53 protein-coding genes and 1 tRNA gene (2 of these 54 cut by a window edge) are annotated in these 57671 nt (G+C 62.8%); 12 read left to right on the forward strand and 42 right to left on the reverse strand.

What is annotated here, in order from left to right; genetic code table 11:
- From atpA to PMI40_RS23650, 7 genes are all read right to left on the reverse strand, one after another.
- Positions 1-1309 carry the 5' portion of a F0F1 ATP synthase subunit alpha gene (gene atpA / locus PMI40_RS02015; protein ID WP_008111587.1) on the reverse strand. It extends 233 nt beyond the left edge of the window, so only the first 1309 of its 1542 coding nucleotides appear in the window; the start codon lies at positions 1307-1309; the stop codon falls past the left edge of the window.
- A 46-nt stretch (positions 1310-1355) separates the two neighbouring features.
- Entirely contained in the window at positions 1356-1889 is a 534-nt protein-coding gene (locus PMI40_RS02020) for a F0F1 ATP synthase subunit delta (RefSeq protein WP_008111588.1), read from the reverse strand.
- Between the two features lies 1 nt (position 1890).
- A complete protein-coding gene (locus PMI40_RS02025) occupies positions 1891-2361 on the reverse strand; it encodes a F0F1 ATP synthase subunit B (protein ID WP_008111589.1) in 471 nt (156 codons plus the stop codon).
- Positions 2362-2436: 75 nt separating this feature from the next.
- Complete coding sequence (gene atpE / locus PMI40_RS02030; protein ID WP_006461334.1) at positions 2437-2682, reverse strand: F0F1 ATP synthase subunit C; 246 nt, start codon at positions 2680-2682, stop codon at positions 2437-2439.
- A 72-nt stretch (positions 2683-2754) separates the two neighbouring features.
- Positions 2755-3576, reverse strand: coding sequence for a F0F1 ATP synthase subunit A (gene atpB, locus PMI40_RS02035; RefSeq protein ID WP_008111590.1), 822 nt, complete (start codon positions 3574-3576; stop codon positions 2755-2757).
- Positions 3573-3917 carry an ATP synthase subunit I gene (locus tag PMI40_RS02040; protein WP_008111591.1) on the reverse strand — a complete coding sequence of 115 codons (345 nt, stop codon included), beginning with the start codon at positions 3915-3917 and terminating at the stop codon, positions 3573-3575. Before PMI40_RS02040 ends, atpB begins: the two co-directional genes overlap by 4 nt.
- 123 nt (positions 3918-4040) lie before the next feature.
- Entirely contained in the window at positions 4041-4481 is a 441-nt protein-coding gene (locus PMI40_RS23650) for a hypothetical protein (protein ID WP_157221425.1), read from the reverse strand.
- A 136-nt stretch (positions 4482-4617) separates the two neighbouring features.
- On the opposite strand from PMI40_RS23650, the gene PMI40_RS02045 reads away from it, so the two are divergent.
- Positions 4618-5460 carry a response regulator gene (locus tag PMI40_RS02045; RefSeq protein ID WP_008111594.1) on the forward strand — a complete coding sequence of 281 codons (843 nt, stop codon included), beginning with the start codon at positions 4618-4620 and terminating at the stop codon, positions 5458-5460.
- 23 nt (positions 5461-5483) lie between these two features.
- On the opposite strand, the gene fliD is transcribed toward PMI40_RS02045, so the two are convergent.
- Complete coding sequence (gene fliD, locus PMI40_RS02050) at positions 5484-7274, reverse strand: flagellar filament capping protein FliD (RefSeq protein ID WP_008111595.1); 1791 nt, start codon at positions 7272-7274, stop codon at positions 5484-5486.
- 460 nt (positions 7275-7734) lie between these two features.
- A tRNA-Arg gene (locus tag PMI40_RS02055) sits at positions 7735-7810 on the reverse strand.
- A 231-nt stretch (positions 7811-8041) separates the two neighbouring features.
- Between PMI40_RS02055 and PMI40_RS02060 the strand changes: the two genes are divergently transcribed.
- Complete coding sequence (locus tag PMI40_RS02060) at positions 8042-8611, forward strand: cytochrome c5 family protein (RefSeq protein ID WP_008111596.1); 570 nt, start codon at positions 8042-8044, stop codon at positions 8609-8611.
- Positions 8612-8686: 75 nt separating this feature from the next.
- Here PMI40_RS02060 and PMI40_RS02065 read toward each other — a convergent pair whose 3' ends face one another.
- The 5 genes from PMI40_RS02065 to PMI40_RS02085 form a co-directional block, all read right to left on the reverse strand.
- Positions 8687-9397, reverse strand: a complete 711-nt coding sequence (locus PMI40_RS02065) for an OmpA family protein (RefSeq protein ID WP_008111598.1) — start codon at positions 9395-9397, stop codon at positions 8687-8689.
- Positions 9398-9570: 173 nt separating this feature from the next.
- Entirely contained in the window at positions 9571-9984 is a 414-nt protein-coding gene (locus tag PMI40_RS02070; RefSeq protein WP_008111599.1) for a hypothetical protein, read from the reverse strand.
- Positions 9985-10007: 23 nt separating this feature from the next.
- On the reverse strand, positions 10008-10412 hold the full coding sequence (locus PMI40_RS02075) for a phage holin family protein (RefSeq protein ID WP_008111601.1): 405 nt from the start codon (positions 10410-10412) through the stop codon (positions 10008-10010).
- A 9-nt stretch (positions 10413-10421) separates the two neighbouring features.
- On the reverse strand, positions 10422-10730 hold the full coding sequence (locus PMI40_RS02080; RefSeq protein WP_008111603.1) for a YqjD family protein: 309 nt from the start codon (positions 10728-10730) through the stop codon (positions 10422-10424).
- A 199-nt stretch (positions 10731-10929) separates the two neighbouring features.
- A complete protein-coding gene (locus tag PMI40_RS02085; protein WP_008111606.1) occupies positions 10930-12066 on the reverse strand; it encodes a gamma-glutamyl-gamma-aminobutyrate hydrolase in 1137 nt (378 codons plus the stop codon).
- A 314-nt stretch (positions 12067-12380) separates the two neighbouring features.
- Between PMI40_RS02085 and PMI40_RS02090 the strand changes: the two genes are divergently transcribed.
- Both PMI40_RS02090 and kefC read left to right on the forward strand, forming a co-directional pair.
- On the forward strand, positions 12381-12917 hold the full coding sequence (locus tag PMI40_RS02090; protein WP_008111608.1) for an NAD(P)H-dependent oxidoreductase: 537 nt from the start codon (positions 12381-12383) through the stop codon (positions 12915-12917).
- A gap of 35 nt (positions 12918-12952) precedes the next feature.
- Positions 12953-14791 (forward strand): glutathione-regulated potassium-efflux system protein KefC, encoded by a 1839-nt coding sequence (kefC, locus tag PMI40_RS02095; RefSeq protein ID WP_008111610.1) that lies wholly within the window; start codon positions 12953-12955, stop codon positions 14789-14791.
- Between the two features lie 70 nt (positions 14792-14861).
- Here kefC and PMI40_RS02100 read toward each other — a convergent pair whose 3' ends face one another.
- The 5 genes from PMI40_RS02100 to PMI40_RS02120 all read right to left on the reverse strand — a co-directional run bounded on the left by PMI40_RS02100 (position 14862) and on the right by PMI40_RS02120 (position 19950).
- Complete coding sequence (locus PMI40_RS02100; protein WP_008111612.1) at positions 14862-16343, reverse strand: DegQ family serine endoprotease; 1482 nt, start codon at positions 16341-16343, stop codon at positions 14862-14864.
- Positions 16344-16554: 211 nt separating this feature from the next.
- Positions 16555-17904, reverse strand: coding sequence for an ATP-binding protein (locus PMI40_RS02105; RefSeq protein ID WP_008111614.1), 1350 nt, complete (start codon positions 17902-17904; stop codon positions 16555-16557).
- Positions 17901-18557: a response regulator gene (locus tag PMI40_RS02110; protein WP_008111616.1), complete on the reverse strand. Its 657-nt coding sequence runs from the start codon at positions 18555-18557 to the stop codon at positions 17901-17903. Before PMI40_RS02110 ends, PMI40_RS02105 begins: the two co-directional genes overlap by 4 nt.
- 27 nt (positions 18558-18584) lie before the next feature.
- Positions 18585-18779, reverse strand: a complete 195-nt coding sequence (locus PMI40_RS02115; protein ID WP_008111618.1) for a DUF2905 domain-containing protein — start codon at positions 18777-18779, stop codon at positions 18585-18587.
- A gap of 10 nt (positions 18780-18789) precedes the next feature.
- The gene (locus tag PMI40_RS02120) at positions 18790-19950 is read right to left on the reverse strand and encodes a class I SAM-dependent methyltransferase (protein WP_008111620.1); all 1161 of its coding nucleotides are present in this window, start codon (positions 19948-19950) and stop codon (positions 18790-18792) included.
- A gap of 24 nt (positions 19951-19974) precedes the next feature.
- Here PMI40_RS02120 and PMI40_RS02125 point away from each other — a divergent pair, with 24 nt between their 5' ends.
- From PMI40_RS02125 to galE, 5 genes are all read left to right on the forward strand, one after another.
- On the forward strand, positions 19975-20775 hold the full coding sequence (locus PMI40_RS02125; RefSeq protein WP_008111622.1) for an SDR family oxidoreductase: 801 nt from the start codon (positions 19975-19977) through the stop codon (positions 20773-20775).
- 19 nt (positions 20776-20794) lie between these two features.
- The gene (locus tag PMI40_RS02130; protein ID WP_008111624.1) at positions 20795-21190 is read left to right on the forward strand and encodes a dihydroneopterin aldolase; all 396 of its coding nucleotides are present in this window, start codon (positions 20795-20797) and stop codon (positions 21188-21190) included.
- Positions 21191-21211: 21 nt separating this feature from the next.
- Positions 21212-22189, forward strand: a complete 978-nt coding sequence (ttcA, locus tag PMI40_RS02135) for a tRNA 2-thiocytidine(32) synthetase TtcA (RefSeq protein WP_008111626.1) — start codon at positions 21212-21214, stop codon at positions 22187-22189.
- A 398-nt stretch (positions 22190-22587) separates the two neighbouring features.
- Positions 22588-23664: a CDP-glucose 4,6-dehydratase gene (gene rfbG / locus PMI40_RS02140; protein WP_008111628.1), complete on the forward strand. Its 1077-nt coding sequence runs from the start codon at positions 22588-22590 to the stop codon at positions 23662-23664.
- 31 nt (positions 23665-23695) lie between these two features.
- Positions 23696-24706, forward strand: a complete 1011-nt coding sequence (gene galE / locus PMI40_RS02145; protein ID WP_008111630.1) for a UDP-glucose 4-epimerase GalE — start codon at positions 23696-23698, stop codon at positions 24704-24706.
- A 91-nt stretch (positions 24707-24797) separates the two neighbouring features.
- Here the strand turns inward: galE and PMI40_RS02150 are convergent, their stop codons facing one another.
- The 19 genes from PMI40_RS02150 to PMI40_RS02240 all read right to left on the reverse strand — a co-directional run bounded on the left by PMI40_RS02150 (position 24798) and on the right by PMI40_RS02240 (position 42498).
- The gene (locus PMI40_RS02150; RefSeq protein WP_008111631.1) at positions 24798-25943 is read right to left on the reverse strand and encodes a class I SAM-dependent methyltransferase; all 1146 of its coding nucleotides are present in this window, start codon (positions 25941-25943) and stop codon (positions 24798-24800) included.
- Positions 25940-27025, reverse strand: a complete 1086-nt coding sequence (locus PMI40_RS02155; protein ID WP_157221426.1) for a 3-oxoacyl-ACP synthase III family protein — start codon at positions 27023-27025, stop codon at positions 25940-25942. Before PMI40_RS02155 ends, PMI40_RS02150 begins: the two co-directional genes overlap by 4 nt.
- The gene (locus PMI40_RS02160) at positions 27018-27773 is read right to left on the reverse strand and encodes an SDR family NAD(P)-dependent oxidoreductase (protein ID WP_008111636.1); all 756 of its coding nucleotides are present in this window, start codon (positions 27771-27773) and stop codon (positions 27018-27020) included. The genes PMI40_RS02155 and PMI40_RS02160 overlap by 8 nt, the downstream gene beginning before the upstream one ends.
- The gene (locus tag PMI40_RS02165) at positions 27760-29076 is read right to left on the reverse strand and encodes a fatty acid--CoA ligase family protein (RefSeq protein ID WP_008111637.1); all 1317 of its coding nucleotides are present in this window, start codon (positions 29074-29076) and stop codon (positions 27760-27762) included. The genes PMI40_RS02160 and PMI40_RS02165 overlap by 14 nt, the downstream gene beginning before the upstream one ends.
- The gene (locus PMI40_RS02170) at positions 29063-29320 is read right to left on the reverse strand and encodes a hypothetical protein (protein ID WP_008111639.1); all 258 of its coding nucleotides are present in this window, start codon (positions 29318-29320) and stop codon (positions 29063-29065) included. The genes PMI40_RS02165 and PMI40_RS02170 overlap by 14 nt, the downstream gene beginning before the upstream one ends.
- Positions 29301-29885 (reverse strand): GNAT family N-acetyltransferase, encoded by a 585-nt coding sequence (locus tag PMI40_RS02175; protein WP_008111641.1) that lies wholly within the window; start codon positions 29883-29885, stop codon positions 29301-29303. Before PMI40_RS02175 ends, PMI40_RS02170 begins: the two co-directional genes overlap by 20 nt.
- Before the next feature lie 44 nt (positions 29886-29929).
- Complete coding sequence (locus tag PMI40_RS02180; RefSeq protein ID WP_008111642.1) at positions 29930-30691, reverse strand: SDR family NAD(P)-dependent oxidoreductase; 762 nt, start codon at positions 30689-30691, stop codon at positions 29930-29932.
- A gap of 14 nt (positions 30692-30705) precedes the next feature.
- A complete protein-coding gene (locus tag PMI40_RS02185) occupies positions 30706-30939 on the reverse strand; it encodes an acyl carrier protein (RefSeq protein ID WP_008111644.1) in 234 nt (77 codons plus the stop codon).
- Between the two features lie 100 nt (positions 30940-31039).
- Positions 31040-31804 (reverse strand): SDR family NAD(P)-dependent oxidoreductase, encoded by a 765-nt coding sequence (locus tag PMI40_RS02190; RefSeq protein WP_008111646.1) that lies wholly within the window; start codon positions 31802-31804, stop codon positions 31040-31042.
- Positions 31801-32898, reverse strand: coding sequence for a 3-oxoacyl-ACP synthase III family protein (locus PMI40_RS02195; RefSeq protein WP_008111649.1), 1098 nt, complete (start codon positions 32896-32898; stop codon positions 31801-31803). The genes PMI40_RS02190 and PMI40_RS02195 overlap by 4 nt, the downstream gene beginning before the upstream one ends.
- 30 nt (positions 32899-32928) lie before the next feature.
- Complete coding sequence (locus PMI40_RS02200; RefSeq protein WP_008111651.1) at positions 32929-34116, reverse strand: class I SAM-dependent methyltransferase; 1188 nt, start codon at positions 34114-34116, stop codon at positions 32929-32931.
- Positions 34113-34859, reverse strand: coding sequence for a cytidylyltransferase domain-containing protein (locus PMI40_RS02205; RefSeq protein ID WP_008111653.1), 747 nt, complete (start codon positions 34857-34859; stop codon positions 34113-34115). The genes PMI40_RS02200 and PMI40_RS02205 overlap by 4 nt, the downstream gene beginning before the upstream one ends.
- 4 nt (positions 34860-34863) lie before the next feature.
- Positions 34864-35925, reverse strand: coding sequence for a pseudaminic acid synthase (gene pseI / locus PMI40_RS02210; RefSeq protein ID WP_008111658.1), 1062 nt, complete (start codon positions 35923-35925; stop codon positions 34864-34866).
- Positions 35922-36971: a PseG/SpsG family protein gene (locus PMI40_RS02215; protein WP_008111660.1), complete on the reverse strand. Its 1050-nt coding sequence runs from the start codon at positions 36969-36971 to the stop codon at positions 35922-35924. The genes pseI and PMI40_RS02215 overlap by 4 nt, the downstream gene beginning before the upstream one ends.
- Entirely contained in the window at positions 36968-38122 is a 1155-nt protein-coding gene (locus PMI40_RS02220) for an aromatic ring-hydroxylating dioxygenase subunit alpha (protein WP_008111662.1), read from the reverse strand. The genes PMI40_RS02215 and PMI40_RS02220 overlap by 4 nt, the downstream gene beginning before the upstream one ends.
- A 58-nt stretch (positions 38123-38180) precedes the next feature.
- Positions 38181-39257 (reverse strand): putative sugar O-methyltransferase, encoded by a 1077-nt coding sequence (locus tag PMI40_RS02225; RefSeq protein ID WP_081496389.1) that lies wholly within the window; start codon positions 39255-39257, stop codon positions 38181-38183.
- 36 nt (positions 39258-39293) lie between these two features.
- Entirely contained in the window at positions 39294-40454 is a 1161-nt protein-coding gene (pseC, locus tag PMI40_RS02230) for a UDP-4-amino-4,6-dideoxy-N-acetyl-beta-L-altrosamine transaminase (RefSeq protein ID WP_008111666.1), read from the reverse strand.
- Positions 40455-40456: 2 nt separating this feature from the next.
- Positions 40457-41458: a UDP-N-acetylglucosamine 4,6-dehydratase (inverting) gene (gene pseB / locus PMI40_RS02235; protein ID WP_008111668.1), complete on the reverse strand. Its 1002-nt coding sequence runs from the start codon at positions 41456-41458 to the stop codon at positions 40457-40459.
- 41 nt (positions 41459-41499) lie between these two features.
- Positions 41500-42498 carry a hypothetical protein gene (locus PMI40_RS02240; protein ID WP_008111670.1) on the reverse strand — a complete coding sequence of 333 codons (999 nt, stop codon included), beginning with the start codon at positions 42496-42498 and terminating at the stop codon, positions 41500-41502.
- A gap of 330 nt (positions 42499-42828) precedes the next feature.
- Here PMI40_RS02240 and glmU point away from each other — a divergent pair, with 330 nt between their 5' ends.
- Positions 42829-44187 carry a bifunctional UDP-N-acetylglucosamine diphosphorylase/glucosamine-1-phosphate N-acetyltransferase GlmU gene (glmU, locus tag PMI40_RS02245; RefSeq protein WP_008111672.1) on the forward strand — a complete coding sequence of 453 codons (1359 nt, stop codon included), beginning with the start codon at positions 42829-42831 and terminating at the stop codon, positions 44185-44187.
- 80 nt (positions 44188-44267) lie between these two features.
- Here glmU and PMI40_RS02250 read toward each other — a convergent pair whose 3' ends face one another.
- Positions 44268-44750 (reverse strand): Lrp/AsnC family transcriptional regulator, encoded by a 483-nt coding sequence (locus tag PMI40_RS02250; protein WP_008111674.1) that lies wholly within the window; start codon positions 44748-44750, stop codon positions 44268-44270.
- Between the two features lie 186 nt (positions 44751-44936).
- On the opposite strand from PMI40_RS02250, the gene glmS reads away from it, so the two are divergent.
- Positions 44937-46754, forward strand: coding sequence for a glutamine--fructose-6-phosphate transaminase (isomerizing) (glmS, locus tag PMI40_RS02255; RefSeq protein ID WP_008111676.1), 1818 nt, complete (start codon positions 44937-44939; stop codon positions 46752-46754).
- 221 nt (positions 46755-46975) lie between these two features.
- Positions 46976-47446: a TniQ family protein gene (locus PMI40_RS24595; protein WP_157221427.1), complete on the forward strand. Its 471-nt coding sequence runs from the start codon at positions 46976-46978 to the stop codon at positions 47444-47446.
- Positions 47447-48717: 1271 nt separating this feature from the next.
- On the opposite strand, the gene PMI40_RS02260 is transcribed toward PMI40_RS24595, so the two are convergent.
- The 3 genes in view from PMI40_RS02260 to PMI40_RS02270 are tightly spaced (at most 1 nt apart) and all read right to left on the reverse strand, a layout consistent with a single transcriptional unit that may run on beyond the window.
- Positions 48718-50937: a hypothetical protein gene (locus PMI40_RS02260; protein ID WP_008111678.1), complete on the reverse strand. Its 2220-nt coding sequence runs from the start codon at positions 50935-50937 to the stop codon at positions 48718-48720.
- A 1-nt stretch (position 50938) separates the two neighbouring features.
- Positions 50939-55093 carry a DEAD/DEAH box helicase family protein gene (locus tag PMI40_RS02265; protein WP_008111680.1) on the reverse strand — a complete coding sequence of 1385 codons (4155 nt, stop codon included), beginning with the start codon at positions 55091-55093 and terminating at the stop codon, positions 50939-50941.
- A protein-coding gene (locus PMI40_RS02270) for a hypothetical protein (protein ID WP_008111683.1) crosses the window boundary here: on the reverse strand, positions 55086-57671 show its 3' portion. It continues 228 nt past the right edge of the window; 2586 of the gene's 2814 nt are visible here — the last part of the coding sequence; the start codon falls outside the window, past its right edge — the gene reads right to left on this strand; it ends in the stop codon at positions 55086-55088. Before PMI40_RS02270 ends, PMI40_RS02265 begins: the two co-directional genes overlap by 8 nt.

Consider the following 57671-nt stretch of genomic DNA (forward strand, 5'->3'; position numbering starts at 1 on the left):
AATACTGGGCTTGCTTGAGCAGTTCGGTCACACGGGCGCCGCGGTCCAGCTGCTTGCGGGTCGCTTCGTCGAGGTCGGAAGCGAACTGCGCGAACGCAGCCAGTTCACGGTACTGCGCCAAGTCGGTACGAATACCGCCGGACAGGCCCTTGATGACCTTGGTCTGGGCAGCACCACCTACGCGCGACACCGAGATACCGGCGTTGATCGCAGGACGCACACCGGCGTTGAACAACGAGGTTTCCAGGAAGATCTGGCCGTCGGTGATCGAGATCACGTTGGTCGGAACGAAGGCCGACACGTCACCCGCCTGGGTTTCGATGATCGGCAGTGCAGTCAGCGAACCGGTCTGGCCCTTGACTTCGCCGTTGGTGAACTTCTCGACGTAGTCGGCGTTCACGCGGGCAGCACGTTCCAGCAGACGGCTGTGCAGGTAGAACACGTCGCCCGGGTAGGCTTCGCGGCCTGGTGGACGGCGCAGCAGAAGCGACACCTGGCGGTAGGCCACGGCTTGCTTGGACAGGTCGTCATAGACGATCAGGGCGTCTTGGCCACGATCGCGGAAGTATTCGCCCATGGCGCAACCCGAGTAGGCCGACACGTATTGCATCGCTGCCGATTCGGAGGCGGTCGCGGCCACCACGATGGTGTATTCCATCGCGCCGTGCGCTTCCAGTGCGCGCACCACGTTCTTGATCGACGAAGCCTTCTGGCCGATCGCAACGTAGATGCAGGTCATGTTCTGACCCTTCTGGTTGATGATGGCGTCGATGGCCACGGCGCTCTTGCCGGTCTGGCGGTCACCGATGATCAGCTCACGCTGACCACGGCCGACTGGCACCATCGAGTCGATCGACTTCAGGCCGGTCTGCATCGGTTGCGACACCGATTGACGAGCGATAACGCCCGGAGCGATCTTTTCGATCGGCGCAGTCAGCTTGGTGTTGATCGGACCCTTGCCGTCGATCGGCTGGCCCAGTGCATTGACCACGCGGCCGCACAGTTCCGGACCGATCGGCACTTCCAGGATGCGGCCGGTGCACTTGACCACGTCGCCTTCGGAAATGTGTTCGTACTCGCCCAGGATAACGGCGCCGACCGAGTCACGCTCCAGGTTCAGCGCCAGGCCGAAGGTGTTACCCGGGAATTCCAGCATCTCACCTTGCATCACGTCGGACAGACCATGGATACGGCAGATACCATCGGACACGGAAATCACCGTGCCTTGATTGCGAATCTCAGCGGTATCGCCAAGGCCTTGGATCCGGCTCTTGATCAGCTCGCTGATTTCAGATGCGTTGAGTTGCATACAAACTCCTAAAAATTTTTATTCGCTTACGCCAGGCTCAGGCTTTTCACGCAGCCAGAGCAGCATGCAGCTGCTGCAATTTCGCGCGTACGGAGGTATCGAACACTTCGTCGCCGACCACGACCCGCACGCCACCGATGAGGCTGTTGTCGACCGTCACCTGGGCAATCAGCTTGCGGCCGAATTTCTTTTCCAGGTTGGCGACCAAGTCCTTGACCTGCGCATCCGTCATCTCGAAGGCACTGACGATGTAGGCATCGGCCGAACCTTCCTGGGCGTTCTTGAGCTCATGGAACTGCTCGGCGATCTCGGGCAACAGGGTCAGGCGGCCGTTTTCGATCAGTGTCTTGACGAAGTTCTGGGCTTCGACCGACAACGGGGTCTTGACGGCGGCGGCAAACACTTCTGCCAGCTTGTCGTGCGAAACGGAAGGATTGTGCGCCACGGCCTTGAGCTCGGAATGCGCTGCTACCTGGGCCATCTCGGAGACGAGATCGGACCAGGCTGCCAGGCTGCCGGCCTTGGCCACACGGAACAGGGCTTCGGCGTAAGGGCGAGCGATCGTTGCAAGTTCGGCCATATTACAGCTCTGTCTTCAGTTGGTTCAGCAAGTCGGCGTGGGCCGATGCATTGACTTCGCGCTTGAGGATCTGCTCGGCGCCCTTGACGGCCAGCGTCGCGACTTCACCACGCAGTTCTTCACGCGCCTTGTTGACTTGCTGCTCGGCATCGGCACGAGCGTTGGCAACGATACGGGCAGCTTCTTCAGCAGCCGTCTTCTTCGCCTCTTCGATGATCAGCTGGGCGCGCTTCTCGGCATCGCCGATACGCTTCTGGCCTTCATCGCGCGCCGAAGCCAGCTCGGTCTGGACACGCTTTTCAGCAGCAGCCAGATCAGCCTTGCCGCGGTCGGCGGCAGCCAGGCCATCCGCGATCTTCTTGGCGCGCTCGTCGAGCGCCTTGATCAACGGCGGCCACACGAATTTCATCGTGAAGCCGGCGAGGATGAAGAAGACCACGAACTGAGCAATCAATGTTGCATTTAAGTTCACGGTAATTTCCTTCTCAGAATAACGAGTGCCGGAACCAATCGTCCGGCAAGATGAGAATCGGCTGTGAAGCGCGAATTACTTGGCGATGAACGGATTTGCGAATGCGAACAGCATGGCGATACCAACACCGATCAGGAACGCAGCGTCGATCAGGCCTGCCAGCAGGAACATCTTGGTTTGCAGGGTGTTCATCAGTTCTGGCTGACGTGCGGATGCTTCGAGGTACTTACCGCCCATGATCGCGATACCGATACAAGCGCCGATAGCACCCAGGCCAATGATCAAACCGCAAGCCAAAGCAACGAAAGAGACATCAGTCATGACAATTCCTTAGAAAAGTTAAGTAAATACAAAATCAAAAAACAAACTGAAAAACAGGTACTGCAAGCCTTGTTAGTGCGCTTCGTGCGCCTGGCCCAGGTACACCAGTGTCAACATCATGAAAATGAATGCTTGGAGCAACACGATCAGGATGTGGAAAATTGCCCAGATAGAACCAGCGACGACGTGACCGATGAAGCCGAATGCAGTCGCGGTCGATCCCAGCAATGCGATCAGCAGGAACAACAGTTCGCCTGCATACATGTTGCCGAACAGTCGCATGCCCAGGGACACGGTCTTGGCGGCGAATTCGATGATGTTCAACAGCAGGTTGAACGGTGCCAACCAGATACCGAAGGGCGCAGCGAACAATTCGTGGATGAAGCCACCGGCGCCCTTGATCTTGACGCTGTAGTACAGCATCAGCGCCAGCACGCCCAGGGCGATGCCCAGGGTGCCGTTGAGGTCGGCGGTAGGCACGATGCGGTGATGCATTTCACCCATGCCGAAGAGCCGGAAGATACCGGAAGCCAGGTCGACCGGCAGGAAGTCGAGCGAATTCATCAGCGCGACCCAGACGAACACGGTCAGCGCCACCGGTGCGATGAAGGTGCGGTTGCCGTGCACGATGGCCTTCGACTGGTCTTCGACCATCTCCACCACCATCTCGACGAACGCCTGGAAACGACCCGGCACGCCCGAGGTCGCGCGACGCGCGGCCAGGTACATGAACAGGCAGCCGATCACACCGGCGAAGATCGACCAGAAGATGGTATCGACGTTCAGGATCGAGAAATCGACGATCTTGGCTTGATGACTGGTGGAAAAATGTCCGAGGTGGTGGACGATATATTCGGAGGCTGTTGGCGCGTGCTCAGCGGCTTCTACGGTCATGGTCGATGTCTAAACAGTAAAATGAAATAACTCTTAAGCACCACGATGAAGCTCAGCAGAAACGCGAGCCAGTTGACACCGTGGTACAACCAAACGATCGCGCCCATGAGTGCGAAAGTCGTAGCAATCTTGATAAATTCCCCGAAGAAAAAGGCCATCGGGTCGGTACCGCCGGGCTTACGTGCGCTGACGAAGAGTCGCAAGGCAAACAAGGCGTTGGGAACCACGCAGCAGATTCCGCCCAGCAGGGCAGACCACAGCGCCGGAAGTCCGCCCAGCATGCTTGCCACCAATGCAACGACGACCGTGGTTACGAGCTGCAAAAGGATGATGCGCAGCATATATATCCAATATCGTGCATGCGCCGCACTCATTACGAGCAGACGGCAGCTTAAAAGCCCGGCGATTATAAAGGTTGGTTTTCCTGTTAGTCAAACCTTTTACTGCCAGATACCGGCGTTATCTCAGCCATTTATCAGCGAGATGTGGCAAATAGTCTGCGACTTGGTTTTTGCGCATTGCAGCAAATCGGGCGCGACCATGGTTGCCGATGAGAACGTTGCCACCGAGACGGCCTTGCCGTCGTTGCGCTGCGGTCTTTTTTTCTTATCTCTGGATCGGCACTGGTGACGGGCCGCCTGCGACAAACGAGGAAAATGAAAGCGGCAGCGGCAAATGTAATCAAAAGTTGCCCGCCGCGCCAGAAGAAAAGCGTGAAAATTCAATGATTTATGGCTACCGGCCATTGCGCTCGCAATCCCCGGACGGATGTGCGGCAGCGATGCCGGTCTATGGCAAGTCATCAGATGACTTGACTCGCCTTTGAATTCGACATGCTGCACCACAGCGAAGCGGCTCCGCATGACCGCTCGCCTGCCGGGATTTCGCCTGGCCTGCCTGGCCATGTTGCCTTCGTGAAATATAACTAATTTATAAAAGGCCCCCTTGCCTGGTCGCGGCGATGAGATCGCGGCGTCGAGGCCGCACCTCTAACTTGTTAGTTATTTGCGGCGCGGATGCGACACCTCTCGCAAGTCTGCAATGGCGGTTCTGAATTTTTATCGGATATGCCATGCATTGACGCCCGGCCGCGCCGGCGGGTGCAGGGCGGCCGGCGCCGGTGATACGCTGTTTTTTATAACAAGCCAACAAGGATCTTCCATTAGTCCCCCCAACCATGAGCCTGCGCCCGCCCTGGTCCTGATCGTCGAAAACGACACCCAGGTGGCGCACGGCATTGCCGAACGCCTGAGGCAGGCGGGCCTGCGCACCACTCATGCGGTCGATGGCCGCCAGGCGCTGGAGTGCCATCTCTGCCAGCGGCCCGACCTGGTATTGCTCGAAGTCAGCGTGCCCCGCGTGGACGGCTGGGCGGTGCTGGTCGAGATCAGGCGCCGGGGCGACACGGCCGTCATCGTGCTCACCGCGCTCACCCACGACCTGGACAAGTTGATGGGACTGCGCCTGGGCGCCGATGACTACATTTGCAAGCCCTTCAATCCCGAGGAAGTCGTCGCGCGTTGCCAAGCCGTGTTGCGGCGCGCACGCCGACAGCCGGACCACGGCCACCAGCGGCGGCTGCGGCGCGGCCCACTGCTTATCGACCTCGACGCTCACGAAGCGAGCGTGCTCGACAACGAGGTGCAGCAGGTGCTGCCGCTGACCTTGACCGAATTCAAGTTGCTGGCGCACCTGGCCCAGTCGCCGCAGCGAGTATGCAGCCGCGCCGAGTTGCTCGACGCCTGTCTTCCCGAAAGCGAAAGCATGGAACGCACCATGGACAGCCACATCTGCAAGCTGCGCAAGAAGCTGGAATCGGCCGGCATCACCGGCTGCCCCTTGGGCGTGCGTGGCGTCGGCTACAAGCTATGGAACCGGCAGTAACACCGGCGGGCGGCGTTACAGCGTCAGCGCTTGTCGAGTTGGGAGAGCTGGCCCAGCTGGCTGACCAGGTAGTTGCCGCGTTGCTCGGCCTTGGCCAGGGCGACGTTGAGGCGATTGTATTTATTCGTTAGTTGATCCTTCAGGTCATCCAGGCGGCGGGCGGCGTTGTCGTAACGATCTTCGACAATCCTGCGGCTGACCTCCAGTCCTTCCTTCTTCTTGTCGACCAGGCCGTCGCTACCGAGCGCCTGGTCCAGGATCTTCTGCAGCTTGGATACCACGCCCTGTGTCGACCCGAACAATTGCTCCACCGCGTCGAAATTCTTCTTGGTGGCGTCGGTGAACTTGGTGCTGTCGAGTTCCAGCGTTGCGCCCTTGGTCATCGAGATGCCGATCCTGGACAGGGTGGCCGCGCTCGGGCCCGCCCCCACGGCCGCACCCAAGGTGCCGCGCAACTGGGCCATCATGTTGCGCACGGTCGAATCGTTGGCCAGCGGCGCCGATGTACCCTTGGTACCCAGCGTCTTGCTGGGCGTGAACTTGGTCAACTCGCCCACCGTCTTGACCAGCGCGTTGTAGGCCGTCACGAAAGTATTGGCCGCAGCCGTCATACCACTGGTGTCGCTGGTGATATTGAGTGTCACCTTGTCACCTGCACCGGTCACCTTCGCCACGGTCAGCTGTATCCCCGAGAGCGCATTCTTGATCGTGTTGCTGGCGCTGGTGACGGCGATGCCGTCGATCGTGATCCTGGCGTCCTGCGCACCGACCGCCTGCCCCATCGCCGTCTCCGAGGGCGCGCCCGAGGCACTCGAAGCGGCATCGGGGTCGAACGAAAACATCGCGTAGTCGCCGGTGCCGGTGATACGGAGCACATTGGCAGCACCCGTATTATTGGACGACAGGACCAGGCGGTCCTGGCTGCCGTCGTTGACGATACTGGCGCTGACGCCGGCCATGCTGGCGTTGATGGCATCGCGCACACCGGCCAACGTATTCGTGGTGGGCTTGATCATGGTGGTCGACCCGCTTCCGGACTTGATGGCCAGGATGCCGCTATCGAAAGTCTTTCCGGGGGTGACGCCGATCGAGTTCAGCTTGTGCGCCTGGGCCAGTTGCGACACGGTCAGCGCATAGCTGCCCACCGCGGCCTTGGTTTCATCCCTGGGCGCCTGGATCTGCGTCACGGCCGATGCCGAGCCGCCTGACGGCTCATAGGCCAGGCTCGACAGGCTGCCGGTGGCAGTGATGCGAATGGTATTGGCCACCCCGGCAGTGTTCGATTCCAGCACCAGCCGTTGACCGGCGGCATCGGTGGTGATGGAGGCGGTCACTCCCGCCTTGGAGGCATTGATGGTGTCGCGCAGGCCCGCCAGGGTCGAATCGGCACGGAGCGTGATGAAGGCAGGCGGGTTGGTCCCGACCTTGATGGCCATGACACTGCCGCTGGTGAAGACCTGATCGGCCGGGAAGCCGCCCGATTGAAGCTTCTGCGCCAGCTTCTTGGTCTGCTCGTCCTTGTTGACCTCGGCGCTCACCGCATCGGTGGTCAGGTTGGCGCCGACGCCTGCATTGCCGACGGTAGCCTTGAGCGCGCTGAAGGTGGCCGGGTTGAGGCCCTTGAGAGCAGCCTGGTAGGTCGACAGCGCGGTCTTGAAACTGCCGTAGGCGGATATGGCGGCATTGATCCCCTCTGCCTCCTTGGCCAAGGGGGCCGTCTTGATTTTTCTCTCGACCTCCATCAATTTGCTGACCAGGTCGGCCACGTTGAGCGGACCTGCGTTACTTGAAATCGAGCCACTGGAAGTCGCCATTTCTTCTCCTTGCAGATTGAATCCATCGTGCGATACGCAAGACATGCGCGTCGAAATGCGACTCGATTCTGTAAGAAGATCTTTGGCGTTCCATGGGCGTTGTGTGGAGATCGGGTTGCGACAGATCACGACCATCCACGACGGCACACCGGCGTCGGGCGCTTGCGATCAGCCGCCCTGCCCGCCCAGGGTATGTATATATTTAGGGAATGGGCGTGTCATGGCGCGCGACGGCGGCTGCGGCCCAATTGATATCGCGCAAGGCAGGCGATGCGCCACCCACGGATAATATCTCCCAGGATACGTTGCCTTTTCAATAATTTTTTCGACACGGGCATGCCTGGCGGCAATAGCATCAGCTTGCGACGCGATTCGGCCAAGACTGCAGATGTGCCGGGAATGCAGGCAAGACATGCCAGATGGCATCGTCAGGACCGGGAAAAACGAGGAAGGACAGAAGTGGCGCGGCTGGCGGGGATCGAACCCACGACCCTTGGCTTCGGAGGCCAATACTCTATCCACTGAGCTACAGCCGCGTTGAGGGGTAAAACCGAAGAGCGTGAAGGATACCGGGTTTCGGCAACTCCGTCCATTGCATCAGGGTATTTTGCGTGTCAAAGGCCGGGCATTGTGCCTATAATCAGGCGCTGTCCGGCGAGAAAGCGCATTTATAGCCCTGCCTGGTCATCCGTTCTGTCCATTGCCAGGCGATACAAAGGGAGTCGACGTTTTCCGCCCCAATTTCGAGGAACATTACGGAGGGACTAATGAGCTCAGCTCAGCATGAACAGGAATCGGCAATCAAGACGCCGAAGCAGTTGATCGCCGCCGTCCTGGCGGGTTTTCTGGTACCCATCATCTGCATCGTGCTACTGGTGCAGTACGTGACCAACGGCCAGAAGACCGGTGCCGGATCGGACGGCCAGACCGCGGACATGATCGCCACCCGCATCAAGCCGGTGGCCGACGAAGGCTTCACCTTCCGTGACGCCAACACCCCCAAGCAGTTGCAGACCGGCGAGGAAATCTACAAGACCACCTGCGTCGCATGCCATGGCGCCGGCGTTGCCGGCGCTCCCAAGGTGGGCGACGAGCCGGCCTGGAAGGCACGCCTGGCCGAAGGCTACGACAAGCTGGTCTCGCATGCCATCAACGGCTTGCGGGCCATGCCACCCAAGGGCGGCAACCCCGACCTGGACGATGTCGAGATCCAGCGCACCGTGGTCTACATGGCCAACCAGTCCGGTGCCAAGTTCAAGGAACCCGAGGTCAAGACTCCCGCAGCGGCGCCTGCGGCCGACGGCGCACCGGCCGCCCAGGCACCTGCGGCCAAGTAAGGCTGCCGTGCATCGCCTGCGGCCATGAAAAAAGCCCCGGTCTTGCGATCGGGGCTTTGTCGTTTGCACTGATGATCAATAACGCTGCGGCGGCGGTGGATAATTGCCTGGCTGCGGCATCGGCGGCTGCGCCTGCTGCTGGGGTTCGGCCACGTAGATCTCGACGCGGCGATTGCGGGCACGGTTGGCCTCGCTGGTATTGTCCACCACCGGTTCATGGGAGCCACGGCCCTCGATCATGAAACGATTCGCAGCCACGCCACGGGTCGACAGATAGTCGCGCGTGCGCGCCGCGCGCTCGGTGGACAAGGGGTTGTTGATGGCGTCGCTGCCGGTATTGTCGGTGTGACCGACGATGGTGACCGAGGTGGCCGGGTTCTCGACCAGGGTCGACGCAAAGCGGTCGAGCACCGGGCGCAGGTTGGGCTTGATGTCGGCACGGCCGGTGTCGAACGAGATGTCGCTGGGTATCTCGAGCTTGAGGCGATTGTCGGCCGTCTGGGTGACCTGCACGCCGGTGCCCTGGGTAGCCTGCTGCATCGCCTGCTTCTGGCTTTCCATACGCTTGGACCAGATATTGCCGGCCACCGCGCCAATGGCGCCACCGATGGCTGCGCCACCCAGCGCACGCCCGCCACCTCCGGGGCCGGTCACGGCACCCAGCAGGCCGCCAACGCCGGCGCCAATGCCGGCGCCGGTGGCGGTACCACGATCTGTCGCGTCCATGTTGGCGCATCCCGAGACGGCCAGTACGCCCGCCAGTGCTGCTATCGATAATCTGTTCATGTGAACTCCTTCTTTGGTGAATGCCTTCTCAGCTTTCTTATCCAGGCCTGAGGCGCCGGTGGGGATGAGATCGCAAACCATGTCGGACGTTCCTGGCCGCACATCGACGGCACCAACGAAAAAGGCACCTGGGTTACCAGATGCCTTTCGATGTGTGCGACCCGCCGGGCGACTCAGTCGTGCTCTTCAAGCGGTTCTGGCGGACGCGACCGCCCGCGCGACAGGTAATAGGCCAGGCCGCCGACCACGGCCACCACGCCGCCGTAGATCAATGGCTTGCGCAACCACCGCCGTGACAATAGCGACGCGCCCGTCATCAGCAACGGCGTCATCGATTGCAACGAGCGCAGGCTCAACCCGCTGGCCGACAGCGCCTTGATCGATTGCATGGTCTTGCCGCCGCCCACGAACGAGGTAGCAAAATGCGCCACGCGGCTCAGGGCACCCTTGGCCAGCGACTCGGGGCTCAGGTTTTCACGCACCACTTCGCGCGCTTCCATTACCCCTAGCCGATACAAGGCACCCTGCGCCAGCACCTTGCGCTTGCGCTCTTCGTGGGTCATCCCGTCTTTGTTGGGCGCTTGCATGCGATTTTTCTCCGGTGGGGCCATTACAGCAACGCGTCCTGGTCCTTGCGCAGCTCGGCCATGGTGGCCGGCAACGACAGCTTGCCTTGCGTCAACGTCGCGCGCGCGTACAGCGCCAGGCCGATGGTGACAGCGGTAAACAGCGCGCCGAACAGCGCCAGGATCTTCCAGCCCCAGCTATCCCAGGCCAGCATGACCACCAGCACCGACCAGAACGCCACGGCAAACCACAACGCCACGGTGGCGAGCGCAAACACAACCGCCAGGCGCACCAGGTTGACGCCGATTTCAGACATTTCCAGCGACGCCAGTTCGATGCGACTGAGGATCAGGCCGAGCAGGTTCTTGGTCAGGCCCAGCACACCCGCGGTCAGCCCGGGGTTACCGGGCTGGTGCGGGGCGGGACCATCCGAGTGCGGGGTGGTCATCGGCGCGGCTTATTTGCTGCGACCAATGACCAGACCGACCAGCAGGCCGACGCCGGCAGAGATGGCCACTGCACGCCATGGGTTTTCGTGTACATAGTCGTCGGTCTTGGCAACCACGACCTTGCCCTTCTCGATGGCGGCGAGCTGAGCGTTGTGCGCGGCCTCGCTGGCTGCCTCCAGCAACGTGAGACCCTTGGCGCGCAGCTCATCGGCTTTTTCGCCAGTGGCGGCGGCGGCTTCGGCAAACAGGATCTGGGCATCTTTCACCAGGGTCTTCATATCGTTTCTCACGGTCTTGAGCGCAGCGGATTGGGTCATGGAAGTTCTCCTTTTTCTAAACCATTAAACAAAAAACGGGCACTGCCACGGCAAGAGTACAACACCTGTTGGCTGCTGTCCCTGGCCGATTCTACCGGGGCCGGCGGCGCGCGGGTAGCGGCAAGCGGACTAATTTGTGGCGGCGCAAAAAACTTCGATGGTTCTTTGCTGCATTAGTTTCAACCGAGTTCGATCGATTTCAAAAACGGGTTTCGCGCGCGGCCCGCAGGAAGCTGTCGAGGATCGGCGTGCAATCGAGCAACTCGGCGCCGCCGGCGCGGTGGAACTCGGGGTGCCACTGCAAGCCCATCACGAATGGGGCCTTGCGATAACGGATGGCTTCGACGATCTGGTCCGGTCCCGACACCGCCTCGACCGACAGGTCGCGTCCGACATCGCGCACTGCCTGGTGGTGGATGGAGTTGACGATGGCGCGCTCGGTGCTCACCAGTTGCGCCAGGGTCGACCCCGGCGGAAAGGCCAGCTCGTGGTAGTTGCTGTCGTACATGTCGTTGACGTGCGGGATCGCGGTCGGGACATCGGTGGCGATGTCCTGGTAAAGGGTGCCGCCAAAGGCCACGTTGATCAGCTGGCAGCCGCGGCAGATGCCCAGCACCGGCTTGCCGGCCTCGATGAATTCGTGCAGCAGTTCGAGCTCGTACATGTCGCGTACCCGGTCACCGCTCCATTCCGGCCGGGTCGCGGCCTGGGCGTAGCTCTGCGGCGAGACGTCGGCCCCGCCCTGCAGCACCAGCCCATCCAGGTTCTTGGCGTAGTCGCGCAGGCGGATGTTGCTGGGGTGGACCAGGCCGTTGGTGTTGACCGTGGGGATCATGAACACCAGCACGTCGCGCGACATGACCCACTGGGCAATCGACTCTTCGAGGTACTGCAAGGTCTTGCTGCGCAAGCCCTTGGCACCGGATTCGGGGTGGAAGATACGGGCCGACACGCCGATCTTGAGCGTGCGGTGCATCACCCGCCGACCCGCCTTGTCGGACAACGCCCTGAAGCGCGCCATCAGCAAGTTCCAGGTCTGGGCCCAGGGCGCTTCGGTGGAGTGATGCGACGGCGGCGGCAGCGGCGAATGCGGAATGGCGTGCGGTTGCGCGGCTGGCTGCGCAGGGTGTGGCGGCACGGCCGACGCCGTCTCGAGCGGGGCGGCAGTGACTGCCGCCGGTGCCGCTACCGGTTCGATCGGTGCCGCCGGCACCACCGGGGGCACGCTGCCCTGCCCTTGGCTGGCGGCGCCGGCGCCTGGCCGGAGTTCGGGCGCGGGACTGCCCGGCTTGGGTTCGCGGGGCTGGCTGGCTTCGGAATCTTGGATATCGGACATTGGCGGCGATGACGAATGAATAAGTGGACTGCGGCGTGTCAGCGCTGGCCCCGACCGGCTGACTTCACCGGATTGGCGCGGGGTCGGCTTGGGTCGGACGAGTATAAGCGCAATGCCCGGCTTTTGATACCCGCCGCAAGAAACGCCGCAAAGGCGAGGAAGCGGTACGTCCCACCCGTCGCCCATGACGCCGGCTTTCGTGGCACACTCCCTCCGTTTACGACAGGCAGACAGCATATCTGCCGCACATGTTCCGGAGAATTGGCGATCTGCGCTGTTCCGGTGCCTTCCGCCCGTGCCTCATTGCACCCACCATGTCCAACGTACTGATCCTCTACGCCCATCCAGCCGCCGAGCTGTCGCGCACCAACCGCCTCATGATCGAGGCCGCCGCCCGCCTGCCCAACGTCACCATCAACGACCTCTACCAGCGCTATCCCGATTTCGACATCGACGTCGAGCACGAGCAGCAGCTGCTGGCCGCGGCCGACCTGGTGGTGCTGCAGCACCCCATCCACTGGTACAGCATGCCGGCATTGCAGAAGGAATGGCTGGACCAGGTGCTGACTCGCGGCTGGGCCTTCGGCCATGACGGCCACGCGCTGCGCGACAAGGGCCTGTGGCTGGTGGCCAGTACCGGTGGCGAGACGGCCGCGTATGGTCCGCAGGGCCGTCACGGCCATGTCTTCGACGACTTCCTGCCGCCATACCAGCAGACCGCCCGGCTGTGCGGCATGCACTGGCTGCCGCCGCTGGTGTTGCACGGCGCGCACCATCTCGAGCCGCTCCGGTTCCAGCAGCATGTATCGCACTATGCCGACCGCCTGGCCAGCTATCCCGCCTGGCGCTGATCTCGCCCCACGCCCAACTCCGCCCGACACCTTCCATGGACGAACACCTTCTCAAAGCACTGGTCTACCTGCTGGCCGCCGTGGCTGCCGTACCGATTGCCAAGCGCCTCGGCCTGGGCGCGGTACTCGGCTACCTGCTGGCCGGCATTGTCATCGGCCCCTGGGGCCTGGGCCTCATCAGCGAGGTCAAGCACATCCTTGAGTTTTCCGAATTCGGAGTGGTGCTGCTGCTGTTCCTGATCGGCCTGGAACTCGATCCCAAGCGCCTGTGGTCGCTGCGCCGCTCCATCTTCGGCTGGGGTAGCGCCCAGGTGCTGGCAGTGAGTGCGGCCTTGCTGGCCGCGGCACTGGCCGTTGGCGTACCGTGGCGGGTGGCGCTCATCGCCGCGCTCGGCATGTCGCTGTCCTCGACCGCGATTGCCCTGGCCACGCTGGGCGAGCGCAAGCTCACCGCCACCCCGGCGGGCTCGGCCGGCTTCGCCATCCTGCTGTTCCAGGATATCGCCGCCATTCCCATGATGGCTGCCGTGCCGCTGTTGGGCATGGCCGCCGTCGAAGGCAGCGGCCAGGGCTGGTTGCACGCCGGCCAGGTGGCCTTGGTGATCGCGCTGCTGATCTTCGGCGGGCGGGTGCTGATGCGTCCCATCCTGCGCATCATCGCCAAGACCGACATGCGCGAGATCTTCACCGCCTTTTCGCTGCTGCTGGTGATCGCCACCTGCCTGCTGATGCAATCGGTGGGCATGTCGATGGCACTGGGCACCTTCCTGGCCGGGGTACTGCTGGCGGATTCCGAATACCGCCATGCGCTCGAGAGCGACCTGGAACCCTTCAAGGGACTGTTGCTGGGCCTGTTCTTCATCGCCGTGGGCATGTCGGTCGACTTTGGCGTGTTCCTGGCCCAGCCGTGGCGCATCCTCGGCCTGGTGGCCGCCTTCGTGGCCATCAAGGCCAGCGTGATGTGGCTGCTGGGGCGCTGCTTCGGCATTGCGCGCGGCCAGCAGCTGTTCTTTGCCTTCCTGCTCTCGCAAGGCGGTGAATTCGCCTTCATCGTGTTCGGCGCGGCCGTCACCGCCAAGGTGCTCACGCCCGAGGTATCGTCCATGCTGGTGGTGGTGGTGGCGCTGTCGATGCTGGTCACGCCCCTGCTGCTGCTGGTTCACGACCGACTGCTGGTGCGCTGGCTCGATTCCGGGCGACGCCGCCCGGAAGACAAGATCGAGCCGCAGGACCACCCGGTGATCATCGCCGGCTTCGGCCGCTTCGGGCAGATCATCGGACGCCTGCTGCATGCCAATGGCATCGGCGCCACCGTGCTCGACCACGATCCGGACCAGATCGACTTCCTGCGCAAGTTCGGCTTCAAGGTGTTCTACGGCGACGCCACCCGCATCGACCTGCTGCGCACGGCCGGTGCCGAGAAGGCGCGCGTGCTGGTGATCGCCATCGATGACGCGGCCGGCACGCTGCAGATGGTCGACAAGGTGCGCGAGGAATTTCCGCACCTGGTCATCGCCGCCCGCGCCCGCAATGTCACGCACTACTACGACCTGCTCGACCGAGGCGTGACGGTGCTCGAGCGCGAAACCTTCGAGAGCGCATTGCACATGGGCCGGCAAGTGCTGCAGGAACTCGACTTCGGCGCCTATCGCGCACGCCAGGCCGCCATGAAGTTCCGCGCCCACAACATCAAGACGCTCTACAACCTGTACCCGCACTACAAGGACCAGCAGCAGATGGTGTCGATGGCGGCACAGGCACGCGAGGAACTGCAGGCCATGTTCACGGGTGACCGCGAAGCGATGCTGCGCGACCATGCCCCTGAACACTGGCGCGGCGAGATGGCCGACGAAAGGCCGCGCGACCCGACGTAAAAAAAGCCGGGTAGATGTCGATGTCCACCCGGCCAACCCTCACTGCTTACCAACTACACCAGCGGCGCCATCAATTCAGCGTCAATGGCACGAAGATCTTTTCGTCGCCGCGCTCCACCAGCAGCGCTACGCTCTTGCCGGCCTTGGTCGCCAGCTTGCGCAATTGCTCGACGTTGGTCACGGGCGTGCCGTTCAGCGCCAGGATCACATCGCCGCCCTGGATCCCGGCAATGGCCGCCGGGCCCGACACATCTTCGACCAGCAGGCCGTTCTGCCCGCCCAGCTGCTTTTGCTCGTCCTTGTCGAGCGGCCGCACGGCCAGGCCCAGGCGGCCCGGATTGCCGGCCTTGTTGGCGGGGGCATCGTTGCTGGCGGCCTTCATCTCGCCTACCTTCACGTTCAGGCTGCGCACCTGGCCGCCGCGCATCACCTCGATCGGCTGCGACGTGCCGGGCGCGGTATCGGCCACCAGCGTGGGCAGGTCGACCGAATGATCGATCGCATGACCGCCGAAGCGCAGGATCACATCGCCGGCCTGCAGCCCGGCCTGGTCGGCCGGACTGCCCTTCTCGACCGAGCTCACCAGGGCCCCCTGGGCAGTCTTGAGGCCGAACGATTCGGACAGGGTCTGGTTCAGATCCTGCACCGACACGCCGAGGCGGCCGCGGGTCACCTTGCCATGCTGCACCAATTGCTGTTCGACCTTCATTGCCACGTCGATCGGAATCGAGAACGACAGCCCCTGGAAGCCGCCGGTCTGGCTGTAGATCTGCGAATTGATGCCGATCACCTGGCCCTTCAGGTTGAACAGCGGACCACCCGAGTTGCCGGGATTGACGGCTACATCGGTCTGCAGGAAAGGCACGTAGTTGTCATCCGGCAGGCTGCGCGACTTGGCGCTGATGATGCCGGCGGTGGCCGTGTTGTCGAAGCCGTAGGGCGAGCCGATGGCCAGCACCGGCTCGCCCACCAGCACCTGCGAAGGGTCGCCGATCTGCACCGTGGGCAGGTCGCGGGCATCGATGCGGATGACGGCAATATCGCTCTGCTTGTCCACCCCCAGTACCTTGGCCTTGAACTCGCGACGGTCGGTCAGCTTGACCACCACTTCCTGGGCGCCGTCGACCACGTGGGCATTGGTCAGGATGATGCCGTCGGGCGAGATGATGAAACCGGACCCCAGCCCATGCATCACCTGCGGGCCGCGCGGCACCTGCAATTGCGGCCCGAAGCGCTTGAAGAATTGGGCAAATGGATCGTCCGGATCGGCCTCGTCGCCGTCGTCGGCCACTTTCTTGACCTTGCCGGTGACACTGATGTTGACCACCGCCGGGCCGGCGCGCTGCACGATGCCCGAGAAGTCGGTCGCCGCCGCCACCACCGGACCGGCCGGGGCGGTTGGCGCCGCATTGGCGGCCACCAGGGGCGCGCCGACCGGCGCGGCATGCGCCGACGGGAAATCGGCGCCATGAAAATAGACATAACCGCCGCCCACCGCGGCGGCCAGCATCACGGCCAGGGTGTTACGGACGAAAACAATGCGTCGGCTCATCATGCACTCCTTGTCGGTCAGGGATTATCCGGGGGTCGAGCGGGCTCGACCGTTGGAGTGCAGATTAAGCGCCGAAAATTAAGACAGACTTAAGAAAAGGCCGCACCGGTGGCGTCATCGCTGCCCGCCGGCCAACGTGCGCGGTGCCGCACACCGGCTTGCCGGGATCGACGGCAAACCAGGCCGACGCGGCGCCACGGCATGTCGTCAGCTAAGACGATGGCGTGGCGGACATCGGCGAGCGCGGCAAGTCCACCCGCGCCTGCAAGCCACCGTCGGCGTTCCTCAATTCGACCCGCGCGTCGTGCAGGTCGGCGATCTGGCGCACGATGGCCAGCCCCAGCCCGCTGCCGAATGCGGCGCGACCGGCGTTCTGTTCCAGCGCACGGCGCGCCCGATAGAAGCGGTCGAACACGCGCGGCATTTCGCTTTCGGCGATGCCGGGACCGCTGTCCTGGATCACCACCGTGCAACATTCATCGGATGCCTCGAAACGTACATCCACCACGCCACCCTGGGGGGTATAGCGCAAGGCGTTGTCCACCAGGTTGTTGAACAGGATGCGCAGGGCCTCGCCATTGCCGGTGACGACCAGCGGGTTGCCATCGTCGCCGTCCTCGGCCAGCCCCAGGTCGATCCCGCCATGCACCGCCACCGACGACAGAGCGCCCACCACGTCACGCAGCAAGGCGCGCAGGTCGACCGCCTGCCGCGCCATGGCCTCGGGTTCCTGGCGGGCCAGCGTCAGCAGTTGATGCACCAGGTGGCTGGCGCGCTCCAGGCCATTCTTGAGGTCGCCAAAGGCAGCCTGGCGCTCGTCGGCATCGGCGGCACGCTCGGCCAGTTGCACCTGCAGCCGCAGCGCCGTCAATGGTGTGCGCAGTTCGTGGGCGGCATCGGCCACGAAGGCTCGCTGCGCTTCGGTGGCCTGCTTGAGCCGTGCCAGCAGGTCGTTGAGGGCATGCGTGAGGGGCAGGATCTCCTGCGGCAGGCCGGCGTCACCGATGGGCATGAGCGAATGCATGTCGCGCGCCTGGACCTCGGCGGCGGCACGCCGCACCGGCGCCAGACCGCGGCTCACGGCCAGCCAGGCCAGTACCCCGATGAGCGGGAACAGCAGCAACAGCGGCGCCACCGTCTTGACCGCCATCTGGGCGGCGATCTCGTCGCGCGCACTCTGCGGTTGCGCCACCTGCACCACGGTGCTGCCGATCTGGGCGCTGTAGACGCGCCACAGGCCGTTGGGTCCGTGGACGTTGGCAAAGCCCAGTTCGGCCTGGCGCGGCATGGCGCTGCGCGCGTGGGAGTGGTAGATGACGGTGCCGCTGCTGTCCCAGATCTGCATCATGATCTCGTCCTCCAGCTCGGGCAGTTGCTGGCCCGGCGAGATCGGCGAAAAAGCCTGGCGCGGCAGCGAGGCGGCGATCTGCCGCATCTGGTAGTCGAAGATCTGGTTGGCCTCGCCACGGGCCTGGAAATACAGCCCGACGCCAGCGGCCACGATGATCGAGAACAGCCCCAGTCCCAGCCACAGCAGCAGTTTGTTGCGTACCGATTTCATGCCGGCACCAGGTAGCCGACGCCGCGCACGTTCTTGATGAAGTCGCTGCCCAGTTTCTTGCGCAGGGCATGGATGTGGACTTCGACCGCGTTGCTTTCGATGCTGTCGTCCCAGCCGTAGAGTTTTTCCTCGAGCTGGGCGCGCGACAGGATCACGCCCGGGCGGTCCATGAAGGCCCGCAGCAAGGCGAACTCGCGCGCCGACAGGTTGACCGCCTGCCCGCTCACGCTCACTTCGTGGGTGGCCGGGTTGAGTACCACCTCGCGCACCTGCACCAGGCTGTCGGCGCGCCCCGACTGGCGGCGCAACAGCGCCCGCATGCGCGCGCTCAGCTCTTCCAGGTCGAATGGCTTGATCAGGTAGTCGTCGGCGCCGGCGTCGAGCCCGGCGACGCGGTCGGCCACGGCATCGCGCGCGGTGGTGATCAGTACCGGCAGCGGGTTGCCGCGTTCGCGCAAGGTCTTGAGCACTGCCAGGCCATCCTTTTGCGGCAGGCCCAGGTCGAGCAGCAGCATGGCGTATTGTTCGTCGCGCAGCGCGGCGTCGGCCGACTTGCCGTCCTGCACCCAGTCGATGGCAAAGCCGTCCAGGCGCAAACCCTTGCGCACGGCCTCGCCCACCATCGGATCATCTTCTACCAGCAACACCCGCATACCGGCTCCATCAGGTCAATGTCGATTTCAGAGCAGCTTGGCCGCCAGGAACACCAGCGTCGACAACAGGATGGTCGACGCAAACGGCAACGAGAAGTCGCGTCCGAACAGGCGAAAGCGCACGTCGCCGGGAAGCCGCCCGATGCCCAGCTTTTCCAGCCACGGCAGCAGCGTCGAAAACACGATCACCGCCAGAAAGATCACCACCACCCAACGTATCACGCGTTTCTCCTTACAGCCTGTGGGTGCGGTCAAGGTGCAGCATGCGCTGCGGCCATTGGGCGCGATGCCCGATCACCAGCACCTTGAACAGCTCGCCCATCTCGGCCGGCGAGATCAGCTTCTGCACGGCGTTGGCTTGCGGCAGGTATTGCATGCTCTGTTCGGGCGAGGTCCGCAACAGCAGTTCGCCCACGCCGGCGTTGAGCAGGAACGCCGCCTGGCTGGTATAGGCCAGCACCTCCGCCCCTTGTTCCACCGCCGCCACCGCCATGGCGGTGAAGTCGACGTGCGCCGTCACGTCCTGCAAGCCGGGAAGATAGAACGGATCGGGGTGCGCGTGATGGCGGTAGTGGCACATCAGGGTGCCCTGGGCGCGCTCGGCCAGATAGTACTCGGCCGCCGGGAAACCGTAATCGGGCAGGATCGCCACCGCACCGTCGCCCCGTGTGAGCATCTGCGCCAGCGTGCGCATGAAACCGATGGCCACCGGCGCCACTTCGGTCAGGTACCCGTCGGGCAATGCATCGGCCTGTGGAATCTGCGCCACCGGCAGCTCGGCGCTGGCACGATCGGCAAAGCAGAACGCGCCCTGCGCATCGAGCGCCACGCCGCGCTCCAGCCACGCCTGGCCAGCCTTGAGCGCCAGCCGCACCGGCATCGCATCGAGCACCTCGTTGCCGATGACTACCCCCGAGAAGCTCTCGGGCAACGCATCCAGCCACACCACCCTGGACGCGAACCCGCCCAGCGTCTGGCGCTGGCGGTCGCGCAACTGGGCGGAAATTTCCACGATGAAATATTGGTCAGGCAACTGCCCCCGCGCCTGCAATTCGCGCAGGATATCGGCCGCCAGCTTGCCGGTGCCGGCCCCGAATTCGAGCAGCACATTGGCCACCGACGGGCTGGTGGCGATCAGTTCTGTCGCTAAATGCGCCAAAGTCGCGCCAAACAGCGGCGAAATTTCTGGCGCGGTTGTAAAATCTCCGTCTTTGCCCAATTTGGCCGCGCCACCGCTGTAATAGCCCAGTCGCGGCGCATAGAGCACCAGCTCCATATAGCGCTCGAAGGAAATCCAGCCCCCCGCGGCGACAATGTCGTCGGCGACCAGTTGCTGGAGCGAGTGCGAGGCGGCCAGTGCGTCGGCGCCCGGTTCAGGTAGTTGCAGTTGCATGGCCGTATTGTAGAACTCATTTCAATGGAAACCCAAGCCATCCCGTCTGCCGCCCCGATTTTGCCTGCCGAGACCGGCGTGGCCCTGGTCACGGGCGCGGCGCGCCGCATCGGCCGCCATATCGCGTTGGCGCTGGCGCGCGCCGGCTGGGACGTGGTCGTGCATTACCACCGCTCGGCCGACCAGGCACAGGCCGTGGTGCGCGAAATCGAAGCGCTGGGCCGGCGCGCGGCCGCCATCCAGGGCGACCTGTCGGACCAGGCCCGGGTACGGCAGCTGGTACCGGCCGCCGCCGCCGCACTCGGGCCGGTCACCTGCGTGGTCAACAATGCCTCCCTGTTCGACTACGACGACGCCGCCAGCTTCGGCTGCGAGCGGCTGCTGCAACACATGAGCGCCAATGTCGGCGCCCCGGTGCTGCTGGCGCAGGCACTATTCGAGGCCACCCCGCACGGCGCCCAGGCGGTGGTGATCAACCTGCTGGACCAGAAACTGTACAATCCCAACCCCGACTACCTGTCGTACACGCTGTCAAAGGCCGCGCTGCACAGCGCCACCACGCTGCTGGCCCAGGCCCTGGCGCCCCGGGTGCGGGTGGTGGGGGTGGCGCCGGGCATCACCATGGTGTCGGGCGACCAGACCGCCGAGCAGTTCGACGCCGCGCACCAGGTCACGCCCCTGGGCAAGAGCAGCACGCCCGAGGACGTGGCCGCCGCCGTGTGCTACCTGGCCGGCGCCGGCGCCATTACCGGCACTACCCTGCTGGTCGACGGCGGCCAGCATTTGCTTCCCCTTTCGCGCGACGTCATGTTCGTGGCGAAATAATCTTCTTTTTCTTCTGATCATGCTCGCTCTGTCCCATCCTTCCCTGCAAGATTGCCGCCGCCTGTTCCTGCGCAACTACGAAGTCCTCATCAACATCGGCGTGCACGAATTCGAGAAGAAGGGCGAGCAGCGCATCCTGATCAATGTCGACCTGTTCATCCCGCTGGCCGAATCGACCCCCAAGGCCGACCTGCTGGAAGAAGTGGTGGACTACGACTTCATCCGCTCCACCATCGCCCGTCGCATGGCGCAAGGCCACATCCACCTGCAGGAAACCCTGTGCGACGACGTGGTCGCGGCCATGCTGGCGCATCCCAAGGTGCGCGCGGCCCGCGTTTCGACCGAAAAGCCCGATGTCTACCCCGACTGCGATGCAGTCGGCGTGGAAGTCTTCCGCATCAAGCAGGGCAACTGAATCCACGTTGGGAAAAACATCATGAACGACCGTCTCCATCCCGCCGCCGAGGCCGCCACCGACAGCCCGGCCACCGCCACCGAAGCCACCGGCGTGCGCCGCGCCGAAAAGATCGCCTACGAGAACAACAAGCTGCACAAGCGCCTGTGTCGCCAGGTCGGCCAGGCCATCGGCGACTTCAACATGATCGAGCAAGGCGACCGCGTGATGGTTTGCCTCTCCGGCGGCAAGGACAGCTATGCACTGCTCGACATCCTGCTGACGCTGCGCGAGCGCGCACCGATCGACTTCGACATCGTTGCCGTCAACCTCGACCAGAAACAGCCGAATTTCCCGGCCGACGTCTTGCCGGCCTACCTCGAGCGCCTGGGCGTGCCCTATCACATCGAGAACCAGGACACCTACAGCATCGTCAAGCGCGTGGTCCCGGAAGGCAAGACCACCTGCGCCCTGTGCTCGCGCCTGCGGCGCGGCATCCTGTACCGGGTGGCCACCGAGCTGGGCGCCACCAAGGTAGCGCTGGGCCATCATCGCGACGACATCCTCGAGACCTTCTTCCTCAACATGTTCTTCGGCGCCAAGATCAAGGGCATGCCACCCAAGCTGCAGTCCGACGACGGCCGCCAGATCGTGATCCGGCCACTGGCCTATGTGAAGGAATCCGACCTGATCCGCTATGCCGAGATCAAGCAGTTCCCGATCATCCCCTGCGACCTGTGCGGCAGCCAGGAAAACCTGCAACGCAAGCAGATCAAGGGCCTGATGCGCGAATGGGAAAAGAAATTCCCGGGCCGGGTCGACAATATCTTCTCGGCGCTGTCGACCGTGGTGCCTTCGCACCTGATGGACCGCGACCTGTTCGGCTTTGCCGGCCTGCAGGCCAGCGGCCAGCCCGACGCCAACGGCGACATCGCGTTCGACGAAGAACCGTGCGCCACCGGGGGCGGCGTCGGTGCCGACTTCGCCACGCAAGTGATCTCGCTGTTGCCCGCCGACTAGCGCGTCACGTTCCTCCCAAAAAAGCACGATACACAACGTCTCATCGCGCAAACCGGCAGCGTCAAGCCTCCGGTTTGCCGATGCCGCGCCGGGCAAACGTAAATTGTTGTACAGGCCCCGCATATTCATCGAGATTAGACGAGAAATACCCTCCTGATCCTCGCTTGAAGCCCCTTTCCCCCATGGTCTAATCTGGCCATCACTGCAGCTGCGCCACAGGCGTCGTTGCGAGGGAAAACACCCATAACCATGTAGTCGTGGTTTCGCAGGGAAACGTGGTCCCGACACGAAAAATACCGGGAGGCTGGCAACCGGCAAGGTTCGCTATCCGCGTGGATCCCATATTCGCGTCTCTGCACCCCGAACGACTCTCTGCAATACGTGTATGAGGCTGCCTGATGGCAAATTTTTGGCGAGACAAGCGTGTTTTCATCACCGGGCATACCGGCTTCAAGGGAAGCTGGCTGACGCTCTGGCTGCATATGCTCGGCGCCAAGGTGAGCGGCTTTTCGTTGCCGGCCCCGACCAATCCCAGCCTGTTCCACCTGGCGCGCCTGCAGGGCTGCGCGCACACCACCACCGGCGACGTACGCGACCTGCTGCACGTGAGCGAGACGATGGCCGCATTCCAGCCCGATGTCGTCATCCACATGGCGGCCCAGCCGCTGGCCAGTGAAGCCTATGCCTCCCCGGTCGACACCTATGCCGTCAATGTGATGGGCACCGCACACGTGCTGGAGGCCGTGCGCAACACGCCCAGCGTGCGTGCGGTGGTGGTGGTCACCAGCGACAAGTGCTACGAGAACCGCGAGTGGCTGTGGGGCTACCGCGAGGACGATCCGATGGGCGGCCACGATCCCTACAGCAGCAGCAAGGGCGCGGCCGAACTGGTGACCTCGGCCTACCGGCGTTCGTTCTTCGCCGCCAATCCCGACAATCCGGTGGGCGTAGCCAGCGTACGCGCCGGTAACGTCATCGGCGGCGGCGATTTCGCCGCGGACCGCCTGATTCCCGATTTCATCCGCGCCCGCGAACGGGAAGAACCGGTCAGCATCCGCAACCCGCATGCGGTGCGCCCGTGGCAATTCGTGCTCGAACCGTTGTCGGGTTACCTGCAGATCGCGCAACTGCTGTTCGAGAACGGCACCCAATATGCCGAAGGCTGGAACTTCGGCCCGTCCGACACCGACCTGCAGACGGTCAGCCAGTTGTGCGCCACGTTCAACCATTCGCTGCAGAAGAACGACGTGGCGCCGGTCGAGGTATGCCTGGAACCGCAAGGCAATGCGCCGCGCGAAGCGGCCTTCCTGCGCCTGGACATCTCCAAGGCCCGCCAGCGCCTGGACTGGGTGCCCAAGATGGAGCTCTACACCGCGCTCGAACTGACCGCGCAGTGGTATAGCGGCTACCTCAACAATGAAGATCTGCGCGCATTGTCAGAGAACCAGATCGCTTTCTACCAGAGTCTGACATAATCGCCGCATCTCGAATCTGGCGGATCGCACCATGAATATTCTCGTTACCGGCGGCGCCGGCTACATCGGTTCCCATACCTGCGTGGAGCTGCTCAAGGCAGGCCACGAGGTGGTGGTGTTCGATAACTTCTCCAACAGCAGCCCCGAGTCGGTGGCGCGGGTACAGCAGATCAGCGGCCAGTCGGTCTCGCTGGTCAAGGGCGACATCCGCAATCGCGAACAACTCGAAAGTGTGCTGCGCGAATTCAAGTGCGAAGCGGTGATCCACTTTGCCGGGCTCAAGGCCGTCGGCGAGTCGGTCGAACAACCGCTGATGTACTACGACAATAACGTGGTCGGCACCGTGCGCCTGCTCGAAGCCATGCAGGCCACCGGCGTCAAGACCATCGTCTTCAGCTCGTCGGCCACGGTCTATGGCGATCCGCAATACCTGCCGCTGGACGAGGCGCACTCGCTGTCGGCCAGCAATCCCTACGGTCGCAGCAAGATCGTCATCGAGGACATGCTGCGCGACTACCACCGCGCCCACCCCGACTGGAAGATCGCGCTGCTGCGCTACTTCAACCCGGTCGGCGCGCACGACAGCGGCCTGATCGGCGAGGACCCGGGCGGCATTCCCAACAACCTCATGCCGTATGTGGCGCAGGTGGCCATCGGGCGCCGCGAGAAGCTCTCGATCTGGGGCGGCGACTACCCTACGCCGGACGGCACCGGGGTACGCGATTTCATCCACGTCGTCGACCTGGCCATGGGCCACCTGGCCGCGCTGGAAAACCTGACCGAGCCACAGTGCTTTGCGGTCAACCTGGGCACCGGCATCGGCTACAGCGTGCTGGACGTGGTCAAGGCCTACGAGAAAGCATCCGGCAAGCCGGTGCCCTACATCATTGCCGGGCGTCGCCCGGGCGACATCGCATCGTGCTATGCCGATCCGGCCGAGGCGCGACGCAAGCTGGGTTGGCAAGCCAAGCTGGGACTGGACGCCATGTGCGCCGATTCGTGGCGCTGGCAGCAGATGAACCCGAACGGCTTCAAGCCGTGAAGCATTCGACGCCAGCCGGCTCGTGTCGAGCCGGCGGCATTTTCGTCACCCACGAAAACACCGCGCCGACGGCCCCGACATTGGTCGCGTCTCAGTCGTCGTCCAGGCTATAGGGGTCGAGCACCCGCGCGTCCACCCCCAGTCGGCGCGCAGCCTTGACCATGCTGAAGCGGGTGATCACCGGGCGCGGCGTGACGACGATGGTGCCGGCGAACTGCACCAGCAGATCCGAAGGCTGGATCACGGCATCCCCCAGCATGGCGCCGGCACGCTCACGGTCATACGGCACGATACGCCCGCTGTCGATGCGCTGCGCCAGTTCGGCGTTGGCCGCCACCGCCAGTAGCAGGTCGGTGCCGGCCCCCCAGGCAGCGACCTGCGCGCTTTCCGATGCCGCCAGCAGGCTTTGCGTGAGCGCGCCCCGCAGCCCGTCACGATAGCCGAGGAAGGTGCGGGTGGCCTCGCGGGCGTCCCTGCGACCATCGCGCGAGAGCAGCACCTGCGCGCGCGGCACGAACTCGAACTGGCTCACCTCCTGGCGCACCACCGTCCAGCCACACGAGGCGGCCAATGCCGCCAACCGGTCGGCGGTAAAATAATGCAGGTGCTGCGGGCAGATCTGGTTGCTGCCGGTCAGGATCTCCTTGTTGATCAGCGCGTGATCCGGCGTTTCGAGATACAGGTAGGAACCCGGTCCGGCATGCCGGTACAGGCCGCGCAACAACCGGCGCGGATCAGGAATATGCTCCAGCACATGGCAGCAGAATGCCAGGTCGAAATGGCGTTCGACCTGCGCATGTTCATCCAGCTGCCCCAGGTTGCGATGCTCGGTGGTGATGCCGGCCACCGGCAAGGGCACGAAATCGTAGCCGACCAGGGCCTGCGGCGGCACCCCGAAATCGTCCCTCAATGCGCCCAGCACATAGCCCTGGCCATAACCGAAGTCGGCAATCAGCGGCGTCGGGCGCTGCATCACCTCGGCCAGCGCATCGCGCGCAAATTCGATCATCTCGACATACGGGCGATTGCCGCCCGGGCCCCAGATCTCTTCGTCCAGGGGACGGGCATACAGCTGCCGGATCAGTTCGTCGTCGACCATGCGCAGGTCGACCATGGTGTGACCGCAGGTCTGGCAACCGAGCACCGTGTGCTCCCGCAGCACTTCCTCGAGGAAGAAGGGCACGCTACCCAGGGTATCGAAATTGGAGCCGCCACACAGCGGGCATGTCAGGTTCATGGGGCACTCCCGGGTTGCGGGTCATCAGGGGTGGCGACCTCGATCTTGCGGCAATATTGCAGTGCCTCGCTGCGCCAGACCGCCGACGCCCAGCGCCAGCCGACCCCGAAGCCGCTCATCAGCAACTGCACCGGACGGCTCGCCGCCGTCAGCGGCTCGGCCAGCGCCGACGCCATGGCCAGCGGGATCGAGGCCGAACTGGTATTGCCGAACCCGGCCAGCGCCAGCACCATCTGCTGCGGCGTGAAACCGCTCTTGTTGGCCAGGTGCCGGATCATCGATTCGTTGGCCTGGTGCAGGATCAGGTGATCGACCTCGTCCGCGCTCCATCCCACCAGCGCCAGCGCCGCGGCGATGTTTTTGGGCACCTGGCGCAGCGTGAAGGCGAATACCTGCGGCCCATCCATGAAGATGCTGCCGAAGCGGGCCTGCCCGGGCAGGCGCTTGCGCGCAGCACCGTCGAGCACGTTGAGGTAGGGAGCGCCGCTGCCATCGACACCGGGGATGACGCCGATGAAGATGTCGTCGCCGGCGCCGCCCTCGAGCGCGATGGCCGCCACCGCATCGCCGAACAGGGGACGGGTGTTGCGATCGCCCTCGGCGACGAACTGGCTGGTGGTGTCGCCCACGATCAGCAAGGCGCGCTGGCCATTGCTGCCGGCCAGCAGGCTGGCGGCGGTCCAGAGCCCGTCGACGAAACCGGAGCAACCGCTATTGATGTCGAGCGTGCCGCAGTGGTTGCGCAAACCCAGGCGGTGCTGCAGCAGCGGCGCATTGCCGGGCAAGGGATGGTCCGGCGTCTGTGTCACCACCACCAGCAGGTCGACGCTCTCGGGCGTCCAGCCCAGGCCATCCAGCAGTTCACGCGCGGCCGCCTGGCCCAGGTCGCATGCGGTCACGCCCGGGGGCGCCAGGTGCCGGGTGCGAATGCCGGTGGCCGCTGCGATCTTGTCGGCCATGTCGCGGCCCAGGCTGGCGGCCAGGGCATCGGTGTCCTCGCTGTTGGCGGGCACCGCCGCGACCACGCCGCGCAGGTTGATCCCCGCCAGCCTGCTGTGCAGCATGGGCTTGGACTCAGGCATTGATGCCGCCGTCGATGGTGATGATCTGGCCGCTGATGAAGCCCGCCTCGGGCGACAGCAGGAAGCGCAGCATCGGTACCACGTCGTCGACATGTCCCAGGCGGCCCAATGGCGTACGGCGCACGATCTGCTGGCGCCGCTCGGGTTGCAGCGAAGACGACATCTCGGTCTCGAGATAACCGGGCGCCACCGAATTGACGGTGATGTTGCGACGTCCCACCTCGCGCGCCAGCGAGCGGGTAAAGCCGTCCAGCCCGGCCTTGGTCGCGGCGTAGGCCGACAGGCCGTTGTAGCCGTGGCTGCCGATGATGGAACTGATGTTGATGATGCGTCCCGCGCCTTCGTGGCGCAGCATGCGCTTGAGGCAGGCGCGCGCCATTTCGATGGCACCGATCAAGTTGATATCCATCATGCGGCGAATCTCGACGCTGGGCAGCGTGGCCAGCACGCCGTCGCAGGCCACGCCGGCATTGTTGACCACCCCGTAGGGGCGCTTGACACCGGCGTCGGCGCAGGCCTGCGTGACGAAGCCGGCAATGGCGTCGATGTCGGACACGTCCAGCTGGTAATACCGCAGGCGCTTTCCCGCGGTCGCGGCCAGCGCTTCCAGGCCCGGCCCCTGCTCGCTGCTGCGTGCGCAGGTGGCCACGGCATACCCTGCATCGAGCAGGGATGCGGTCAGGGCCAGGCCCAGGCCCTTGCTTGCGCCGGTCACGATGACCAGATGCGGCTGTTCAGACGCTGCCATGCTTTCTTCCTTTCTTGCCGGACGCCGTGACCACGGAGTCGACGAATCGATAACGTACTGGACGGGCCACGGGCGTCAGCTGCTCCATGGCGCGCGCTTTCAGGGCTGCCTCCACGACGGCGGCATCGGCGCCCGGTACCGCATACACCTGCGCAATCAGGATGTGCCCCAGGATCGGGCTGGGGTGGGCGAGCACCGCGATATCGATCACGCCCTCGACCGTGGCCAGGCAGGCCTCGACCTTTTCGGGCAATACCTTGGTGCCGCCGATATTGACCACCGAATCGCGCCGCCCCTGGAACAACACGCGGTCGGCCTCGGCCTCGACCTCGACCAGGTCGCCGGTGCCGAACCAGCCACCGTCGGTAGCCTCGTCGGTTCGCCCGTCGTAGCCCAGCATGCCGCGCGCGGTGCGGATCTGCAATTCGTCCTCGTGCACCCGCAGTGCGATGCCGTCGATGCCATGCACCAGCCAGTCGGCCGGAAAACCGGCCCGACCGTCGGTGACGGTAAAGCCGACCCCGGCTTCGGTGGAGGCGTAGATATGCCGGATCGTCACCTCCGGGAAGCGTACCCGGATGGCATCGAGCAGGTCCTGCGAACAGGCCTCGCCGCCCAGGGTCGCGACCCGCAGCGGCAGATGCGACTGCAGCGGGATGCTCGACAACAGCGCACGCCAGAACGATGGCGTGCCGCTGATATGCGTGGCACCTCCCTGTACCGCAGCCTGCGCCAGGGCCGCTACGGTACGCTGCGGCGCCAGCACGGCAGCACCGTTGGCAGCTGCCGTGAGCAACACCTGCAGGCCGGCGAACGAAGCCGGTTCATAGGTCAGCAACCACACCGCCGACTGCCCGGCCGGGTGGCGCTGCAGGTTGGCCGTCAAGCGGTCGAGCGGGTACACCACGCTCTTGAAATGCCCGGTGGTGCCCGACGTGCTCAGGCGCACCCGCGACGCCTGCAACGGACCCTCGGCGTCGCCGGCCGGTGGGTCGAACCAGGCCACCACGCCCGGCGCCAGTTGCACGCGCTGAGGCGACGGCAAGCTCGCCAGCGCAGTCTCGCGCGCCAGTGCGATGTCCAGCGGGCGCCGTTGCGCCAGCGCCAGCGCCACCAGCACCGCCTGCGCCTGACTGGCATCGATGGTCAGGCGCCGGACCTCGGGCGGCAGCGCGGCGGCCGCGCCGGCGGCCAGTTGCGCGATGTCGGAAGCGGTCGCTACCGTGCCATCGTGGGCATGCAAGCGCAGGCGCTGGTCCAGCCAGGGCGCGTGTGCCTGCAGGGCCGTCTCACTGTTCGGCATAGATCGCAACCAGGTCGGCGACCGTGTTGAACGACCTGAAACCGTCGCGGAACGGATCGCGTCCGGTCTTCTCTTCCAGGATCAGCAGGAACACTGCCAGGTCCAGTGAATCCATCGGCAAGTCGCCTTGCAGGAAGGTGCTATCCAGGCCCAGCGTAGCGGGCACGGGCAACTTCTTTTCGTCGAAGAACTCGCGCAGGCTGTCCAGGATCAATTGCGCGATTTCAGATTGTGCTGCTGCCATTTTCTTCCCCTATGCCGAAGGCACGCATGCTGTCGGCCACGGTATTGACGTTCCAGCGATGCGCCTGCCAATCGTCCTTGAGCAATTCAAAGACATGAACATCGCGGAAGACGCCCTGTTTGAGTACATGTTTCTTCAATACGCCCACTTCGCGCATGCCGAGCAGGCGCTGGAACTTGACGACCCGCTGGTTGGCATCGATGATCTCGACCACATTCTTCTGCAAGCCCAGCACATGGAAGATGTAGTCCATGAAATACGCATGCATGTGCCCGCCGTATTTGCGGGCGCCTTCGGTGGTTCCAAAATACGAACCGCAACTGCAGCGTGAATTGACCCGATCGATCTGGCTGTACGACAGGTAACCCACCGGTTCGCCATCGCCCTCGATGATGAAATGGACGTAGTCGTCGCGTTGCGCGCAACGCTCGATCCAGCGCTTCTGCTGCTCCACGTCGCCGTCCTGTACATCGGTGTACATCATGGCGTTGACGCGTGGCGAAGAACGCCACCGCAGAATCATCTCGGCGTCATCGATGGTCGGGGGGCGAAACCGTATCGTCATGCTGGGCTCTTCTGTAACCTGGGTTGAATCGATTCGGGCGCGGCTCAGCCCACCATGTGTCCGCCATCGACGGTGATGCAGGTGCCGGTGATCCAGCGGCTGGCGTTCGACAGCAGGAAAGCCACCGGCCCGGCGATATCCTCGGGCTGCCCGATACCCATCGGGTGGCGCCGGGTGATCGCCTCGACCTGGGGCGCACTCATTTCGTTGAACGCCTTGCGCGACATCTGGGTCTCGACCATGGCCGGCGCGATGGCGTTGACGCGAATCTCGTCGCGCACGAACTCCATGGCCAGGCCACGCGCGGCCGACATCAGGCCGGCCTTGCTGGCGCCGTAGACGACATTGCCCGGCTGCCCCAGGAAACCTCCGATCGATGAAATCAGCACGATCGACGACCCCGGGTTGCAGCAACCGCGCTGGCGGAAACCGCGTGCCAGCGCCAATGCCGACCCCAGGTTGAGGTGCATGATCTTGTCGAAGTGGGCCGCCGAGAACGAGCGCACCGGCAACGTCACCTGCAGGCCGGCGCAATGCACCATCCCGTCCAGGGCGCCCTGCCCGCAGACCTGGCCCTTGAGCCAGGCCGGCGCGCCATCGATGTCGGTGATGTCGAACGGCGCCACCTGGTGCCGCTGCGGCTCCTGCAACTCGTCGCGCACCTGTTCCAGGCGCGCGCCATCGCGACCATTGAGCACCACCTGCGCGCCCAGGTTGGCCAGCAGCACGGCGGTGGCCCGCCCGATGCCGGCCGAGGCGCCTACCACCAGGATGCGGCGCCCGGCCAGGTCGAACGGAGCAGTCATGACGCCAGACGCGCTCAGGCGGCGCTGCCGGCGTTGACCAGCGCGATCAGGTCGCCCACGGTCTTGGCGTCGCGCAGGTCGTCGCCCGACAGGACGTGATCGAACTCGTCACTGACATAGGCGATGAAGCTGATGACGGCCAGCGAATCCCAGGTATCGAGGCTGTCGAGAGAGGTCGATTCGGACAGGGTGCCGGCATCGGCTTCGAGGATTTCTTCCAGCTGGGTAATGATTTTTGCGTTGCTCACGTTTTGCCTCTCTAGAAATTGGTTTGTTAGACAATATCAGCAAAGTCGATCCGGCATACAGGCGAGAAACACGCCTTTCAAGTGCCAATTGGCCGTACCGTCATCCGGCCATGAAACCACCATCGACCGGCAAGGTGGCACCGGATATCCAGCGGCTTGCGTCCGACAGCAGGAAAGCGGTGGCCTGCGCCACATCCATGGGCCTGCCCAGGCCCAGCGGATGTGCCGCCAGCAGGGCCTCGCGCTGGGGCGCGGCCAGCAGCTTCATCTGCTCGTCGGCCTTGGGTCCGCTGACCACCGCCGGTGCAATGCAGTTGACCCGTATCGAGCGATCGGCCAGCTCCAGCGCCAGCGACTGCGTCAGCGATACCAGCGCGGCCTTGGAGGCGGCGTAGAGCGACCTTGCCTTTTGCCCGCGCAATCCGGCCACCGAGCCGATGAATACCATGCTCGCGCTGGGCGCGCTGACGCCCTTCTGGCGCAAGGCCTTGGCCAGCATCAGGGGAGCGGCCACGTTGACGTGGAAGTACTGGTCGAATTGCCCGGCGGAAATGCGCGACAGCGCCGAATAGCCCTGGAACGACGCCGAATGCACGATGCCGTGCAGCGCACCGCCGGCCTGGGCCACTGCCTTGATGCGCGCGGCAATGCCATCCAGTTCGCCCAGGTCCATCGGCGCGGCCAGGTGGCGTTCGGGGGCGCTGACCAGTTGTCGGGTCTGCTCCAGTTGATCGGCACGCCGGCCCACCAGCACCAGTTGCGCGCCGGCTTGGGCAAGCTCGGTGCAGATCGCCAGGCCGATGGCCGAATCGGCCGAGGCGCCGGTGACCAGGATGCGTCGCCCTGCCAGGCTGGCGGCGGTCATGGGCGCTTGAAGGTCAGGCTCAACGGCTCGAAGTCGTCGGCGATCTCGATCACCGCCGGCGCCGGAATCGGCCCGATGTCGAGCAGCATCGACGCCCACGACCAGCCCACGCCGAAGCCGGCCAGCAATACCTTGGCGCTGCCCTGCGACAGGCGCTCGCCCATGCTGCTGCAGATGGCCAGCGGAATCGAGGCCGAACTGGTATTGCCGAAGTTGTACAGGTCGACGATGAAGCGCTCGGCATCGACGCCGATCTTGCGGCGTATCTGTTCCAGCATCAGCTTGTTGGCCTGGTGCAATACGTAGTAATCGACCTTGTCTTCGGTCACGCCCGCATGCGCCAGCGTGTTCCTGACCAGCGGCGGCACCGCCCGCAACGAAAAGGTGAACACTTCCGGCCCGTTCAGGCTCAGCCGGGCATCGCGATACAGCGTGGTGTGCTCTTCGTCCGTAAAACGCTCGGCGCGGGGAATCAGCGGGTTGCGGCGGCCGCCGGCGCGCACCACGATATTGGGCGCACCGCGCCCGTCGGTGCCCATCACCACATGCATGGGACCGGCACCGGGACGCTTTTCCAGCGCCACGGCCGCACCGGCGTCGCCGAACAGCGGACGGGTGGAACGATCCTCGGGCATCAGGTGGCGGGTGCTGGTGTCGCCGCACAGCACCAGGGCACGCGTGCCACTGGCACCGGTAAGCATCTGCGAGGCGATCCAGCAGGCATAGACGAAACCCGAGCAGCCCAGGTTGATGTCGAGCGCGGCACAGCTGGTGGGCAAGCCGAGCCGGTTCTGGATCAGGCAGGCGGTGGCCGGCAGGTTGTAGTCGCTGTCCTGCGATACGAAGATCAGCACCTCGACGCTGGCCGGATCCCAATCGAGCGACTTGAGCAGGTCGATGGCGGCGGCGGTACACATGTCGGACGCACAGAGATGCGGCGGCAAGACGCGGCGCTCGTAGATGCCGGTACTTTCGACCAGCTTGTCGGCCTCGGCCTGGGTGAACATTCCCGGCTCGCGTGCATAGGAGTGACGCTGCGCCGGCACGGCAGTACGGAAACCGGCGAAGGTGATGTCGTGGGCGGTGGCTTGCATGGTCCTGTCCTGGTAGCTCTGCTGGATGAATTATTGCGCGTAGGGATCGACCAGCCGCTCGCCAAACCCTTCCGAGCGGGCATAGCCGAGCATGCCGCGCCGGGTACCGAAGTACGCGGGAATGATGATAACCGGCCCCGCCCGATGTTTGATATCGGCCGACGAAATGATCTCGTGCCCGAACAGCTGCGCCCCCGCATAGGCGCGGTCGGCGATGCGCACCACGCCCGACTGCAGCAGCGTGGCGAAGGCCGGGTTTTCTTCGATCAGGCGCCACAGGTCGCCGCCGCAGCCCCATACGGTGGCGGGCTCGTTGCTGGCGACCAGGCGCTCGGCCACGGTACGGCGCAAGGCCGCCGCCGTATCGAGGGCGCCACGGATCAGACGCGCCGGCACCTGGCTGTCGCCGGCGCGCGCCAGGCAACGCAGGCGCGGGATCTGCCCGGTCACATGGGTCTCGATGCGCTCGACGACGAAGCCGCACGAGCGCAACAGCGAAGCCAGCGACTCGGCCGTGAAGTAATTGATGTGCTGCGGATGCAGCAGGTTGCACACATCGGCGGCGCCGCTGTCGAGCGAGGCAAAGTCTGGCGTCTCGAGATACAGCAGGCCGTTCGAGTCGCCCAGCAGTTGCTTCAACTGCCGCAGGAACCGGCGTGGATCGAGCACGTGTTCGATCACGTGCGACGACGCCACCACATCGATGGTCGCATTCTTGGCGCCCGCATCCACCACCGCGCGCAGGTTGCCGGTATTCAGGTCGGCCTGCAGGAACGGGAACCGGTCCGGCAGCATGCGGTTGAAATCGATGCCCAGCAGCCGGCTATCGGGAATGTCGAAGCGCTCCGACAGGGCGCTCAGCAGCGGACCATTGCCGCAACCCACATCGATGATCAACCCGGCGCCATCGCCCAGCGCCCGACCGCCGAAGATCTCGACCATCTCGACGTAAGGTGCCAGCCGGTCGTCGTTACCGGTCTCGCCCCATGACACGGGCTGCTGGTTGTCGATGGCATAGATGGCGCCGAAGACGTCGGCGTCGTAGTCGCGGGTGCCGGCCACATGGCCGCAATAGCAGCAGCGCCCGAGTGAGAACTCCAGCTCGGTGCGTTGCAGGGATGTTCCTTCGCGCACCGTGGTACCCGAATAGACCGCCCCCAGGCGTTGCCACTCGTCGCCGCCGCAGATGACGCAGATGACCTTCTTGTCCTGGCTCATTGCTTCAGTTCTTTCTGGATGACCTGCTGGTTCAATCGGGCCCAATCGGGATGTTGCGCCATCAACGCCACGCAATCCCTCCAGGTGAAATGGGGCTTGTCAGGCAGCAGCGCCTCCAGCATGCGGCGGACCAGTTCGAAGTCGCGCGGCTCATCGACACACCAGCGCCCGCTGGCCGGCTCGAAGCTGCTGGGCACCGACTTGAGCCGGTAGCGCTGCGGCCGGTTGTAGATATAAGGAGTGACGTGCTCGCGCTCGGCGGCGGTGGTGGCCGGATCGCCGTCGGCCTGGTCGAGCAGGCGGCGGCGCACCACTTCCACATCCAGCCCGCGCGGAAACTGCGCCATGTCCAGGTGGGCGTAGTCGACCGCGTCATCCTCGAGCAATGCCTCGACGGCCAGGTCGATCAGGCCCGGATCGATCAGGGGACAATCGGAGGTCACCCGCACCACCACGTCGGCCGCGGACAGCTCGGCGGCCAGCACGAACCGGCTCAGCACATCGTCTTCCGAACCGCGCGCCACCAGCACGCCGGCCTGCCTGCCGATCTCCACCACCGGGTCGTCGGTGGCGTTGACGGTAGTGGCCAGCACCACCTGGTCGACCCGCCGACAGGCCTGCAGGCGATCGAGGTGGTGACGCAACAGCGGCCGCCCCGATACCTCCAGCAATACCTTGCGCGGCAATCTGGTGGAGGTGGTGCGGGCTTGCGTGATGCAAACGACCTTGGGACGCGCCGCCATGGAATCAGGCGTCGCCGCTGTGCGACACCAGCGCCCAGCTCAGCGGCGTGCCACGCGTGATGGCGCGCGCGGCGCGCGCCTGCAGCACGGCATCGATATGCTTGGGCGGCAAACCCAGGCCGGGGCGGATCGAACGCACGTTCTGCGCCGTGAAGGGGGCGCCGGCGGCAATATCCTCGACCGCGTACAGCGAGCGGCGATAGTCGCGTCCTTTTCCTTCGCCCGGTGTCGGCCCATAGGTCACGTGACCCAGGCAATCGAAGGCGGTACGTGCCGCGCTCACCAGCTCGGCGAATTCCTTGGGCTCCAGCGAGAAGGCCGAATCGACGCCGCCGTCGGCACGCGCCAGGCACAGGTGCTTTTCGATGACCGCCGCACCCAGCGCCACGGCCGCCGTCGGCACCGAGGTGCCATGGCTGTGATCGGACAGGCCGGCCGGGGCGCCGAATGCCTGCGCCAGGTGCGCAATGGTGCGCAGGTTGCTTTCGCGCGGATCGCTGGGATAGGCGCTGACACAATGCAGCAGGATCACGCCGCCGGCACCGGCTTCGCGGGCCGCGGTCACGGCCTCTTCGATCTCGGCCAGGTTGGCCAAGCCGGTCGACATGATCAAGGGCTTGCCGAAGCTGGCGGCGTAGCGGATCAGCGGCAGGTCGTTGAGCTCGAACGAGGCGATCTTGAAGGCTGGCGCACCCAGTTCATGCAGCATGTCGACTGCCTGGCGGTCGAAGGGGCTGCTGAACAGCGTCACGCCGCGCTTGCGGGCGTGTTCGAACAGCCTCGGGTGCCATTCGTACGGCGTGGCCGCTTCCTGGTAGAGGTCGTACAGGCTACGCCCGGCCCACAGGCCGCCCTCGATCACGAACCCCGGGGCCTTGGAATCGATGGTCATGCTGTCGGCGGTGTAGGTCTGCATCTTGACCGCGTCGGCGCCGGCGTCGGCGGCGGCATCGATGAGCTTGATGGCACGTTCGATGTCGCCATTGTGGTTGCCCGACATCTCGGCGATGACATACGGCGGTTGGCCTTCGCCGATGAGGCGATCAGCAATCTGGACAATGGTCATGATTCACCTTCACTTGAAAATTTAGAAAGCAACACACCTGCAATTCTTACCGCCCCCTCGCCATCGACCAGCCCGGTCACACGCTGGACCAGCCCGGCACGCGCACTGCAGTCGTTCCACAATGCCACGGCGCGCTGGGCGATCAGCTCGGCCGCATCGGCCACGCGCCCATCCAGGCAAGGATACGGCCCGCCGCTGGTTGGCGCCTGGTTCTGCGCCACCACCACCGCCAGTGCCGGCGCGCCCAGCGCCACCAATTCGCCGATGGTGCCGCCGGCGGCGGTGACCACCAGCCCGGCCGCCACGAACAGCGGCGCCACCGACGGCGGATTGACTTCGACACGCAGCCTCGGCGAAAGACTAACGGCCAAATCGTGCAAATCTTGAGGACGGGGGTAAGCCGCCCCCACCAGCGCGGTCACCGTGACCGACGCCGGCAGCTCGGATACGATGCGCCGCGCCACCGGCACCGTCAACCCCAGCGGGTCCGAACCGCCGAAGCTCAACACCAGCGACGCGCGCTCGGCCAACGCCGTCCGGGGCGCGCGGATGGCGGCGCGGATATCGCGCCGGATCAGGGCATGGCGTGGTCCCAGCAACATGGTGGCGCCGGGCGCAATGGCGCCGTAGGCTTCGGCGCTGGCCTGGGGTGACGGGTCGATCACGACCGCGGCCGGCACCGGCGTGCGGTCCGGGGCATCCCACAGCACCGCCAGCCGGCTCATCCGTGCCACCTCGCGCAGGTACTGGTCGCCCAGGTGGTAGCCGTCGACCACGGTGCAGACCGGTTGCAGTCGCTCGACGTGGGCGCGCAGCGCGGCCAGGTCGGCATCGCCCCCGGCCGGGCCGGGCAACTGCAGCGCCTCGGCGGGAATATCCTTGAGCAGGTCGACGAAGGACGGCGCCGGGTCGACCATGGCGAACACGGCGCCCCCGCCCAGGTCGGTCACGGCCTCGGCCACGGCGCGACACCGCATCAAATGACCCAGCCCCATCCCGGCCGAGGCATCGACGCGAAAGATGACGGTGGGGCACGGCGAATTCATTGGTCGGCCCGCGTGAGGACCGGCGCGGCCTGCATCCACCGATGCCAATGGCGGTGAAACTGGTGGATGCGCGCTTCGTTGCTGCCGTGCAAGGGCGGCATCGTCATCTGCCGGTTACCCTTTTGCACCTGCTCGATGATCTCGCGGTCCTCGCGCAGGATCGCGCGGTTGAACTCGGTCACGTTCGACAGCACCGCTTGGCGCACCGCAGCCTGCTTGCCTGGCGCCAAGTCGCTGGCCGACATCAGGATCCGGTAATGCAACTCGCAGGTTTCCGGGCCGGTGGGCAAGTAGGTCTGCACACTCATCAGGTTGCCCTGCGTCAAGCCGATCGCCAGGTTGGGAAAGATGAAGAAATGGTCGTAGTTGGTCAGCTGCTCGCTGGGCTTGAGCTGCAGGCGGCGGGTGACGCCGCTCCACCACTTGGCGCTGGTTTCCGACAGATAGGCGGTGCCATCGTTGCGGTGGCCCTCGACGTTGATTTCCCAACGGGGCTGGACGAAGTTCTTGAACGTCTCGGGGTGCACCATCGTGACGTGATACACCTCGAGCACGCTTTCGACGCCGAACTTCCAGTTGGCGGCCCAGGGCTCGCGGTGATCGTCGATCTTGTCGACGAAGATGTCCGACAGGTGACGCAGGATGGCGGCGTAATCGCCCAGGTGCTGCTCCAGCGTGGGGCCGCCCGGCTCCAGCCGGACAAACAGGAAGCGCCCGCAGGCTTGCAGTTCGAAGCGCCGCAAGCTGCGCGCGGCGCGCTGCTCGTCGCTCAACTGGAAGAACTTGGCGTTGCCGGGCACGAAGGGCAGGCCGTCCTTGTTATAGGTCCAGCCGTGATAGGGGCAGGTCAGCGAACGGTTGCCGCAGGGTTCCTGCTGGATACGCGCGAAACGATGCGAACAGACATTGTGCAAGGCGCGTACCTCGCCGGCGAAATTCTGGACCACCACCGAGGTGCCGGCGATCTCGACCGTGATGAACTGTCCCGGTTCGGCCACCTGCTCGGCAAATCCGACGAATACCCAGCCGCGCGAAAAGATGCGATCGAACTCCTCGGCCTGCACCTGTTCCGAATAATAGGACGCGGGCTGCATGGCCACATCGGCCCCGGACAGCGGCTGGTCGTTTTCTGTGTTGTGGTCCTTGAGCATGGCGCCGCGATGTCGATGATTGGTTTGCAAATATGATCACTAGGCCCCGCGCCGGCAATCAGCCACGGCGCCGATACAGGCGCAGTTCCGAATGGAAGCCGTCGATGGTCCGGTAACCGAACGGGTAGACGTTGGTCGCCAGCAATTCGTAATTGGGCAGCAGGGTGTCGTAGTCGCTGCCCAGCAGCGGCTTGTCGACGCCATACCTGACCTGGTCCGACTTGACCGCCTTGCCCTCGCGCAGGTTGCGCAGCAGGACATAGCGGGTCTGCAGGCGGTCCACCTGCTGCAGGTAGTTCTTGACCACATGCAACTCCATCTCCTGGAACGAGATGAAATTGACGAACAAATCGATAGTGCCTTGAACCTTCGGCAGCTGCCAAGGGCACAGCACCATCTGCCGTGGTGCGGCGGGCACGTCGATGACGTCCAGTTCGCGGGTGGCGAGGTAATCGGTGAAGTGCTCGCCGCCCTGCTGCTTGAGGTAGAAGCTCGACACGGCGGCAGTGGGCGGGATATCGACATCGATATAACTGAATCGGCCCAGCTGCGACAGGATCTCGCCCAGGGTGCCAAAGCCGCCGCCGATTTCCAGCACGTTCCTGATACTGGCCACTTCGTCGCCGATCTGCTGGCGCAGGAAGCTCAGGCCGTTGAGGTAATTCAACGCCGAACGACTGAAGGCGCGACCGTCGAAACGGAATTGCTCCTGCGGGGCACCCACGTCGGACTCCGAGAAACTGGCCAGTGGCCAACCCTTGTCATCGGCCGAGCTGGCCAGCAGCACGCGGTAATCCGCCAACGCCCATAACTCGCCCGACAGGGCATGCAGCAGGGACTGATAGGTCTTGCCACCAGGCTTGTCCATGCTGCCCACCAGCGCCATGAGCTGCTCGAATTGTTCGCGCGTATAGGCCCCGCCCGGCGCGCCATAGGTCGGCACGAAGAAGACCCGCGTGGTTTCCAGGCTGCGGAAAGCGTCGAACCCGTGCTGGCGCAGCTCATCGATGATCGGCTGCGAAGCCTGCGCCCAGAAATTGGTCGGCTGGTAGATCGCGTCCTGGGATGGCAGGTCGGCCTGCATCTGCTCAAGGATGCGAAGCGCGGTCGACGATGCGGGAGATAAACTGGGCATTGGGATTGGGCAATCGAAAATGGTAAAGACCGGATGTCACGCCAGGTGGGTGCGCAGTCGCGCGCAAACGAAATCCTGCTCCTGCTGGCTCAGCTGCGGAAACATCGGCAGCGATATCGCCTCGGCGTAGTAACGCTCGGCCTGCGGGAACGCCGCAGGCGCATAGCCAACGCGGGCATGGTAGGGCTGGCGATACACCGGAATGTAATGCAGGTTGACCAGGATGCCGTCGGCGCGCAGGGCCTCGAAGACCTCCCGGTGGCTGCGCCCGATCGCATCGAGCTTGAGCCGGATCACGTACAGGTGCAGTCCCGAATAGCAATCCGGATGCTGCCACGGCAATTGCAGCGGCAGGTCGGCCAGCAGGCTGTCGTAGCGCCGGGCGATGACATGCCGTTGCGCCACGAACGCTTCCAGGTTGCGCGCCTGGCTCGCGCCCAGCGCGGCCTGCATGTCGGTCATGCGGTAATTGAAGCCCAGATCGATCTGCTCGTAGTACCAGGGGCCGTCGGCCGGCTGGCTCATGTCCTGCTCGTCGCGGGTGATGCCGTGGCTGCGCAGCAGGCGCAGTGTCCTGGCCAGCTCATCGTCTTGCGTGACCGCCATGCCGCCTTCGGCGGTCGTGATGATCTTGACCGGATGGAAACTGAACACCGCGATATCGCTGTAGCGACAGTTACCGATGGGCTCTCCCCGGTACTTGCCGCCGATGGCGTGCGAGGCATCCTCGATGATCCTGAAACCGTAGCGCTGCCCCAGCGCATGGATGGCCGCCATATCGCAGGACTGGCCGCACAGGTGCACCGGAATCACTACCTTGGGCAGGCGGCCGGACTGCGCGGCCTGCTCCAGCTTGGCCGCCAGTGCATCGACATCGATGTTGTAGGTCCGGGCGTCGATATCGACGAAGTCGACCTCGGCGCCGCAATACAGGGCGCAGTTGGCGCTGGCCACGAAGGTCACCGCCGTGGTCCACACCAGGTCGCCCGGGCCCACGCCCAGCGCCAGGCAGGCAATGTGCAGCGCCGCCGTGGCATTGCACACGGCCACCGCATGGCGCGCGCCGCAATGCTCGGCAATGGCTTGCTCGAAGGCCGGCACCGCCGGCCCTTGGGTCAGGTAATCCGAGCGCAGGACTTCGGTGACGGCATCGATGTCGTCCTGGCTGATGTGCTGGCGGCCGTAGGGGATGACCACGATCAGATCTTCCCGACCAGGTGACGGTTGGTATGGATCCAGGCCGCGAGCTCGTCGGTGCTCATCCACTCCTTGTTGTTGTCGGACGAATAGACGAAATCGTTGGGAACCTTGGCGCCGTCGCGAATACGCGCCGGGTCTTCGCTCCACTTGTGGATCGCCGGCAGGATCTTGAAATGCTCGGGATACTCGTAGGTATAGGGCGCGTCTTCGATGCCGATCATCTGTTCGTGCAGCTTCTCGCCAGGACGCACGCCGACGATGTCGAACTGGGCGTCGGGCTTCACGGCACGGGCGATATCGGGCAACTTCATCGAGGGAATCTTCTTGACGTAGATCTCGCCGCCCACCATGTCCTCGAAGGCATGCCACACCAGCTCCACGCCCTGCTCCAGGGTGATCATGAAGCGCGTCATGCGCTCGTCGGTAATGGGCAGCTTGCCGCCCTTGTCGAGCAGCGACATGAAGAACGGAATGACCGACCCGCGCGAACCCATCACGTTACCGTAGCGCACCACCGAGAAGCGAGTCTCGTTGCCACCCGAATACGAATTGCCGGCCACGAAAAGCTTGTCCGAAGCCAGCTTGGTGGCGCCATACAGGTTGGCCGGGCTGCTGGCCTTGTCGGTCGACAGCGCCACCACGCGCTTGACGCCCTGGTCGATGCAGGCATCGATCAGGTTCATGGCACCGATGACGTTGGTCTTGACGCACTCGAAGGGGTTGTACTCGGCCGTGGGCACGATCTTGGTGGCGGCGGCATGCACCACCAGGTCGATGCCGTTCAGGGCGCGCGCCAGGCGATCCTTGTCGCGCACATCGCCGATGAAGAACCGCACGCGGGGATCGTCGCCGTAGAGCTTGGCCATTTCCCACTGCTTCATCTCATCGCGGGAAAAAATCACCAGGCGACGCGGGTTGTACTTCGCCAGCGTCATCGCGGTAAACATATGACCGAAGGAACCTGTTCCTCCCGTCATCAATATGGACTGGTTAGTGAGCATAAGTTAGGTCGGAGAACTGTTGATGACGATGATGCGCCCGGTCAATCGAATCTGACCTCAACCAGATGATCGGCGCCCCTGAACTGCTCGATATAAAGCGAAGCCGAAGACGGGTTGATGACGATGAACTTCGTGAAATTATATAAGCCCGGTTCATAGCCCGCGTCGAACTCGTTCATCTTGAAGAACGCGTCGTAGGCCGTGCCGTAACGATAATAGTTTTGCTTGAAGGCGTCCTTGAAGTAGGCATCGTCGGCCGGGTGAAACTTGATCACCAGCGCACCGCCCGCGTTCTGGACCAGCGCGCTCTGCATGCGCACCATCAGGATCAGGCCGTACAGCAGCTTGTCGAGCATGGGCCGGTCGCTCTCCTTTTCGAGCGCGCTGAAATAGTTGAGCAGGCACGGCAACAGGCATACCCACACTTGCTCGCCCTGGGGAATGATCTCGATACATTCCAGGTTCAGCACCGTCACCTTGGTCAGGTGCGTGAATGCCTTTTCCGAGACGCAATAGGCGCCAGCATAAGCGGGATGACGGCCATCGAAGAAATAAGATGGCACGCTGTTGATCCTGCTCAGCTTGTCGCGATCGATCCTGAGCGTATCGATGATGCCGCGACGCTCCAGTTCGCGGGTGAGCAGTTCGGTATCGACCTCCACACTGTTCCAAGGGTCGGTCACGTTCTCGGGGTCGTAGGCGGCCGAGCCCTCTTCGAGGTAGAAGATCGACTTGACCACGCCCGCCATGCCGAACAGCTTGCCCAGCAGGAACCCGCTGTGCGGCACATACAGGTTAAGCGCCACCGGCCCCAGGCCGGCCAGGCCCTGGCATACCTTCTCGAGGAAATCGCAGGCGCCGCCGATATCCCAGATGCCATCATTGCCGACATTGATGTGGGGTGCATGCCAGGTCGTCTTGCGACCGCAGACCACCAGTTGCTCGTTCTTCAGGTAGCCATGGTCGTGCAAATAGCGACCGATCGAATAAGTGATGGGGCTATGGACATACAACAGGTCAACAGTTTTTTCCGTCTGCATTTGGCTTCACATCGGCGCCCGGATCCCGGACGCCATCAATTGGCGCATGCCCGCCGCCGCCTCTCGCGGGGCGGCACGGACAATCTGGAGGCGACTACATGAGCGCGGGGCCCATCACAGACGCACTGAATAAATTTGATTTAAACACGCATGGAAAACCAGGTATCGCCCGATTAATGAGGTTTTTGTTGTTTATTCCTAATTTAAAATATTTCAACCAAGAAACTTATTGAATCTCACACCTGCTGCGGGACCGCCCGGCGCCAGCCATCAGGGCAGAATGCACATGCTAGACTTGCGACCTTATCATCCCGCGCTCCATCAGTTTCCATGAACATTGTCATCCTCGCTGCCGGCATGGGCAAGCGCATGCAATCGGCCCTGCCCAAGGTACTCCACCCGCTGGCTGGCAAACCCCTGTTAGGACATGTGATCGACACCGCGCGTTCGCTCTCGCCGCAGCGTTTGTGCGTCATCTACGGCCATGGCGGCGACGCCGTGCCCAGCGCCTTCGCCGACACCGCGCTGTCGTTCGCCAAGCAGGAACCTCAACTGGGCACCGGCCATGCAGTGATGCAGGCGCTACCGCACCTCGAGGATGGCGCCACCACGCTGGTGCTCTACGGCGACGTGCCGTTGACCACGGCGGCGTCGCTGCAGCGCTTGCTGGCAGCCGCCGGCAACGACAAGCTGGGCGTACTGACGGTGACCCTGGACAACCCCACCGGCTACGGGCGTATCGTCCGCGAGCAGGGCAAGATCGTACGTATCGTCGAGCAGAAGGACGCCAGCGACAGCGAACGCGCCATCGGCGAAGTCAACACCGGCATCATCGCCGCCCCCACCGCCAGGTTGCGCGGTTGGCTGGCGGCCTTGTCCAACGACAACGCCCAGGGCGAGTACTACCTGACCGACGTCATCGCCGCAGCCGTGGCCGACGGCGTCGAAGTCGTGTCGGCCCAGCCGGACGACGTGGCCGAGACCCTGGGCGTCAACAGCAAGGTGCAACTGGCCGAACTGGAGCGCGTATATCAACGCCAGGTCGCCACCCGGCTGCTGGAACAGGGCGTGACCCTGGCCGATCCGGCCCGGCTGGACGTGCGGGGCAGCCTGCAATGCGGGCGCGACGTCAGCATCGATGTCAATTGCGTCTTCGAAGGTCGGGTCGAGATCGCCGACGGCGCCGTGATCGGCGCCAACTGCGTGATCAAGGACGCAGTCATCGGCGCCGGCGCCAACATCAAGCCATTTACCCATATCGACAGCGCCAGGGTGGGCGAGCAGGCCCAGATCGGCCCGTACGCGCGGCTGCGCCCCGGCACCGAGCTGGCACGCGAGGTCCATGTGGGTAACTTCGTCGAGGTCAAGAACAGCATCGTCGGCATTGGCAGCAAGGCCAACCACCTGGCCTACGTGGGCGACGCCGACATCGGCAGCGGCGTCAACGTGGGTGCCGGGGTGATCACCTGCAACTACGACGGCGCCAACAAATTCCGCACCATCATCGAAGACGACGCCTTCATCGGCAGCGACAGCCAGCTGGTGGCCCCGGTGCGGGTCGGCCGGGGCGCCACCATCGGCGCCGGCACCACCCTGACCAAGGACGCCCCGGCAGAGCAGTTGACCCTGTCGCGCGCCAGGCAGATGTCGCTGGCCGGTTGGTTGCGACCGGTGAAGATCAAGAAATAAGTCGTATCAAGGTCATCCGTCGGGCACCGGGCGCCTGGCCACCGCAAAGGGGCTGGCCAACCCGCCCCGGCGGCGCATCGCTACGGCATGTGCACCGACTCCAGGGGCACAGCCGTTTCGAACTTGCTGCGCCGGATCGAAAAATAACTCCGTACATTGCGCACGTTCTTTTGCGACGCAAACAAGCGGTGCGCCAGCCCGTGATAGGCCGGCATATCCGCCACCAGCACCACCAACACAAAATCCGGCCCGGGCGAGACCCGATAGCACTGCTGCACCGCCGCCTCCTGCGCCACGATCTCTTCGAAGGCCTGTTGCTCTTCGTCACCCTGGCGGTCGAGCGTGATCTCGACGATCGCCGTCAGCGCCGCCGACAGGCGCTCGGGATCGAGCAGCGCGACCTGCCGCGCAATGACCCCTTCCTCCACCAGCCGCCGCACCCGGCGCAGGCAAGTGGGCGGCGACGCGTGCACCGCCGCCGCCAATTGCTGGTTGGTCTGGCTCGCATCCCGCTGCAAGGCGTGAAGGATGCGGCGGTCGAGCTCGTCGAGTTCTAGCTTCATGGCAATGCGCTGCGATCTTCTATGACTTTATATAGGCTATGGATTTCCAAAAGCATCATTTAGTGAAATTAAATTTCACTGCTGATACCAACGGCAATATTAAGTCATTTCCGATCGATTTTAGAAATCATATTTCACCAGCGCTCGCCTAAGATGGCTGCACCCTATCTACAAACGAGGTCTTTCATGTGCGGTATCGTCGGCGCCGTTGCGCAACAAAATGTCACTCCCATCCTGCTGGAAGGGCTGCAGCGCCTCGAATATCGCGGCTACGACTCATGCGGCGTGGCCTTGCACGTCAATGGCCGGCTGGAGCGCTCGCGCAGCACATCGCGCGTGGCCGACCTGCGCCAGCAGGTAGCGCAGACGGGGCTGGCCGGCTTTACCGGCATCGCCCACACGCGCTGGGCGACCCATGGCGCGCCCGCCACCCACAATGCCCACCCGCACTTCTCGCGCGATCGCATAGCGCTGGTGCATAACGGCATCATCGAGAACCATGACGAATTGCGTGCCGAACTGCAAGGCCTGGGTTATGTATTCGAGAGCCAGACCGACACCGAGGTCATCGCACACCTGGTGGACCACCTGTATGACGGCGACCTGTTCGCCACGGTGCAGCAGGCGGTGCGCCGGTTGACGGGCGCCTATGCGATCGCCGTCTTCAGCGCCGACGAACCGCACCGCGTGGTGGCGGCCCGCCAGGGCTCGCCGCTGATCGTGGGCGTGGGCGAAGGCCAGAACTTCGTCGCCTCCGACGCCATGGCGCTGGCCGGCACCACCGACCAGATCATCTACCTTGAAGAAGGCGACGTGGTCGACCTGCAATTGCAGAAGGTGTGGATCGTCGACGCCAGCGGCCGCCCCGCCGAACGCGAAGTGCGCACCGTACAGGCTTTCACCAGCGCCGTCGAACTGGGCCCCTACCAGCACTACATGCAAAAGGAGATCTTCGAACAACCGCGCGCGATTGCCGACACGCTCGAAGGCGTGGTCGGCATCATGCCCGAGCTGTTCGGCGACAAGGCCTACAAGGTCTTCAAGGAAATCGACTCGATCCTGATCCTGGCCTGCGGCACCAGCTACTACGCGGGCCTGACCGCCAAGTACTGGCTGGAATCGATCGCGAAGATCCCGGTCAACGTCGAGATCGCCAGCGAATACCGTTACCGCGACAGCGTGCCCAATCCCAAGTCGCTGGTGGTCACCCTCTCGCAGAGTGGCGAGACGGCCGACACGCTGGCCGCGCTCAAGCATGCGCGCTCGCTGGGCATGCCGCACACGCTGACCATCTGCAACGTCGCCACCAGCGCCATGGTGCGCGAATGCGAACTGGCCTACATCACCCGTGCCGGCGTCGAAGTGGGCGTAGCCTCGACCAAGGCCTTCACCACCCAGCTGGCCGCCCTCTTCCTGCTGACGCTGGCGCTGGCCCAGACCCGCGGCTTGCTGACCGAAGAACAGGAAGAGGCTCACCTCAAGGCCATGCGACACCTGCCGGCGGCATTGCAAAGCGTGCTGGCGCTGGAACCGACCATCGTCGCCTGGGCCGAAGCCTTCGCCCGTCGCGAGAACGCACTCTTCCTTGGTCGCGGCTTGCATTACCCGATCGCCCTCGAAGGTGCGTTGAAGCTGAAGGAAATTACTTATATCCACGCCGAAGCCTACGCCGCCGGCGAGCTCAAGCACGGACCGCTGGCACTGGTGACCGAGCAGATGCCGGTGGTGACCATTGCCCCTAACGATGCGCTGGTGGAAAAGCTGAAATCGAACATGCAGGAAGTACGCGCACGCGGCGGCCAGCTTTATGTGTTCGCCGATGGCGATTCGCGCATCAGCTCCAGCGAAGGCTTGCATGTGATCCGCATGCCCGAGCACTATGGCGTGCTGTCACCGATCTTGCACGTGGTGCCGCTGCAGTTGCTGGCGTATCACACGGCGCTGGCGCGCGGGACTGATGTGGATAAGCCTCGGAATTTGGCTAAGTCGGTTACGGTGGAGTGAGGGGGCATTGGGTAATGTGTCCTGTCATGTTATGACTAAAATTACGGCTTAAATTGAGCCGTAATTTTCAATTGTTACTATAAAAATACATTACGGCTTCTAATTACAATTAGAGCCCATTGCACTCTTTATATTAACGGCCAAATGCTTTAGACCACGGCCGCCCCGTAATACATGCTCAGCTAAAACCTCAGCTGAGTATCTATCATGTCGATACCCAGTTGAAGAGACCCGTTTATTTACCGTATTACCCTGCCGTTTACCCTGGCGAAATTTGTGGCTCCTGGCTTTCACGCATCAAATTCCACAACACACTAGGCATATGGAATTCCGTACTTGCTAGTCTCGGCATCTTTCAGGAACTGCGGTTTCGAGTTTTTGACTTACATCAGCCACCCGTTGCGCTTAGCTTAGTACTTCACTATTTGGGGACGACATTGCACGACGCGATGGCGAGCATGTCTACGGTGCCATATAGCCGGACGTTTGACGCAGCGACGCCTAGCCGGCGCCATCATCTCCCCAGATTCTGCTCCCTATGTATCGCAGATGACATCGAGTCACACGGAGAGCCCTACTGGCATACCGAGCATCAATTACCCAACGTATTGGTCTGCCGTCTACATGCAGTTCTCCTACGTGACAGATGTCCCGCCTGTGACAAAATCCTAGCCACCAAAAATAAGTTCTAGTCGAGCCCCTTACTCATAACTGCACATGTGGAGCTGATCTTCGTGCATTGCCGCGGCGGAAGATATCGACGACTCATAAGCTCTACGCACTCTCAGAGATCAGCTATCACGCGCTTAGCGAAAAGGGCGGCCCCTTAGATCTGCGCCAAATCATCGCGTTTCTTCTGAAGAAAACCAAATCTGCGCAGGGACTTCATCAACTACTCCAACGCGTTTGGGGGCGACATCCCGAAGTAGAAATATTCTGGAGCACAGACCATGCACTGACTAACATGCGCGCCTCCGATATTGCCGCCGCATTAGTAGCTCTAGGCCTCAAATACGATGAGGCAATTGGAAAAATTACCTCGCCCGCAACACATGGATACCTCACCCAGGGCGAAAAGAGGCGAAACAAGATGCCCGCCACTCTGGACGACGCCAAAAGGTCTATGTGCGATTTCTCAGAACGCTTCCCGGGGAAACGCTTAGCAATGAATAAGGTTGCGTACGAATACTTGCTCATTCACGATCTTGATTGGCTTAACCGAGTCTTTCCATCAGAGCGACCACGGCGCTTGCCCTCGATTCATTCTGATCGCCAATCAATCCACTCAACGATACAGCGCTGCGCAGAGTCTGGAAAACCGCACTTCATTACGACCTATCCCGAACACATTAGAGCGCAAATCCGTGATTCTGCTTGGCTTGATGCCTACCGAGCTAAGGCTAAAAAGAAAAGTGGCCCCAAAGATGAGACGTATGAAGAAAAGTCTCAAAGCAGGGTGAGCGAGCTTATCGAAGCTATCCGCCTGTCTGAGACTCTTTCTACGCGCCCGAGAAAGATAACTACACGTACCTTATCGTCCCTAACGGGCCTAACCCAAGTTATGGTCGCCTCCGCAATGCATAAAAGCCCACTTCTTCGAGAACATAGGGATAAGGCTAATGCACGATAAAAGAGGCCTTGGTCATCGAGGGCTATAAGAAATTCCCACCCCTTAGGAAGTTTAGTATTCGAAATCTCATGGGCGAGATTGGAATGATGAGAAGTCCCCGGAATATAAAATTCGTTCACGACGTAATAGATCGGCTCGAACGATCGTCGCCCTCTTGACAGCATTTAGTATGCGACCATGTCCCACGTCCAGTAATAGAAAAAGCCGCTTCCAGAAGCGGCTTTTTATTCCTGAAAAGCTTAATGAATATTTGCATTCAATTGCCCCACCTAGTTGCATCTAAAAGCACCACTTCGCAGCATTTGGCTAACCGCCATCAACGCCGCTACCGCTTCAGATTGCAGTTGTGCCATTCACCACCTCGATATAGCCCTTGATGCTACTACCGGCGTGCGACAGGTCTTCCTGCGGAGCTTCGCCGCCACGCAGTACGGCGCGCGATAGCAGCCGGTTCATCGCAACGCAAGACGTTTCCGGCACCATGATACAGTCTGGACAGGCTCCACCGTGGGAGTCGCACAGGCTACCGGAGTTGCAACGGTGTGACGACGGCTCCAGCAGATGCGCCAAGAAACGATTGCTCTCATTGCGCCAGAGCGAGGAGAGGTTGCCCAAGTCCATGGTCGTGCCATTACGGTAGACGACGAACGACAAGTCCGCCGGGAAGATGTACTCTCCGAGCGAACCCAAGTCCAGGCCGGAAAATTCGGCTACCGACTTCATGAACAGATGGGAAAAGCTGTGCAGCAGCGTGTACACGTACCGGTAAGTGGCCGCCTCGCTTGGATGCAGCAGCGAGAAGTACCGGCCGAACGGCTGAGCCGATTCCAAGATGGGGCCGCCCAGCTTCACCTTTCCGCTCGGGTCCCACGCCGGCAAGTCCGTCACGCCAACTTCCTGCAACCACTGGTACACCGTTTCCGGCTTTAAGGTCACGTAAATCGCCTCGTTGGCCTGCTTGACGACATAGATGGGGCGCTTGCCGTTCTTCAGCGGCTCGAACAAGCGCAGCCGCACCGGCATGTCTTGGTTGCGCTTGTTGATTACTGGGGTGGCACTGACGCGGGTGTAACCGTGGGTGAAGCGACACAGCTCAAACTCGCGAATGAGGCCCAGCTCCGCAAAGCCTAGCTTGTCCATCAGGTCCCGGGTCCGCGCTTCCTGAAGCTGCTTGGCATGCTCATTTTTCGGTGCCAAGTCGGAGTCGAGTTGGTAGAAGCGCACGAACGGAGCTCGCGCGCCCAGCTCAGAAGTGGCACGCACCTTGCTGCGCATTAGCGCCTCATGCTCGACCGACAGGGCAAACGGGTCGTAGCGGCTGGTGAATTCCTCACGCCGTGCGAGCTGAGCATACATTGAGACAGGCAGTTCGCTTTCAACTGGGATAAGCGGAGGCTCGCCGCTCGTCCAGTCATCGACGAGCTTGCGCATTTCTTCCTCAGTTTCCTTTATGAATTCCTCGTCCCCCATCTTCACAGCGCGGCCGTGGTTCTTCTTGTAGCGCTCGTAGGTCTGCCACTTTTCATCATGGCCGCCCTGAAGCAGGATGGCTTTCATTTCTTCCGGTGCCGGCTCCGTCCCGCCATAGCCATACTTGTCGCCGATGAAGGAAGCCAGTGCAGCTGCATTTTGCGTGCTCAAAAGCGACAGTAGATTCTGGTCTCGATCGGAAAATACTACAAATTGCTCGGCCTGCACATAGTAGGCCGACGACGCTCGATACGAAATCGGCTCCATACGGCGCTCACTCGGAGCGCGCGGTGTGTCCCGGAACACCTCCGTAGTGAACTTGTCGTTCTGCAGCCAGGTCGCCCGTTCGCGGTGGCCGCAGTTCGCGCACTCGAAGCCCCATTCACCGATGCGTGGTGAATGTGTATGCAGGAGGAAGTCCTTACAACCGCAGCTCGCGCATGTCTGCCCATTTTGGTAGGCTTCCTGATTCTGGTCGCTCCACTCCCACATTCCCGGGGTGGCGGGCATGTAGTCGCCCGACCAGTGCACGAAGACGACGTCGAGCTGACGCCACTTGCAGTTGGACTTCTTCTTGGGATTTGGGCAGTTGGACGGCGAAAAAACGTCGATGTGCTTGGCAGCTTCAGCGACCGACTCGTACTCTCTGAACATCCCACAAGTATTGCAGACGAAGGACAGCGGCGCCGGCGCGTAGCCCATCTTAAGCGGGTTGATGAACTGCAGGTGCGACACGCCAAGCGGGCGCAACGTGCTGCCATACAGGAGCATGCCATCAATGCATTGCGTTGGGTCGATCGGGCGCTCGCCGCTGTTGATCGAATACGCGCGGGAAAACCAGCTCTGCCATGTTTCCTGCAGGCGTAGCATGATCTGCTCCTGCGTCTGCGTATTGATGTCAGCCACATCCGGTACCGCAGACTGGTCTGGGATAGAGATACAGGCGCCAAGACCACCTTCGAAGGTAAAGAAAGCGCCCGGTGCGTAAGCTGAAGCCAGCTGGTTGCGGGAGCGCGCCATGATGGGTGTGCGGATTTGATTCTGGTTCTGGTCGTCTTCGCTAAAATACGAGTTGTGCATCATGTTAGGCCTCATCATCGTCATTTTCAGCCACCCCATTGCGAACGAGGTCCATTACCGCAAACACCTGACTTCCCGTCTGTTTCTTGCCATCCGCGTCCTTGGGCGACATCCGGATTTCGCCGCCTTGGTCCACGTCCCGCAGCGACGTCATGGGCTTTTGCAGTGTGTCTGTCTGTCCGTTGAAGTAGTCACGCAGGTAGGCGCTGCCGTACAGGGTGCTGTTGGCCCACTGGTTTAGCAAATGACGCGTCTTCTCGAAAATCATCCGGCGGTAGTGCTCTTCACCTTCCGGGAAGTGACCTTGGCGCAGGCCGATAGCTAGCTCAATAAAGCGGGTGATGTCGGCAATGAACGCATCCTTGCGCACGTTGTACGCCTTCGTAATCTCTGGCACCCACGTGTAATTCGAAGTTTTCGTCTTCTCGTTCTCGGGCAATTTGATGACTTCGCAGGTGGGGACAATACCAACCAGGTACGCCTGCAGCATGCTCGGAAAAACCCGCTCGACGGCTTTTTCTGCCCAGCGGTCAATCGCCGCCGGCTGCACCATACGCTCCAGGAAGCGATGGAAGATGTCGAATACTTCTACGATATAGCGGTCACGCCTGCGCTGCGGCGTCGGGATTAGCACCACGAAGCCGATGTGGGTACGACCAACGCGCGAGGAAGCCTGGATGTACTCGGCGATATCCGAAGGCATACCGGCAAAGAACATTGAGTTGAATTCCTCCACGTCTACGCCATGGGAGATGGCCGAGGTGGCGATGACAGAGCGCAAAACCTTCGATAGGGGAGTGAATTCCGTGTCAGGTTTGTCGCGTTTTTGTGCCGCTTCCACCACCGCCTGCACTTCGCCCTGGTCCACCGAACCTGTAATGAGCCGGGTATCAAGGGATTCCAGCGGCACGTCGGCGTTCAGGTGGCGCTTGCGCGACTCCTCCATTTCCGCCGCCATAATCTGGTCGCCGCCCTTCTTGTTGGTCACATAAGTGAGCGCGATGCGATGCAGGTCGATGAGCGTGGCAATTTCACGGACCGAGGCGATGGCTAAGGCCTGTCGGTGGAGCTGCTGCAGCGGCCCTGGACTGATGCAGTTCTGCAGGGCCTGCGCCACCTGCTGCTGCATAACCGTATCCCCGTTGACCAGCCCTTCGAACAGAGTGCTGATGCACAGGTGGAAGTTTGACAGAATAGCCACGCTGGTAGCCGTATGCGGCTTGCCGTTGGTCATGAAGCCGCAATAGACACGCGCTTGCGGCGAGCGCACTTCGGGGTCCGGGTTAGCCACGCGGTCGACTTCGACAGAATTCGGCTCCTCCGGCTGAGCGTAGAACGAGTCGTAGAGCATTGGGCCCGGGTGCGGAAACTGGGAGGCCGGAATTTTGCGCTGGTACAGGTGCTCCAGCTGGCGCTCTGGGTCGTTGACGGTCGCAGACGCCGCGATGACCTTGGCCCGGCGACGATGGTGCCCCAGGTCCTTGGCGACAATAGCGGTGAGCGGATCATGCAGGTACTGGAAAACCGCGTCCAGTGCCGACTCAAACAGTCCGGCAAATGTGCCCAGGGACTCGTCGAGCAGATGAGCCTCATCCTGAATGAGCAGGCTAGGGAACGGGTCGTGGAAGAGCCTAACACCAGAGGGATACGCCGGCCATAGGCCTTCGCAATCGCATTCGTTTGGAGTCTTTGCTAATTCCTTCTGCGACGGGATGACGAGGCGCTTGGTGTCCTTGCGACGCCAAGGTGCTGCGCCCAGCATGCCATAGATTCGTCGGATGGTGCCAGAGGAGTGGCCGATGAGCGCCAGCTTGTCCACCGTGCCCAACAGCACCGACGGTGCGAAATCGTAGATGTCCTCGTCGCAGATGTAGAACGGCAACGGCTGGAACACACCACCGTTGGAGGCGCACTGCAGGTCGGTACAGACATGCCCCAGCGTGCCCCCCATGCCTGGGAAGCGGCGCAGGGCCGTGGCGGTGCCGCAGAACGGGCATTCCGGAATCTTGTTCCAGGCCTTACACGCGGCATCGTACTTCTGGTCAGTCTGACGCAGCTTGTTTTCGGCCGCGGTCGAAGGGTGCGCGACGTCGATTTCCGGAATGCTGGTGATGCCCTTCGTGGCGTGATTGTTGGGTGAACCGCCACTACCGACCCAGAAGCCGATGGACAGCGGGGCGCCGTGGTAGCCGTAGTTCTTGCGCACCAGCTCGGCCTGCGCCAACACCTTCGAGCAGCGCTGGGCCTGCTGGATGGTCAACAGACGCAGCGGATAGCGAATCATGGCGGTGACTCCCACATACTTGCCGCGCAGGCGGTCGAGCAGCAGGTTGAACACCAGCAGACCGAAGAATGCCTCGGACTTACCGCCGCCGGTGGCGAAGTACAGCAGCGTCACCGAATCATCACGGTCGGCATTGTAGTGGTGGCGGAATTCCGGAATGCGGGACGCCAATGCCGGAATGTTGGCCACGATGAACGCCAGCTGGAACAGGCGCCACTCGCCATTGTCATTCTTGAAACGGCGCTGCATGAAGTTGGCAATTGCCTCGTTCATCGCCAGCCAGGCCTCGTAAACGACGGCCTTCGGGTCGGACTGTGTGCCGCGCACGGACCAAGCGGCGCGCGATTCCTGCAGAATATCCAGGCCGGCCTTGATGGCGGTGAGCTCGTCGCGCCACTTCTGCATATCCTTGTCGAATTTACCTTTTTCCCGCTCCAGCCCCGCCACATCGTTCTTGTGCAGCCCAGCGCTCAGGTCAATCTTGCTGGGCTGCTCGTCAATCCATTTCTGGAACTCCGACACAATGGGCAACAGACCGCTCAGGCCGTCGGGCTGGCTGAGCGAGCGTACATGCCGGTTGATGTTTGCGCTTGATGTCGGCACGATGCGGGGCTGCACGTAGCGCGGCGTCCAAGTGGTGCGCAGCACTAGGTTATCGAAGTCCTTTGTCACGGTGCGCACGCCGCCGTTGTGGCCCATGGCCGGGTATTGCAGGTAGGCGTTATAGCGATAAGACGGCTCCACGCGCTCGAGCTTCAGGCTGCGGTGAAGCTGGGGCGGCACTGTCGTCTCCAGTTCGACCTGGAACACGGCCTGGTCAGAATCATCTGCATGCGTGCGCGGCTCATTGCTGCGATTTTCCAACGCAATGAACACGTTCAAGTTATCCCGGTCGAGCCAGTCCTTCGTCACCCGCACATGCCAGTTAAGCGCGATATCAGGGAGAATCACCGGCTCGGTGGACGCGCGCACTTGGTCCAAAAACGCTTTCCAGTTCTGGTACTGGCTGCGCGTAACCGGCATGTGCCGATACCCCCACATGCGCCCTTCCGGGCCGTCTGCCCACGCCCGCAGATGCTCGGCAATGGCGGCATTGAGCTGCGCCGTGGCCTGGTCAACCTGCAGTGCGATAGCGGCGCTCCTGGCCGCCGGCGTGAATTTTAGTTCGGGCAGCAGGAAATCCAGACGCAGCCACTTGTGCGGAATCGACAGAGGCTCGAAATCCTCGTCGCGCCCCACCACTGGCGCGTTCTTGTCGTTGGGGTCAACTGCCATCGTTACGACGCTGCGATCGTCGTCGGTGACTGAATCAGCCGGCTCGTCACTACTTAATTCCGACAGGTTCAGCGGCAAGCCGCGCTCGGTGTAGACCTGTGTACGGATTTCTTCGCGAATGCGCGCCCATTCCGGGTGCTTGTAGCGTACTTTATAACTTCCTTTTATCTTTTCCCATTCCGTGTTCTGGCGGTTCCGAATAGCTTCGCGAGCAGCGAGAAAGATTTCGCGGCGTAACCGAAAACTGAGTTTGCAGTTCGGGCGCTTCAGGTCGTTTTCTTCCGGAAGTACGCGCACGTAGACCGACAAGTTCGGGCGCACGATAATGTCGCCACCCACGCCATTGGCCACCTGCAGCTGCAAGCCGTGGGACGAAATCCAAATTGGAGATGTCACTTCGTCGTCGCCGGCCTCATTGCGCATTGGGAGCAAGAAACCTGAGGTGAGCAGCGTGCGCGGACGCGCACCGAACAAGTACTTGCCAAAGTCCCCGGCGCCGCTGCTGTACGCATGGGTCATATTAAGCAAGGCGTCGACGACTGCTTCCTTCAGAGTGGTCGATATCTTGGCTGGATTTGCTCGCAAAACAGGACTATTCATCTTTCAGCGTTTCCTTGTGCAATTCAACCTTCTCAATTACAACGACGCCATCTCTGGCCTTGCTGAACAACATCTTGATGGTCTTGCGCGGAATGCTCGAATTAAGCATCGCGGACTCGGGGTGCAGCAGCATGTGGGTATATCGCTCCGACAAATGCCGGCCGTCGAGCCGCCGTACATTGCGGATGGGGGTGATGACGTGTTGCCAGAAGTACTTTATTTCCACCGGCTTAAATCCCAGCGCCCGTGCAAAGGTTACGAAGTATTCCTGGCGTTGCGGCGCCTGCGGCTGCAATTCTTCGAACGGTTTGTCTCCCACCGCGCCGAGGTTGACCCAATGCGTGACTGCCGACAGTCCGGGCAATTCCTTGGCAATCTGCGGATTGCTGGCCTCCAGGTCTGCGAGCATGCGAGTACGCAACATGCGTACCTGTTCCGCGCGCGAGCGGGCCGGAAAGTGCTCTACTAGGCAACGCTTCACGTCGGCATGATAGTCCCGCAGGTCGGCTTCGAACGTCTTGTCGTGGGCAATAGGCACGCCGGCAGCCTTGAGCGTCACCTCGACTAGTTCGCGCAGTTCCACTGACATGCAGAACAGCCGGTCGCCTTCTTTTAGGTCCGACACGAGGCTAGTGCGAAAGCCGCGCTCGGTGGCAAATTCGCTGGTCGGGTCGTATAGGAAGACATGGTGGTTCGGCCGCCGGTACAGGATTTTTCCGCTCTCTAGCGAAATCCGGCACGCTTCCTGGTCGTCGGTGCCGTTCTCCTCATCCTCATCCGTGGCAGCCAACTGCTCGCTGCCAAACGTCGGCATAACGTAATCCCCAATTGACAGGATGGTACGATCAAAAGTCAGCGTTTTCAAACTACGTAGCACGGATTCCATGCGTGGTTTTAGGGGCCGGAATGCCTCGAAATGCTTGACCAGCGGCTCGAGCGTGCCCTTCAGGTATTGGCCAGTCCGAGTGGTGAGCAGAATGGTTGTATGCTTGGCGATGCGGTTGTCCATCATCACCAACCGCAGCCCCTCGTCGTCGAGTCCGGCAAAGATAAGCTGGCGGCCCTCGAGCTGCTCCAGTCGGTCGGCGAGCTGGCTTGACGGCAAAAACTCGATGCGCTCGGCGAAGGTATCGTATGCCGCACCGTTTGGAAAGCCACGATACGCCGATAGAAACCGTTCGGCCAGACGTCGGTACACAGCATTGGTAAAGACAATTACTACCTGCTTTTTCTTGGTGACGACATAGTGCCCAACGAGGCTTGCCAGTCGCTCGGCAAAGGGCGTAGCCGCCTGGTAGTTTTCGAACAGCCGCGTGCCGGCCTTCAAGCACTCCAGAATGTTGCCTTTTTCCTCGCCACACCGCTCCTGCTGCGCAAACACAGTCAGAGCCGTATGGTAGGTCATCCAACTCAGGACGCGACGGGAGTGGTCGGAGGTGGTTGGCAATGACAGCCATTCCGTCAGAGTTGACAAGCCGCAGGGCAACGCCGCCAGCCGCGCCAGGTAGCCGGCCGCATCCAGCACCGGTTGCGCTTCCGAGCGGCCCAGCATATTGGCGATACGATAAAGCTTTGAAATGACCGCGCTCGCGTCAGCATCTACCACCTCGACATCGAATTCACGCGGCATCGGCATCTCAACGTCTTCCTGCCCCGGGTCCAGCAGCGCGTCGTCCCGCGTACCGTTGCACACTGCCGTTATCCAGTACGCTTCCCTTCCCATCCAGTGGCGCTCGTCCTGCTTAAGCTTGTCATTAACTTGGTGCAATTGATCCCGCAGACTGTAAGCTGCATGCGGCTCGTCGGTAACAATGAGTATGCCCGGTCGATTGTTCCTGGGAAAAATCTCTTCCACCGCAAGGCAAAAGCGGGCGATTTGCTTGTCCCAGCCGTGTCCGCTCTTACGCACTGCGCGCGTTGCGTTGACCATTACCACCTCCGGAGGCCCGAACGCTGCCAGCTTTTGCAAGGCTTTGCGCAGTTCGTCCTTGGACATCCGGCCGTCAAGAGCAAATATGGCATCGGGCGCTTTCTTCGGGTCGCCGATGTGGTCGCAATTATTACGCAGTGACTGCTTGTGCGAGCGCTTCCTGACGCGCGTGGTCACGTGCCGGAGCAGCCCCTCGGAGCACGAAGCCCAGCTGGAGAACCCAGCTGCCGCCAAATACGTCGGCACCAAATCGGCGACGGTCGGGTTGAACGGCTCGTGTGGGTCGCTCTGGATGCTGGCCAGCGACAGTAGGAATGGGTCCTTTTCCGGCAAGTTCCGGACGATGGGAATCTGTGCGGTCGCGACGCCTGCCAACTGCACGAGGTCGCGGGCCAGCGCCAGCACCTGCTTGCGGTCGTAATGCAGGTGGTTGAGCGGATAGAAAATGTTGGACTTAGCTGGATAAATAGCTCCTCGCACCCCGAGCTTGTCACCGGTCTTCCAGCGCTCTAGCGTCGCCAGCGCATGAATGGTCAGCAGCGTCTTGGGCGCGGTGGGCCAGATAAGCGCAATGCGACGGGAACGGTCGTGAGCCACGGCCAGATACAGGTTGACCAGCTGTACCAGAGCCGACGACGGCGAACTGGG

It is taken from the genome of Herbaspirillum sp. YR522, assembly GCF_000282575.1.
In the GTDB taxonomy this organism is placed as follows: domain Bacteria; phylum Pseudomonadota; class Gammaproteobacteria; order Burkholderiales; family Burkholderiaceae_D; genus Herbaspirillum.

Coding starts and splice junctions, on each gene's coding strand:
- PMI40_RS02130 (WP_008111624.1), top strand. CDS start 20,795: ATGCTCGCTCTGTCCCATCCTTCCCTGCAAGATTGCCGCCGCCTGTTC.
- PMI40_RS02200 (WP_008111651.1), bottom strand. CDS start 34,116: ATGAGCCAGGACAAGAAGGTCATCTGCGTCATCTGCGGCGGCGACGAG.
- PMI40_RS02100 (WP_008111612.1), bottom strand. CDS start 16,343: ATGAGCCGACGCATTGTTTTCGTCCGTAACACCCTGGCCGTGATGCTG.
- PMI40_RS02060 (WP_008111596.1), top strand. CDS start 8,042: ATGAGCTCAGCTCAGCATGAACAGGAATCGGCAATCAAGACGCCGAAG.
- glmU (WP_008111672.1), top strand. CDS start 42,829: ATGAACATTGTCATCCTCGCTGCCGGCATGGGCAAGCGCATGCAATCG.
- PMI40_RS02190 (WP_008111646.1), bottom strand. CDS start 31,804: ATGACCGCCGCCAGCCTGGCAGGGCGACGCATCCTGGTCACCGGCGCC.
- rfbG (WP_008111628.1), top strand. CDS start 22,588: ATGGCAAATTTTTGGCGAGACAAGCGTGTTTTCATCACCGGGCATACC.
- PMI40_RS02075 (WP_008111601.1), bottom strand. CDS start 10,412: ATGACCACCCCGCACTCGGATGGTCCCGCCCCGCACCAGCCCGGTAAC.
- PMI40_RS02125 (WP_008111622.1), top strand. CDS start 19,975: ATGGAAACCCAAGCCATCCCGTCTGCCGCCCCGATTTTGCCTGCCGAG.
- PMI40_RS02175 (WP_008111641.1), bottom strand. CDS start 29,885: ATGACGATACGGTTTCGCCCCCCGACCATCGATGACGCCGAGATGATT.
- PMI40_RS02110 (WP_008111616.1), bottom strand. CDS start 18,557: ATGCGGGTGTTGCTGGTAGAAGATGATCCGATGGTGGGCGAGGCCGTG.
- PMI40_RS02240 (WP_008111670.1), bottom strand. CDS start 42,498: ATGCAGACGGAAAAAACTGTTGACCTGTTGTATGTCCATAGCCCCATC.
- fliD (WP_008111595.1), bottom strand. CDS start 7,274: ATGGCGACTTCCAGTGGCTCGATTTCAAGTAACGCAGGTCCGCTCAAC.
- PMI40_RS02195 (WP_008111649.1), bottom strand. CDS start 32,898: ATGCAAGCCACCGCCCACGACATCACCTTCGCCGGTTTCCGTACTGCC.
- PMI40_RS02085 (WP_008111606.1), bottom strand. CDS start 12,066: ATGTCCGATATCCAAGATTCCGAAGCCAGCCAGCCCCGCGAACCCAAG.
- PMI40_RS02105 (WP_008111614.1), bottom strand. CDS start 17,904: ATGAAATCGGTACGCAACAAACTGCTGCTGTGGCTGGGACTGGGGCTG.
- PMI40_RS02080 (WP_008111603.1), bottom strand. CDS start 10,730: ATGACCCAATCCGCTGCGCTCAAGACCGTGAGAAACGATATGAAGACC.
- PMI40_RS02120 (WP_008111620.1), bottom strand. CDS start 19,950: ATGCAACTGCAACTACCTGAACCGGGCGCCGACGCACTGGCCGCCTCG.
- PMI40_RS02045 (WP_008111594.1), top strand. CDS start 4,618: ATGGCGGTTCTGAATTTTTATCGGATATGCCATGCATTGACGCCCGGC.
- PMI40_RS23650 (WP_157221425.1), bottom strand. CDS start 4,481: ATGGCCAGGCAGGCCAGGCGAAATCCCGGCAGGCGAGCGGTCATGCGG.
- ttcA (WP_008111626.1), top strand. CDS start 21,212: ATGAACGACCGTCTCCATCCCGCCGCCGAGGCCGCCACCGACAGCCCG.
- PMI40_RS02260 (WP_008111678.1), bottom strand. CDS start 50,937: ATGATGCACAACTCGTATTTTAGCGAAGACGACCAGAACCAGAATCAA.
- PMI40_RS02205 (WP_008111653.1), bottom strand. CDS start 34,859: ATGGCGGCGCGTCCCAAGGTCGTTTGCATCACGCAAGCCCGCACCACC.
- PMI40_RS02040 (WP_008111591.1), bottom strand. CDS start 3,917: ATGCTGCGCATCATCCTTTTGCAGCTCGTAACCACGGTCGTCGTTGCA.
- PMI40_RS02070 (WP_008111599.1), bottom strand. CDS start 9,984: ATGCAAGCGCCCAACAAAGACGGGATGACCCACGAAGAGCGCAAGCGC.
- PMI40_RS02020 (WP_008111588.1), bottom strand. CDS start 1,889: ATGGCCGAACTTGCAACGATCGCTCGCCCTTACGCCGAAGCCCTGTTC.
- atpE (WP_006461334.1), bottom strand. CDS start 2,682: ATGACTGATGTCTCTTTCGTTGCTTTGGCTTGCGGTTTGATCATTGGC.
- PMI40_RS02215 (WP_008111660.1), bottom strand. CDS start 36,971: ATGAATTCGCCGTGCCCCACCGTCATCTTTCGCGTCGATGCCTCGGCC.
- PMI40_RS02170 (WP_008111639.1), bottom strand. CDS start 29,320: ATGGCAGCAGCACAATCTGAAATCGCGCAATTGATCCTGGACAGCCTG.
- PMI40_RS02220 (WP_008111662.1), bottom strand. CDS start 38,122: ATGCTCAAGGACCACAACACAGAAAACGACCAGCCGCTGTCCGGGGCC.
- PMI40_RS02065 (WP_008111598.1), bottom strand. CDS start 9,397: ATGAACAGATTATCGATAGCAGCACTGGCGGGCGTACTGGCCGTCTCG.
- PMI40_RS02165 (WP_008111637.1), bottom strand. CDS start 29,076: ATGCCGAACAGTGAGACGGCCCTGCAGGCACACGCGCCCTGGCTGGAC.
- PMI40_RS02090 (WP_008111608.1), top strand. CDS start 12,381: ATGTCCAACGTACTGATCCTCTACGCCCATCCAGCCGCCGAGCTGTCG.
- PMI40_RS02150 (WP_008111631.1), bottom strand. CDS start 25,943: ATGAACCTGACATGCCCGCTGTGTGGCGGCTCCAATTTCGATACCCTG.
- glmS (WP_008111676.1), top strand. CDS start 44,937: ATGTGCGGTATCGTCGGCGCCGTTGCGCAACAAAATGTCACTCCCATC.
- galE (WP_008111630.1), top strand. CDS start 23,696: ATGAATATTCTCGTTACCGGCGGCGCCGGCTACATCGGTTCCCATACC.
- kefC (WP_008111610.1), top strand. CDS start 12,953: ATGGACGAACACCTTCTCAAAGCACTGGTCTACCTGCTGGCCGCCGTG.
- PMI40_RS02160 (WP_008111636.1), bottom strand. CDS start 27,773: ATGGCAGCGTCTGAACAGCCGCATCTGGTCATCGTGACCGGCGCAAGC.
- PMI40_RS02180 (WP_008111642.1), bottom strand. CDS start 30,691: ATGACTGCTCCGTTCGACCTGGCCGGGCGCCGCATCCTGGTGGTAGGC.
- atpB (WP_008111590.1), bottom strand. CDS start 3,576: ATGACCGTAGAAGCCGCTGAGCACGCGCCAACAGCCTCCGAATATATC.
- PMI40_RS02225 (WP_081496389.1), bottom strand. CDS start 39,257: ATGCCCAGTTTATCTCCCGCATCGTCGACCGCGCTTCGCATCCTTGAG.
- PMI40_RS02265 (WP_008111680.1), bottom strand. CDS start 55,093: ATGAATAGTCCTGTTTTGCGAGCAAATCCAGCCAAGATATCGACCACT.
- pseB (WP_008111668.1), bottom strand. CDS start 41,458: ATGCTCACTAACCAGTCCATATTGATGACGGGAGGAACAGGTTCCTTC.
- pseI (WP_008111658.1), bottom strand. CDS start 35,925: ATGACCATTGTCCAGATTGCTGATCGCCTCATCGGCGAAGGCCAACCG.
- PMI40_RS02250 (WP_008111674.1), bottom strand. CDS start 44,750: ATGAAGCTAGAACTCGACGAGCTCGACCGCCGCATCCTTCACGCCTTG.
- PMI40_RS02155 (WP_157221426.1), bottom strand. CDS start 27,025: ATGCCTGAGTCCAAGCCCATGCTGCACAGCAGGCTGGCGGGGATCAAC.